Raw genomic sequence first — 53,018 nt, forward strand, 5'->3', positions numbered from 1 at the left:
GGCCCGCGTCGTTCGGCCCTTCTAGGGCGCTGGACAAAGCCGGCGAACCGGCCAATTTGGCCGCGTGGCACGCGGTCGGTTCATCACCTTCGAAGGCGGCGAGGGCGCCGGGAAATCGACCCAGGTCAAGCGCCTGGTCGAACGCTTGCGCGCGGCCGGCCATGACGTGGTCGCCACCCGCGAGCCCGGCGGCTCAACCGGCGCCGAGGCGATCCGGGATCTGGTCCTGAAGGGCTCGGCCGACCGCTGGAGCCCAGCGACCGAGACCCTGCTGATGTACGCCGCGCGGCGTGACCACATCGAGCGCGCCATCGCGCCGGCCCTGGAGCGCGGCGCCTGGGTGATCTGCGACCGCTTCTTCGACTCCACCCGGGCCTATCAGGGCGGGGCGGGCGGGGTCGCGCCCGGCCTGATCGCGGCCCTGGAGAACCATGTGGTCGCTGATGTCCGGCCCGACCTGACCCTGATCTTCGACCTGCCGGTGGAGGTGGGCCTGGCTCGCGCCGAGACTCACGCCGCCGCCGCCGGTCACGCCGAGACCCGATTTGAGTCCAAGGGCGCGCCCTTCCACGAGCGCCTGCGCGCCGCCTTCCAGGCTATCGCCGCGGCCGAGCCGAACCGTTGCGCCCTGATCGACGCGGCCGACACCATCGAGGGGGTCGAAGCCCAGGTCTGGACGGCGGTCTCCGATCGGCTGGCCGTCCATGGCTGAAGACCATCCCCGCGAGACCTTCACCCTGCAGGGCCACGAGATCGCCGAGGCCGCCTTCGAGGACGCCCGCGAGCGGGGCCGGCTGCACCACGCCTGGCTGCTGACCGGGCCGGAGGGCGTGGGGAAGGCCACCTTCGCCTATCGCGCGGCCCGCCGGCTTCTGGGCGCCCCGCCGCACCCGAGCTATGGGATTCTGGGCGCCTCGCCGGACCATCCGGTGAGCCGCCAGATCATCGCCCACTCGCATCCCGACATCCTGGTGCTGGAGCGGATCGGCGAGGACGGCAAGCCGCGCAAGGTCATCCCCGTCGACGAGGCCCGCAAGCTCTCGGAGTTCTTCTCCAAGTCGCCGGCCACCTCGCCGCATCGCGTGGCGATCATCGACGCCGCCGACGACCTCAACGTCAACGCCGCCAACGCCGTGCTGAAGACCCTGGAGGAGCCGCCGTCGCGCGGCATCCTGCTGCTGGTCTCCCATTCACCCGGCCGGCTACTCCCCACCGTCCGCTCGCGGTGCCGCCGGTTGGCCTTCCACGCCCTGCCGGAGGCGGACGTGGCGTCCTTCGTACAGGCGCGCACCGAGGCCAACGCCGAGGACGCCATCCGGGTGTCGCGGATGGCGGGTGGCGCGCCGGGCCGCGCGGTGGCCCTCTATGCGGCGGGCGCGGTGGCGATCGACGACGCGGCGCGCGAGATCCTGCACAACCTGCCCAAGGTCGACGAAGGCCTGGCCCTGGCGCTCGCCGATCGGTTCCGCGGCGGGGAGGGGGCCCAGCAATTCGCCCTGCTGATCGAGCGGTTGGCCGAGCGGGTGCACGGCCAATTGCGACGCCAGGCGGCTGAGGGCTTCGGCGGTCTTGATCGCTGGGCCTCGGCGTGGGAGACGCTGCAGCGCCTTCCGCGCGAGGTGGAGGCGGTCAATCTCGACCGCGCGGACGCCTTCTTCTCCGCCCTATCCGAGCTGCGCGACGCCGCCCGCGCCTGAGACCCCATGCTGATCGACAGCCACGTCAACCTCCACGCGCCGCAATACGACGAAGACCGCCAGGCGGTGATCGCCCGCGCCCGGGCGGCCGGGATCGGGCTGATGGTCAATATTTGCGACAAGATTCCCAACTATCCGAAGGTCCGGGCGCTGGCCGACCAACCCGACATCTGGTGCACGGTCGGGGCCCATCCGCACGAGGCCAAGGACCACACCGACCTGACCACGGCCCAGCTCGTCGCCTTCGCCGCCGACCCACGCGTGGTGGGGATCGGCGAAACGGGGCTCGACTTCCACTACGATCTCAGCCCGCGTGAGATCCAGGCCGACGTGTTCCGCCAGCACATCGCCGCTGCGCGCGAGACCGGCCTGCCCCTGGTGGTCCACACCCGCGAGGCCGACGAGGTCATGGGCGACATGCTGGAAGAGGCCCATGCGCGCGCGCCGTTCAAGCTGTTGATGCACTGCTACACCTCCGGCGCGGAGCTGGCGGCCCGCATGGCGGCGATCGGGGCCTGGTTCTCGGTGTCCGGCATCGCCACGTTCAAGGCCGCCGCGGATGTCCGCGAGATCATTGCCGACATGCCGGCCGACAGGATCATCGTGGAGACCGACTGCCCATACCTTGCGCCGGTCCCGCACCGGGGACGGCGCAATGAGCCGGCCTATCTGGCGCCCATCGTCCACAAGCTGGCCGAGATCCGCGGCTGGACGCCAGAGGACGCCGAGCGCCGGACCGAGGATGCCTTCTTCGCCCTGTTCGACCGGATTCCCCGGCCATGAGCGCGATGCTGGAGTTCACCATCATGGGCTGCGGCTCCTCGGGCGGAGTGCCGCGCGCCGACGGGGACTGGGGCGCCTGCGATCCGGCCAATCCGAAGAACCGCCGTCGCCGCTGCTCGCTGCTGGTCCGCCGCAGGGGCGAACGAGCAGAGGACGAGACCACTCTGGTGGTCGACACCTCCCCCGACCTGGTCTGGCAGACCTCCGACGCCGGAGCCAAGCGGCTGGACGGGGTGCTGCTGACCCACGACCACGCCGACCAGACCCACGGCATCGACGATGTCCGCGCCTTCGCCATCCGCCAGCGCGCGCGGATCGCCTGCCATGTGGACGCCCCTACGGCGGCGAGCATGCGCCGCCGCTTCGGTTACATTTTCGAGGGCGAGGCCGGGTATCCGGCCATCGCCGACCTGCACGAAATCCCCCGCCACGGCGAGGCCTGGGCGGTGCGCGGGCCATCGGGCGCCATTCCGGTCGTGACCTTCGACCAGGACCACGGCGCTGTGAGGTCGGTCGGCTACCGCTTTGGCAACGTGGCCTATTCCAGCGACGTGGTCGACCTAGACGCGGTCGCGATGGAAGCGCTTGCAGACCTCGACGTCTGGATCGTCGACGCGCTGCGCTGGCGACCGCACCCGACCCACGCCCATGTGGAGCGGACCCTGGATTGGATTGACCGACTGAGGCCGCGCAGGGCGATTCTCACCAACATGCATATCGACCTCGACTACGACGCCCTGGCCGGCCAGCTGCCGGCGGGGGTCGAACCGGCCTTCGACGGCCTGCGATTCGAACATGAACTTCGCGGCGATTTCTGATGATAAGTTTGCCGCTTAGGTTAGGATTCTTAGCGTCGCGGAATGGCTCCAGCCTGAGAGCCATCGTCGGCGCCATCGAGGCCGGGACCCTCGCCGCCGAGCCGCGGCTTGCGGTGAGCAACAACCGCGCCGCCCAGGCTCTGGAATTCGCCCGGGCGCACGGTGTTCCGACCGAGGTCATCGCCACCCAGACCGATCCGGACGCGGCGGACGCGCGGCTCTGCGCGGCGCTGCAGGCCGCCGGCGTCGAGCTGGTGGTGTTGTCGGGCTATCTGCGCCGGCTGGGTCCGCGCACGCTCGGCGCCTATCGCAACCGGGTCCTGAACATCCACCCGGGGCCTCTGCCGCGCTTCGGCGGGGAGGGGATGTATGGTCGCCGGGTGCATGAGGCGGTGATCGCCGCCGGGGCGGCCGAGAGTGGGGTCACCATCCACCTGGTCGACGAGATCTACGACAATGGGCCGTTGGTCGCGGCCCGCGCCGTGCCCCTGGCGGCGGGCGAGACCGCCGACAGCCTCGAGGCCCGGATTACCGAGCTGGAGCCTGCGTTCTTCGTGGACACCCTTCGGCGCGTGGCCAGCGGCGAGCTGATCCTGCCGTCCTAGGCGGTGGGTGAGAGGTCCGCGCGGGCCGCGACGGGCAGGGCGTAGCCCGACGTCCTGGCGCGCTTCTCGCCCTTGGCGATCTCCCGCTTCAGGTCGGCCACATAGGCGTTGAAGTCGACCTGGATGGTGTGGCGCTTGGACGGATAGTACTGGCCCAGATGGCGCTCCTCGTCCTGGGCGGTGACCTTGCGCATCTGGTCGGGGGACGGTGGCAGGTATCGCCCGGCCAGATAGGCCGCCGCCAGCTTGGCCTGCTGTTCGGCGAAGTTGACCAGGGTCGGCAGGGGCTGGGCGAGCGCCATGTAGAACAGGTTCGGGACCTCTGGCTTCATCATCCGCTTGAACAGCGGCAGCCGGTGATCGGCATCCGGCACCAGATCCGCGTCCTCGAAGAACGGAAAGCGCATGTCGTAGCCGGTGGCGAACACGATGGAGTCCACGTCCTCGACGCTGCCGTCGGCGAACCGCACCTGCTTGCCCTCCAGGCGCTGGATGGCCGGCTTGAACTTGATGTCGCCGCAGCCGGCCCGGGTCAGGAACTCGCCGCTCACCGAGGGATGGGCTTCCAACGGCTCATGATCGGGCTTCGGCAACCCGTAGTCTTCCATCCGCCCCAATGACTTCTTGATCACCCCGCGGGCCATGGCCAGGCCCAGCTTGCGGGGGATCCAGGCCGGCGCGCTGGCCTTGTCGGCCGGCTTGCCGTTCATGTACTTGGGCAGTACCCAGACGCCCCGGCGGGCCGAGACCCACAGGTTCCCGGCGATCGGGCGCTGGGCGAGCTCGGAGGCGATATCCATCGCCGAATTGCCCATGCCGACCACGACGATGTTCTTGCCGCGCATGTCCACGGGATCGAACGGGTCGAAATAGGCGTGGCTATGGAAGGCCGGGCCGTCGAACTCGCCCTCGTATTCCGGGATGCGCGGGCTCCAGTGGTGGCCGTTGCAGACGAAGAGCGCGTCGTAGGTCCGGACCTCGCCTGAAGACAGCGTCACCGACCATAAACCCTCGGCGGTGCGTCGGGCCTTCTCCACCGCGGTGTTGAAGGTGATCGTCCCGCGCAGGCCGAAGTGGTCCACATAGTCCTTGAAGTACTGGTGGAGTTGGGCGTGGTGCGGGAAGTCCGGCCAGTCGGCCGGGACGGGATAGTCCTCGAAGGCCAGGCGCCATTTCGAGGTGTCGATGTGCAGGCTCTCGTAGCAGGCCGACATGCCGTTGGGGTTCTTGTAGTACCAGTTGCCGCCGACCTCGTCGGAGATCTCGAAGCAGTCGTAGGGTATCCCGAAATCCTTGAGCCGCTTGGCGGTCGTGAAACCGGAACATCCCGCGCCGATGATGCAGGCCTTGGGCAGTCGCGTCTCGGCCACGGATCGGGCTCCCTCAGTGATCGCTGAAAACCTAGCAGGGCGGGGAGGGGCGTAAAGCGTGTCCCTGCGTCAGGTGGCGGCCGGCGTGGCGACGGCCGGCTTACCCACCCTCGCAGCGGCGAGATAGCAGAGGATCGCCAGGGCCGAGAGGCAGGTGAACGAGAACAGGGTCCAGCTATAGGGTTGGGGAACGCCGCGGGCGATCAGGGCGTCGACCATGATGCCGCTGCCGGTGATGCCGACGCCCAGGCCCACCACGTTCAGACTCATGATGTAGAAGGCCACGACCGTGGAGCGCACCTCGGCCGGGCAAAGCTCCTGCACCGCCGAGAAGGTGGGGCCGTAGAAGGCGCCGAGCTGGAAATAGGCCACCACCATGCAGACCCAGAACAGCACGCTGTCGGGGTCGATCAGGCGATAGGTCAGGTTGATCGGCAGCAGGGCCAGCAGCACCCAGACCATGAACATCTGCCGGCTCTGGCCGGTGGCGGTCACCCAGCGGTCGACCGCCACCCCCCCGAACAGATTGCCCGCCACGCCAGCCACGCAGGCGATCAGCCCGCTGATCACCGCGATCTCCGCCCGCTCGAACCCGCGCTCGCGCACCAGCCAGAGCTGGTCGAAGGCGGCCGCTCCGAGCAGGAAATGGACGACCACGCCCCCGGCTATGGTCAGTTGCAGCGCCGGCGAGGCCGCCAGCGCCGTGCCGAACACCCGCAGGAGTACGGAGAGCTTGGGCCGCTCGCCCTGGGCCTGAAGCCGCGGCGCGCGGGTTTCCTTGACCTGGAAGATGACCAGGGAGAAGGCCACGCCGATCGCGCCCAGCAGATAGAAGCAGTTGCGCCAGCCGATCGCCGGTCCCAGGAACCCCGCGACCAGCAGGCTGACGCCCACGCCGATGGGCACGCCCATATAGTAGAATCCTGCCGCAAATCCCCGTTTTTCCAAGGGATATCGGTCAGCCAGCAACGACATTGCCGTCGGCGTCAGCGCCGACTCGCCGACGCCGATGAACATCCGCGGAATCGCCAGGCTGACGAAGTTGCGCGCCAGGCCCGAGGCGGCGGTGAGCGCGCTCCAGGCGAACATGGCGAGCCCGATCAGCCGCGGACGGTTCACCATGTCGGCCAGCGCGCCCATGAAGAATCCGGCCACCGCGTAGAAGGCGATGAACACCAGGCCGGTCAACAGCCCGAACTCGGTGTTGGTGAGCTGAAGATCCGGGACGATGAAGTTGGCGAAGCTCGACAAAAGCTGGCGATCGACGAAGTTCAGCACGTTCATCAGGGTCAGCAGCACCAGCAGGCCGTGGCCCGCGCCGCGCCGTTCGTCGGCCGCCATGTGTCGATCTCCCTGTGGCGCGGAACGTCTCGTCACGATCCTGCGCCGCTTGACTGTCGGCCACCGGGGCGATTGCATCAATGGGTCTTGGAAGGCGCGCCGCTCTGGGATCAAGAACCCAGGCCTACAATTTCCGATAATCTTCCTTAGGCGAAGAATGGTATAGGCTAGGCGACCTGACGTCACCAGCCTCGCCTTCTGTTCAGGCGCTGAGGGTGACCGTTGACGCCGGCATCGGCGCTTGCGGTGCGAACGGCCATTGGACTAAATTGAATTCAATTCAGCTTGGACCCGACCATGACCGCAACCAGGATCGGCACGCCGGAACGATTGATCCGCTCCGCTCAGGACGAGCTCATCCATAGCCATGGTCTGTTGGAGATGCAGGCGGTGGCGAAGCGGGCCAAGGTTTCGGTCGGGCTGGCCTACCACCACTTCGGATCAAAGGCCGGCTTGATCGCCGCCGTGGTCGAGGGGTTTTACAACCGGCTGGAGGAAGCCGCGTTCAGCCCCTCGAAGCTGGTTTCGTCGGATTGGGCGGGCCGTGAGAAAGAGCGGATCGCCGCCTATATTTCGTTCCACTACGACCATCCGTTTGCGCCGCTCGTCGTTGGCGCCTTGAGCCGCGCCACCGAAGTCCTTGATGTGGAACAGGCCTTCACCAAACGGCAGCTGATCGCGGGCGCGTACAATTTGCGGGCTGGCCAGCGTGACGGCGTCATTCCCCCCGACCTTGATCCGCGCCTGACGATCGCCCTGCTGATCGGCGGCATCCGCCAGGCGCTCATCGGCGCGTTGATGAGCGGCCATCGCCCTGACCGTGACGAGCTAACCGACAAGATTTGGGTCTTTGTCGCGGGCGCCCTGCGCCTGTCGGCGATGCAGGTCGCGACCCAGGCCACAAACGACCGGGTCGCCTAACTAAGAACATCCGGCGCTCGATTCAGGAAGGAACCGCAACGCCGTGGCCGATCCGCACGAGTTTCACACGCCGAAGTCCCACTACACGAAGGACGATCTGATCCTTTCCGGCCAGGGCGGCTATTTCGGTCCCGGCAACGCGCAACTCCCTGCCCCGCCGATGCTCATGATGGACCGGATCACGGACCTCAGCCTCGACGCCGGTGAATTTGGAAAGGGCCACATCGTCGCCGAGCTGGATATCATCCCGGACCTTTGGTTCTTTGACTGTCACTTTCCCGGCGATCCGGTCATGCCGGGCTGCCTTGGATTGGATGCCATGTGGCAGGCGGTCGGCTACTGGCTGGGCTGGTCGGGCTCGCCCGGCAAGGGGCGCGCGATCGGTGTGGGCGAGGTCAGGTTTCGAGGCGACATAACGCCTGAGACCCGGCTGGTGCGCTATGAGGTGAGCCTGCGCCAGGTCCGGCGCGGCCAGCTGGCGCTGGGTGTGGCCAATGGCCGGCTGTTTGCGGACGAGGTCTGCGTCTATGTCGCGACCGACCTGAGGGTGGGAATGATCAGGCCCATGCCCTGAGAGGGTCGCCCACCGGCTACGACCCTATGGCCTTCTCCATATCGACCGTGTTCAGCGGGATCGTCTCGTGGGGATACACTCGGACCTCCGCCCAGCCCCGCGATGCATAGAAGTTCCGCGCCCTGGTGTTCGGTTCGAGGCAGCGCAGCCGCGCAATAGAAAATCCGCGCGCGAAGATCTCCTGTTCCAGTTCGGCCAGAAGTCTGGTTCCCGCCCCCAGGCCCTGCGCCGCGGGATGCACCCAAAGATCGCTCAGCGCGTCGTCGTGGGTCAGTCCGACGCCGACGATCCTTCCGTCGATGCAGGCAATCCGCGCGCTGATCCAATCGTCATCCCAGACCGACAGCGGTTCCGAACTCCATAGGCCGCCATAGGTCGCCTCCAGTGACGCCTGAACGCAGTCTTTCAGTTGCGCCTGATCCGCGATAACTGCCTTTCGAGTCTGCATTTCGCTGGATTCCGGCGCGACCCACTAGGTGCGACAACCAATTGGTCCAGCATGGCCGTTGAGATCAAGATCCTCCAGGCCGGTGACGAGGCCGTGCTCGGCCGCGTCGCGCCGGACGTGTTCGACAATCCGGTGGATCCGGCCCTCACCCGCGAATTCCTGGCCGATCCCCGCCACCACATCGCCGTCGCCGTGGACGACGGCCTGGTCGTGGGCTTCGCCTCGGGCGTCCACTACGTCCATCCCGACAAGCCCGCCGAGCTCTGGATCAACGAGGTGGGCGTCGCCCCCAGCCACCACGGCCAGGGGCTTGGCAAGGCGGTGATGCGCGCCCTGCTCCAGGTCGGTCGCGACCATGGCTGCCGCGAGGCCTGGGTCATGACCAACGTCGGCAACACAGCCGCCCGGGCGCTCTACGTCTCGGTCGGCGGGACTGAGGGCGCCGATGACAGCGAGGACGCCGCGCTCGGCTATTCGTTCGCGCTCTAAGCCGCCCTCGCCCGCCCCGTCCTACCAGCGCTTGGCCAGGGTCACCCCATAGGTGCGCGGGGCGTTGTAGTTGCGGTTGCCGTAGCCGAGGGCGGCCAGGTTGATGCCCTGGGTCAGGTGCTGATCGTCGGTCAGGTTCTTGCCCCAGACGGCGATCTCCAGGTCGTGGGCGGTGGAGATCAGGGCCACGCGGCCGTCGAAGGTCCAATAGTTCTCCTGGTGCAGCAGCGGATCGTTCAGGGCGTCCTTGAACACCTCGTCCGAATAGTGCGCCCCGCCCTGCAGGCTGAGGCTCCAGTCCGCAGAAAGGTCGACCTCGTACTGGGCCGAGCCGTTGAAGGTCAGCGACGGCGCGTTGGGCAGTTCGTTGCCTGACGGCGCCGTGCCGCTGGTGATGGCGAAGGACCCCAGTTTGGTGTGCAGGAGGCCAAGGCCTGCTTGCAAGGTCAGGCCCTCCAGGCTCGGCGGCCGCAGGGTGACGTCGAGATCGGCGCCGTAGAGGTCGGCCTGGTCGATATTGCCCAAGCGCTGGATCGGCAGCGCGCCGGACGTATCGCGGATGAACGACTGCACGTCGTGATACCCGTAAAAGAACACGCTGGCCGAAGCCTGCAGTCCAATGTCGGGAACCCGACGCTTCCAGCCGGCCTCCAGCGCCACCAGCCGCTCGGGCTTGTAGGGAATGAGTTGGGCCGTGGCCGTGGTCATGCCGGAGAAGAAGCCGCCCGACTTCACGCCCTGCGAGGCGCTGACATAGAATAGGGTCAACGGGTCGGCTTTCAGGTTGAGGCCGAGCTTCCAGGACCAGTTGGTGTCGTCGATCTTCTGGTCGATGATGGAGAGCGGGATCGGTCCCGCTCCGCAGGGCGCCAGGATCAGCGCGCTGCCCGGGCACAGCTCCACCAGGTCGACCGCGCCGCCGCGATTGGACTTCTCCTCCCAGGTGTAGCGCAGGCCGGTGATGACGCTCAGGCGCTCGCTGACCTTCCATTCGCCGTGGGCGAACAACGCCGCGGAGTCCGTCGACTGGTCGGCGACGCTCATGGTGCGGGTGTTGAACAGGTCCTCGAAGAAGCCCGGCGTGGTGACCTTCACCCGGTCGGTCGAGAGGAACCCGCCCACCAGCCATTCCAGCTGTTCGCTCGAGCCAGCCAGGCGCAGTTCCTGGGAGAGCTGGTTGATCTTGTCGGTCTGGATGAAGTCGGTCTGCCGCAAGGGGCTGGCGTCGGTGTCGATATAGAAGCTGCGCGCGAAATTGGCGTAGCCCGTCACCGAGGTCAGGGTGGCGAATCCGAGATCCCAGTCGACCTTCAGGGTCGTGGCGACCTGGTCGAAATTGTAGAACTGCCGGCCCGACCAGTCGCCGCTGAACGGGTCGCCGTCGAGGTCCACATAGCCGAAGAAGTTGCTGCAGCGCGGGCTGCCGGGGCATGGCGCGCCGGGCGCCAGCGGCGACGGGAACTGGCCGAAATACTCCCCCTGCCCCATCTCGGACCGCGACCGCTGGCCTTCGATCTTCAGGTTGATGTCGAGGGCGTCGTTGGGCGTCCAGCGGGCCAGCGCGCGGCCGATCCAGAGGTCGCGCCGGCCGATGTCGCGGTTGATCACTCGGTTGAAGTAGTAGCCCTCGCCCTGCTGGATGGTCTTGGCGGCGAAGCGCAGGGCCAGGGTGTCAGACACCGGCAGATTGACCATGCCCTCCAGGTCGTAGCTGTCATAGTTCCCGAGGCCGGCGGCGGCCCGGGCGGAAAATCGGTCCGTCGAGGGCTTGGCCGTGACGATGTTGATGGCGCCGGCGGTCGAGTTGCGGCCATAGAGCGTGCCCTGCGGGCCCTTCAGCACCTCCACCCGCTCCAGGTCGAAGAGGTCGAAGCTCATCTGGGCCAGGGAGGCCAGATAGACCTCGTCCACATAGACCCCGGCGCTGGGATTGTTGGTCGACGAGAAGTCGTCCAGGCCCACCCCACGGATGGTGATGATCGGCATGGCGCCGGCCACCTGCTCCTTGATGTCCAGGCTGGAGACGACGGAGGTCAGGTCCCTCACCTGCTCGATGCGGCGCTCGGCCAGCTCCGTGGCGCCGACCACCTCCAGGGTCCCGCCGACGTCCAGCACATCCTGGGCCCGCTTCTGGGCGGTGACGGTGATCTCCTCCATCACCGTGGCCTCCTGGGCGCTCGCGTGGAAGCCGGTTAGCAGCACCGCGGCCCCCAGCATGGTGGAACCCAGCAGCGCCGCGCGATTGCCGTGTTGGCGGATCATGATCGTTCCCTCCCCGTGCTTTCCCCGCTTGTCCCGAACCGCGTCGTGCGGTCATCGCCGAAGAAATTTGACATCAAAGTATGTGTTGATAACGGCACGAGCAGAATTGCTTGTCAACGAATTCCACATCTGCGTATGTTTTCTCAACCCTGCGTCCAGAAGCGCCGGGAGCCGAGGCCATGTCGCAGATTCCAAAGATATTTTCCGATCGGAGCGCCAAGCCGGGCGAACCCGTCGGGCGAACCCGCAAGCGTGGCCTGAAGCGCGAGGCGCTGCTGGCCCAGGCCACGCAGCTGTTCAATCTGCGCGGCATCGCGGCCACCTCCCTGAGCGACATCGCCGCCGAGGCGGGCCTGACGCGGGCGGCGCTCTACTACTATGTCGACGACCGGGCCGAGCTGGTCTTCCAGTGCTACATGCGGGCCTGCGAGCAGACCGCCGAGAACCTCGCCATCGCGTCAGAAACGGCGACGGACGGCCTGGGCCAGGTCCTGGCCTTCGTCGAGCGCGCGGCCGCCCCCGACCGCCCCCCGGCCGCGGTGCTCAGCGAGATTGGCTACCTGACCTCACCCCATCGTGAGCTGGTGGAAACCGCCAACCGCCGCAACGCCGCCCATCTGGAGGCGATGATCGAGCTGGGCGTCCGCGAGGGCGGGATCCGGCTGTGCGACGCAAAGATCGCCGCCCAGTCGATCATTGGCATGCTGTCCTGGTCCCAGCTCTCCCCCTACTGGGTGCAGGGGACCAAGGGCCGGAGCTTCCGGGCGCGCACCGGCGCGGCCCTACTGGACCTGCTGAAGAACGGCGTCGGCCGCGGCGCACGCAACGTCCAGCCCTGTCCTGTCGACGCCCAGAGCTTCCTGCCCGGCCGCTTCAACGCCTTCGACCGCCGCGAGGCCGCCGAGATGAAGACCGCCCAGCTGGTGATGACGGCCTCGCAGCTCTTCAACCGCAACGGCATCGAGGCGACGTCGCTGGACGACGTCAGCGCCGCGCTCGGGGCCACCAAGGGCGTGGTCTACCACTACATGCAGGACAAGACCGACCTGGTGGTCCGCTGCTACGAGCGCGCCTTCGACCTGTTCGAAGCCTTCGTCCAGACGGCCAAGGCCCACGGCGCCACGGGCTTCGAGCGCTCGATGATCGGCGTGCACCTCAACGCCCAGGCCCAGGTCGGTGAACTGTCGCCGCTGATGCCGCAGCCGGGCCTGGACGCCCTGCCCGTGCCGCAGCGCCAGGCCTTCGTCCGACGCGCCAATCGGCTGCGCACCCAGTTCTCGGCCTTCATGCGCCAAGGGATCGCGGACGGCTCGTGCCGGTCCTGCGACGTGCCCATCGTCGCCCAACTGGGCGCGGGCGCCTTCGGCTGGCTGCCCAAGTGGATCACCCCTGACGACGCGCGCGATCCGCGCCGGTTCGGCGACGAGATCGTCGCCCTCTTCACCCTAGGCCTGAAAGCGAGCTGACCATGGCGCTGGCGACCCACGACGAAATCCGGATTCACGGCACGGTCGCCCCGGGCTTCGAGCCGGTGCGGGACCGGTTCGCCGCCAATTTCACGCGTGACGACGACAGCCGCGAGGTCGGGGCGGCGATGGCGGTCTATCGCCATGGCGCGCTGGTGGTCGATCTTTGGGCCGGCTTCCGCGACGAGGCCCGCCGCGATCCCTGGACCGCCGACACCCTGGTCAATGTCTGGTCGACCACCAAGGGGATCACAGCCATCGCCCTCGCCCGCCTGGTGGACCAAGGCAAGGTCGATTACGCCGCCCCGGTCGCCACCTACTGGCCGGAATTCGCGCAGGCCGGGAAGGCTGACATCACGGTCGCCCAGTTGGTCTCGCACCAGGCGGGCCTGCCGGGCTTCGACGACCCGACCCCGCTCTGCGACTTCTATGACTGGGAGACGGTGGCGGGCCGGCTGGCCGCCCAGGCGCCGATGTGGGAGCCGGGGACCAAGAACTCCTATCACGCCATGACCTACGGCTTCCTGGCCGGGGAGATCATCCGCCGGGTCAGCGGTCGCAGCGTCGGGTGCTTCGTGGCCGAGGAGATCGCCGGCCCCCTGGGCGCCGACGTCCATATCGGCCTGGCCGAACGCGACGAACCCCGGGTGGCGCCGATGATCGCGCCCCGCGCCGGCGAGGCCTTCGATCCCGCGACCATGCCGCCCGAGGCCCTAGCCGCGGTGGCCAACCCGGCCATGGAGCCGACCATTCCCCACGACCGCGCCTGGCGCGCCGCCGAGGTTCCGGCTGGCAATGGCCACGCCACCGCGCTCGGCCTGGCGAAGATCTATGGCGCGCTGGCCAATGGCGGCGAACTGGGCGGCGTTCGGTTGATGTCGGCCGAGACCATCGGCAAGCTGACGACTGTCCAGACCCGGCGGGAGGACGTCATGCTCGGCTTCAAGCCGTTCTGGGCCCACGGCGTGGCGCTCAACGACTCCGGCGTGTTCGGGCCCCATGCTGGGACTTTCGGCCACTCCGGCTGGGGTGGCTCGTTCGCCTGCGCCGATCCGGGAAGCGGTGTGGCCATCGGCTATGCCATGAACCAGATGGGCGGCGGCCTGGTGGGCGATCCCCGCGCCGTCGGCCTGTGCCACGCGGTCTTTGGCAGCCTCTAGGCTGGCCTCCCGGACGAAGCGCCCCATATGGGGCGGATGACAACGCTCTCCGTCCTCGATCTGTCGCCCATCGTCGAGGGCGGCGACGCCGCTCAGTCGTTCCGCAACACCCGCGACCTGGCCCAGCACGCCGAACGCTGGGGCTACAAGCGCTATTGGCTGGCCGAGCATCACAACATGACCGGGGTGGCCAGCGCCGCCACCGCGGTGATCATCGGCCATGTGGCGGAGGCGACCACCACCATCCGGGTGGGGGCCGGCGGCGTCATGCTGCCCAACCACGCGCCGCTGGTGATCGCCGAGCAGTTCGGCACCCTGGCCTCGCTCTATCCGGACCGGATCGACCTGGGCCTCGGCCGCGCGCCGGGTTCGGACCAGGCCACGGCTCGGGCGCTGCGGCGAAACCTCGCCTCCGACGTCGATCAGTTCCCGCGCGACGTCATCGAGCTGATGGACTATTTCCGGCCCGCCCAGCCGGGCCAGCTCATCCGCGCCGTGCCGGGCGCGGGGCTGGAGGTGGAATTTTGGATCCTGGGTTCCAGCACCTACGGCGCCCAGCTCGCCGCGGCCCTGGGCCTGCCGTTCGCCTTCGCCTCGCATTTCGCCCCTGCCTATCTGGACCAGGCCCTAGCGCTCTATCGCAGCCAGTTCCGGCCATCCGAGCACCTGGACCGACCGCATGTGATGGCGGGGGTGAACGTGGTGGGCGCCGAGACCGACGCCGAGGCCCAGCGGCTCTTCACTTCAGTGAAGCAGGCCTTCATCAACCTGGGTCAGGGACGGCCCGGTCCCCTGCCGCCGCCGATCGACGACCCGGACGGTCGTCTGGACCAGCTTGGCGGGCCGATGCTGCGCCAGGCGTTGAGCTGCGCGATCGTGGGCTCGCGCCTGACGGTGGCCCGCGGCCTGGCGGCCTTCGTCGAACGCACCGGCGCCGACGAACTGATGGTCACCGCCCAAGTGTTCGACCACGCCGCGCGGCTGGCTTCGTTCGAGATCGCCGCTCAGGCGCGCGACGATCTTGCGCGCCTGGAGACGGCAAAGGCCTAGTCGGTCGTATCGTCGACCGGCGCGTCGGGGCCGTTCTTCTTCATGGAATCGATGGCCGCCTTGGCGCTGGCCTTGGACGAATAGCCCTCGGTCGAGAACATGACTTCGCTGTTGTACTTGAACCGGACCCGGAATTCCCCAGCCTTGTCCTTGTAGATCTCAAACTTATGGGCCACGCGCGGCCTCCCTCTTCTGGGTTGAGTTGATCGCCCCTGGCGAGATTTGGCCGTACGCCGCGAGCCGTCAAGCCACGATCCGGCGACACTCGCCGCCACACTAAGGCCACGCTTTGGGCGCGCCTTTCGCTTCGGCCGTCGTGGGCTTATTTATCGACATAGCGCTCGCCTTCGCACCGGAGCATCCCCATGCGCGCACTTCTCTTCACGGCCTTCACCTTCCTCGGCCTGGTCGGTTCCGCCCTGGCCGAACCCCTGTCGACCGTTTCCAGCGTCAAGGTCACCGTCGGTCCCGAACTCGCCAAGAAGGCGGCGGAGGACTACGGCGTCCGCGATGTCGACCGCCTGGTCGCCGAGCTCCAGGCCGACGTCCAACGCCAACTACAGCGCACCGGCGTCCTGGCCGGCGGGCGGGTCGAACTCACCCTGACCGACGCCCGGCCCAACCGCCCGACCTTCAAGCAGCTGGGCGACCGCCCCGGCCTCTCCTACCAGAGCTTCGGCACCGGCGGGCTGGCGATCGAGGGCAAGGCCATCTCCATCGACGGCGACGTCACGCCCATCCGCTACAGCTGGTACGAGACCGATATCCGCGACTCGCGTATCGGCGGCACCTGGGCCGACGCCGAGCACGGCATCGACCGGTTCGCCTACCGACTGGGGCGCGGCAAGGTCTATGCGCGCCGTTAGGACTTGCCTCTGCCAGCGACGCGCGTTCTGATCCGGGCGCGCCGAAAGTAGGGCGCACCTAGGGGATTTCGTGATGACCGCGCCGGCCGAACGCCGCTCCAACTGGACTCTGGCGGCGCTGGCGGCGCCCTGTCTGCCGCTTGCCGGCCTGGGCCTGCCGCTGGTGGTCTATCTGCCGGAATTCTACGCCAGCGAGCTGGGCCTGAGCCTGGCCTCGGTGGGCGCGGCCTTCGGCGCCGTGCGGCTGCTGGACGTCGCCTTCGACCCCTATATCGGCGGGGTGATGGACCGCACCCGCTCGCGGTTCGGCCGGTTCAAGCTGTGGTTCGCACTCAGCGCGCCGATCCTCATGCTGGCCACCTACATGCTGTTCATGGCCAAGCCCGGTGTGACCGGCGCCTACCTCTGGTTCTGGCTGCTGGTGGTCTATGCCGGGGTCTCGATGGCGGGCCTGTCGCAACTGGCCTGGGGCGCGGTGCTGTCGCCCGAGTACAATCAGCGATCCCGCATCTATGCCTGGTGGCAGGCGGGCAATGTCGTGGGGATGATCCTTGTTCTCACCCTGCCAGCCGTCCTGCCCTTCATCGGCGTCTCGGCCCACGCCGCGGGCGTGGCCTCCATGGGCTGGTTCATCATCGCCCTGATGCCTCTGACGGTCGGCTGGGCGCTCTGGAAGGTTCCCGAGCCGGCCGTCACCACGCCGCCGAAGCGGGCAGGATTCCGCGAATACTTCGACCTCTTCAAGCGGCCCTCCGTGGTCCGCCTGCTGATCACCGACTTCCTGGTCGGGACCGGGCCGGCCATCACCGGCGCCTTGTTCTTCTTCTTTTTCGAGCGGGTGAAGGGCTTCGACAAGGGCGCCGCCAGCCTGCTGCTGCTGATCTATTTCATCGGCGGCCTAGTCGGCGCCCCGCTCTGGAACTGGATGGCCCACAAGATCGGCAAGCACCGGGCGCTCGCCGTCTCCGGCCTGGTCTATGCGGCCATGACCATGTGCGCCCTGCTGATCCCCATGGGCAATTTCGTGATCGCCGCGGTGCTGATGTTCCTGATCGGCGTGCCCTATGCGGCCGGCGCCTTCCTGCTGCGGGCCATGATGGCCGATGTCAGCGACCAGGAGCGGCTGCAGGGCGGCGTGGACCGCACGGCCCTGCTCTACGCCATCCTTGCCGGCACCGTGAAGATCGGCTCGGCGCTCGCGGTGTTCGTGACCTTCCCGGCCCTGCAGGCCTTGGGCTTCGATCCCACCGCCAAGGGGGTCGATTCCGGCCTCGACGGGGTCGCCATCGTCTTCTCCGCCGTGCCAGCGGCCATGGCGCTCGCGGCCAGCTGGCTGATCATGGGCTTCCCCTTGACCTCCGCGCGCCACGCCGAGATCCGCGAGGAACTCAGCCGACGCGATCTCGCCGAAGCCGCCCCCGAAATGGGCTCCGACCCCAGGTTCACCGAAGAGATCCATGCCGCCGTCAAACCCGCCGAGTGATCCCGCGCCCATCGACCGCCTGCGCGCGATCATGGCCGCCTTGCGGACGCCGGAGACCGGGTGTCCCTGGGACCTGGAGCAGACCTTCGCCACCATCGCCCCCTATACGGTGGAGGAAGCCTACGAGGTGGCCGACGCCATCGAGCGCGGCGACCTCTCCGACCTGAAGGAGGAGCTGGGCGACCTGCTGTTCCAGGTCGTGTTCCACAGCCAGATGGCCCAGGACCAGGGCGCCTTCGATTTCGACGACGTCGCCGCCGCCATCTCCGACAAGATGATCCGCCGCCACCCACACGTGTTCGGCGACGAGGGCTACCGGACCAGCGCCGAGCAGACGGAAGCCTGGGAGGTGATCAAGGCGCAGGAACGGGCGACCAAGGCCGCCGTGGTCAGCTTGCTGGACAATGTCCCGGTCGGCCTGCCGGCGCTGACCCGCGCGACCAAGCTCTCCAAGCGCGCCGCCACGGTCGGCTTCGTCTGGCCCACCGTCCAGAAGGTGGTCGAAAAGCTGCACGAGGAAGTGGCCGAGCTCGAGCATGAGATCGCCGTCGGCGACCTGGAGAAGGCCCGCCAGGAGTTGGGCGACGTGCTGTTCGTGGTGGCGAATATCGCCCGCGCTCTGGACATCGAGCCCGAGGACGCCCTGCGTTCGACCAACGCAAAGTTCGCGCGGCGCTTCCGGTTCATCGAGGCGGCGCTCGCCGAGCGCGGCAAGACCCCCGACCAGTCCGACCTGGAGGAGATGGACGCCCTGTGGGACGCCGCCAAGGCCGCGGAGAAGGCGGCCGGCTGATCCCGCTCAGTGGCGCAGTTCGACCCGCGGGAACAGCTGCTCGAACTGGCCGAGCGCCTGGGGCGTCAGTTTCACCAAAAGCTGCACGCCGCCCTTGTCGTCGTCGTGGCGGCCCATGACCCGACCGTTGCGGTAGAGCCAGGCGATCGCCGCCCCGCCCTCGCCCACCGCGGTCGACACCTCCACCGGCTCGGCGTCGTCGACCAGGGCCGCGACCGTGGCTAGCAGAGCCTCGCAGCCCTCGCCGGTGACCGCGGAGACCAGCACCGCGGGCGGTTTCTGGCGGCGCGCGTCGCCGGCCAGCTCGTCGCGCAGCTCGGCATCCACGAGGTCTGACTTGTTCCAGACCTCGAGGATGTTGCGGTCCTCGACCTTGACGCCCAGGCGCTCCAGCACCGTGCGGACGTCCTGAGCCTGGGCGGCGCTCTCGGCGCTGGCGATGTCGCGGACGTGCAGGATCACGTCGGCCTCCTTCACCTCCTCGAGGGTGGCGCGGAAGGACTCGACCAGTTCGTGGGGCAGATCGGAGATGAAGCCCACGGTGTCGGACATGATCGCCGGGCGCCCGTCGGGCAGGTCCAGCATCCGCAATGTGGGGTCCAAGGTGGCGAATAGCATGTCCTGGGCCACCACGTCGGCCTTGGTCAGCTGGTTGAACAGGGTCGACTTGCCGGCGTTGGTGTAGCCGACCAGGGCCACGGACGGGAACGGATGTCTCTGGCGCGCGCCGCGCTGCAAGTTGCGGGTGCGGCGCACCTCCACCAGCTCGCGCTTCAGCTTGCCGATCTTCTCGGCCAGAAGCCGGCGGTCGGTCTCGATCTGGGTTTCGCCCGGGCCGCCCATCACCCCGAAACCGCCACGCTGGCGCTCCAGGTGGGTCCAGGTGCGGACCAGGCGCGACTTCTCGTAAGAGAGCCTGGCCAGCTCAACCTGCAGCCGCCCTTCCCGGGTCCGCGCCCGGCGGGCGAAGATTTCCAGGATCAGGCCGGTGCGGTCGATGACCTTCACCTCCCAGGCCTTTTCCAGATTGCGCTGCTGGACCGGGGTCAGGGCGTCGTCGACGACCACCACGTCGACCTCGAGCTCCTCGCAGAGCTTCTCGATCTCCAGCACCTTGCCCGACCCGAACAGGGTGGCGGGCGTGCGCTTGCGCAGCGGCACGATGATCGCGTCGCGGGTTTCCAGGTCGAGGGCCAGGGAGAGGCCGACGGCCTCTTCCAGGCGCGCCTCGGCGCTGCGGGACGAGTCACGCCCGTCCCGCTCGGGATGGATGACGAGGGCGCCTTGCGGCGGGGCCTCGCGATCAACTGATTTTGACGTCAATCGGCTTCGTCTTCCGCCGGTTCGTACAGCTGCACGGGTTGGGCCGGCATGATGGTGGAGATGGCGTGCTTATAGACCAGCTGGGACTGGCCGTCGCGACGCAGCAGCACACAGAAATTGTCGAACCAGCTCACCACGCCCTGCAGCTTGACGCCGTTCACGAGGAAGATGGTCAGGGGCGTCTTGGACTTACGGACGCTGTTCAGGAACGTGTCCTGGAGGTTCTGTTTCTTTTCGTTGTTCGACATGGCTTGTCGCCCTTTTTTCTGGATCGAAGAGCAAGACGCTCTCCACACACAAGTTGAACGCTAGACCGACCCGCATGACGGGCGCAATCGCGCGTGCGTCTTTAGATCGCCGTCGCCCTCGCCCGCTCGATATAGAGGCGACGGAGCTTCATCGCTATGGGTCCGACGGCGCCATTTCCCACCGCGTGGCCGTCGACCTTGATCACGGGCAGCACCAGGGAGCCCGCCCCGGTGATGAAGGCCTCCTTCGCCGCCTTGGCCTCTGCCGGCGTGAACGGCCGTTCGTCGACCTCCATCCCCTCCTTCCGCAGCACGTCCAGCAGGGTGAACCGGGTCACCCCGCGCAGGATGTTGGCGTTGGTGTCGCGGGTGCGTAGCCGGCCCTCGCCGTCCACGATCCAGGCATTGGACGAGGCCCCTTCGGTGACGAAGCCCAGCTCGTCGACGAACCAGGCCTCCACCGCGCCGCGCTCCTTGGCCGTCTGCTTGGCCATCGCATTGGGCAACAGGCCGACGGTCTTGATGTCGCACCGGCCCCAGCGATTCTCCGGGGTTGTGATCACCGCCACGCCCTTGGCGGCCTTGGCCTCGGTGGCGGCGCGATCGATGGCTGAGACCGTGATCACCACGCTGGGCGGCACGTCGCCGTCCGGGAAGGCATGGTTGCGCGGCGCCACGCCGCGGCCGACCTGCAGGTAGAGCAGGCCTTCGCGCACGCGATTGCGGCGCACCGCCTCGCGCAGGACGATGGTCAGCGCCGCGCGGCTCATCGGCATGGCGATCTTCAGCTCGCCTAGGCTGCGTTCCAGCCGGGCGAAATGACCTTCCGGATCGGCCAACTTGCCGTCGAACAGGGCCCAGACCTCGTAGACCGCGTCGGCGAGCTGGTAGCCCCGATCCTCGATGTGGACGCAGGCGTCGCCGTGGCGCACGAAGGCGCCGTTCACATAGGCGTAGCGCCCCATTACGCGTCTTCCTCTTCAACAGGCCGCGCGCCCGACAGGCCAAGCGACTTCAATTTGCGGTGCAGGGCCGAGCGCTCCATGCCGATGAAGGCCGCGGTCCGCGAGATATTGCCCGAGAACCGCAGCATCTGTGCGTTCAGGTACTCGCGCTCGAACACCTCGCGGGCCTCGCGAAGCGGCAGCGCGATGATCCGTTCGGCGCCGAGCGTGCTGGGCTGGTCGCTGGGGGTGGCGTCGCCGGGCAGCATGTCGGCGCTGATCGCCTCCGACGGATCGCCCGAGGCCAGGATCAGCATGCGTTCGACGTTGTTGCGCAGCTGGCGCAGGTTCCCCGGCCAGGCCTTGACCTGCAAGGTGGCCAGAGCGTCGTCGGCCAGCCGGCGGCGAGCCATGCCGCTAGCTTCGCAGATCCGCTGGATGAAGTAGTCGACCAGTTCGGGGATATCCTCGCGGCGTTCGGACAGGCCGGGCACCGTCACCGGCACCACGTTCAGGCGATGGAACAGGTCCTCGCGGAACCGGCCGCCGGCGATCTCCTCGCGCAGGTCGCGGGACGTCGAGGAGACCACACGGACATCGACCTGCACGTCGCTGTCGCCGCCCACCCGGCGGAAGCGCTGCTCGACCAGAACCCGCAGGATGCGGCTCTGGGTCTCGCGCGGCATGTCGGCGACCTCATCCAGATAGAGGGTGCCGCCGTGGGCGTTCTCGAACACCCCGATCTTGGCCGGGCGGCCGCTGGCGCCCTCCTCGCCGAACAACTCCACGTCCATCCGCTCAGGGGTCATGCCCGCGGCGCTGATCACCACGAACTCGCCCCTGGCGCGGGGACTGGCGTTGTGGATCAACCGCGCCACCGTCTCCTTGCCCGCCCCGGGAGGACCGGCGATCAGCACCCGGCTGTTGGCCGAGGCCAGCTTGGCGATCAGGCCGCGAAGCTGCTGGGCGGCCACCGAGCGGCCGATCAGGCCCTCCGGCTGGATCGCCTGGGTGCGCAGCCGGCGGTTCTCGCGCTTCAGCGTGCTGGTCTCCAGGGCCCGCTCGACGCAGAGCAGCAGCCGGTCAGACTTGAAGGGCTTCTCCAGGAACTCATAGGCGCCGCGCTTGATGGCGCTGACCGCGGTCTCGATATTGCCGTGGCCCGAGATCATGATCACCGGCAGGTCGCGGTCCAGCGCCTTGACCATGTCGAGCAGCTCCAGCCCGTCCATGCCCCCGCCCTGCATCCAGATGTCGAGGATCAGCAGCGCCGGCTTGCGCGACTTGATCGCCGCCAGCGCGCTCTCGGAGTCGGTCGCCGTGCGCACGCCATAGCCTTCGTCCGACAGGATGCCGGCCACCAGCTCGCGGATGTCCGCCTCGTCGTCGACAACCAGAACATCAGCCGCCATCAGGTCACTCCTAAGCCTTGCGCCGAGGCCGCGGAGGCCTTCACCCGCGCCGTCGTCGGGAATTTCAGCACCGCGCGCGCGCCTTGGCCGCTCAGCGCGTCGGTCAGTATCAGTTCGCCGCCGTGGTCTTCCAGGATGCGCTTGACGATGGCCAGGCCCAGCCCCGTACCTTTTTCACGGGTGGTGACATAGGGCTCGGTCAGCCGGTCGCGGTCCTTGTCGGGCAGGCCGACGCCGTTATCCTCGACGAAGATTTCCACCCCCTGCTCGCTCGATACGAGCTGGGCGGTGATATGGCCGCGGACGCCATGGTCTGTCGCCATCCTGGCGCTCACCGCCTCGGCGGCGTTCTTCAGCAGGTTGGTGAGCGCCTGGGACAGCATCCGTCCGTCGGCCAGCAACGTGACCTCCGGGGCCGGCTCGATCATCTCCACATCGATATCGGGGCTGGCGACCCGCTGGGCGAAGACCGCAGCGCGCAACAGCTCCACGGCGTCCTGCTCGGCGAACTTGGGGGCGGGCATGCGGGCGAAGGACGAAAACTCGTCGACCATCCGGCCGATGCCGTCGACCTGACGCACGATGGTGTCGGTGCAGCGGTCGAACACCTCCAGGTCCTCGGGCGCGACCCCGCCGCGGAACTTTCGGCGCAGGCGCTCGGCCGAGAGCTGGATCGGGGTCAGCGGGTTCTTGATCTCGTGGGCGATGCGGCGGGCCACGTCGCGCCAGGCGGCGTTGCGCTGGGCCGAGACCAGGCGCGTGATGTCGTCGAAGGTCAGCACCAGCCCGCCCTCGGAGCGGCTGGCGCGGACCCGCAGGCGCCGCGTCTCGCGGTCGCGGGCCACGTCGACCTCTTCCTCGGCCTCGCCGGCGATGAGGGCGTTTTCGGCGATCAGGGCGAACTCAGGCGCCACCTCGCTCAGCCGCCGGCCGCGGACCCCGCCGTCGACCAGGTCGAGCAGCACCTTGGCCTGCCGGTTGGCCGCGGAAATGCGCCCCTCGGCGTCCAGGCCGATGACTCCGGCCGAGACCTCGGCCAGCACGGTCTCGATGAACATCCGCCGCTGTTCGGCCTCGTCGCCGGCGGCCTTCAGCGCCGCCTGCTGGGCCTGCAGATCGTGGGTCATGCTGTTGAAGGCCCGCGACAGCACGGCGATCTCCTCGGGATCGTTGTCGGCGTCGACGCGGGCGTTGAGGTCGCCGCCGGCCACCCGGCCTGCGGCCTGCACCAGCCGTCCGACAGGAGCGGAAATGGCGTTGGCCGCGCCCAGGCCCAGCCAGACCGCGCCCACCAGCACCAGCATGGCCGTCTCCATGTAGGAGAGCGCGAACACCGTCTGGATGCGCGAACGGCTCTCGGCGGCCTCGCGATAGGCGGCCAGCGATCGGTCGGCCTCCTGCAGGTGGTTGACGATGCCCTTCTGCACGGGCCGGGTCACATAGAGGTAGCCGTCCGGATAGGCCGAGAGCTTGTAGAGCGCCCGCGTCAGGTCCGTGGTGACGAAGATGTCCCCCTCGTCGGCGGCCTTGAAACTCGGTTCCGGCGGGGTCACGAACTTCGGCGCGTCCACGGCCTCGGCGCGGGCCAGGATTCGGCCCTGCCGGTCGATCAGATAGGCCGCCGGAAAGGCGTGGTATGAGGCCTGGTAGGCCAGGAAGTGGCTGAAGGTGACGGGGCTCGCTTGCAGGGCCGGCGCGGCGCGGTTCAGGTCCACCGCCATCAGCGAGACGTGGTCGCCCACATAGCGCTTCTGGTCCTCCACATAGGAGCGGGCGACCGTGGCGGAGTTCTCCATCACCGTCTGGACCCGCTCGGAGAACCAGTTCTCCACCCCGCGATTGACCAGCACCCCGTAGAACAGCGCCACCACGACGGCCGGAGCCACGGCGGCCAGCGCGAACAGGGTCACGAACCGCAGGTGCAGTCGCGCGCCGGCGTCTTCCGACCGGGCGCGCAGCAGGGCCGCCAGGCGAACGCCGACCTGGGCCGCCAGGGCCAGGATCAGCACCAGATTGAAGCCAAGGATCGCCAGGATGTTCTTGGAGGCCGGCGCCAGCGGCCCGGTCTCGGGCGGCGAGGCGGCCAGCAGGATGGCCACCGCGGTCAGCAGCGCGGCCAGGGCGTAGCCGCCGCCAAGCACATAGCGCGATTGCAGCGTCCGCCAGAGCCGTGCGGACGGGGTCGCCTCAGCACCGCCGTCTTGGACCAGAAACGCCATCACTGGCCGATCCTAGTGGGGAGTGTACCCGTGGCGCAACAGTCATGTTGCACCCGGGCTTCACCGTAGCGGGCGGCTCAGGCGGACACTCGGGCCTCTGGGAAGATGCGCAGGAAGTTCTCCGCATAGAAGCCGTCGCGCACCGCCTCGCCGCGCTCGCCCAGGAAGCCCTCGAAGCGCTTGATCGGATCGCGCCCACCCTCCACGTGCGGATAGTCGCTGGAGAACAGGTAGAGTTCCGGGCTCGATTGGTCGATCAGGGCGCCGACGTCCTCGAAGACGAAGGGGGTGAAGGCCATCTGCTGGGTGAGCTGCTCCGACGGCTTGCGGCTGAACGGGGTCTGGTTCTTGTCGGCCCGGATCCAGTTCTTGGCCACCCAGTCCAGCCGGGTCAGCAGCGACGGGACCCAGCCGGCCCCCAGCTCCACGCTGGCGCCGCGCAGCGCCGGGAAGCGCTCGAACACCCCGTCGATCATCATCACCGACAGGAAGGTCTCCGGTCCCTGGTGCAGGATGGCGATGTCCTTGCTGCGCAGGTTTTCCCCGCCGCCCATCCAGTCGGCGGTCGGCCCCTTGCCGTTGTTCATCCAGGCCCGGGCCTGCTGTAGCGGCGCGCCGCCCACATGCAGCAGGAACGGCGTGCCGCTCTCGGCCAGCCGCGCCCAGAACGGGTCGAAGTCCACGTGGCCTGGTGAGCGCTCGCCGCAGGGGCGGTGCGGGATCCACACCGCCTTCAGGCCCGCGGCGATGGCGGCGTCCAGCTCGGCCATGGCGAGCGCCGGCTCATCCAGCGGAACGATGGCCACGCCCAGCAGGCGGGCGTCGTCGGCGCAGAAGTCGGCCATGTGGCGGTTGTGGGCCCGCGTCGCGCCGTAGCGCAGTTCGGGCGCGATCTTCGAGCTGGCCGAGAACGGCATGGCCACGCTGTGGGTGGCGAAGACCAGCTGCTTCTTGAAGCCCAGCAGGTCGAGCGCCCGGCTGCGGTCGCCGCGGTCGAAGGCGCCCAGGGCCTGGATCTCCTTGGAGCTCTCGATCAGCCTATCGCCCAGGGCGATCTGGGCCTCCACGTGCTCGGGACTGTGGCGTCCGCCCTGCCCCACGATCACGGCCACCTCCTCGTCGGTGACCAGGGAGGCGCTGTAGCTGACCTCGGGGATCTCGTCGCGCAGCCCGGGATCGGCGTACTTTTTCAGAAAATCCGGCAGTTCCATGATGTGGCTGTCGGCGTCGTAGACCGCGCGGTGGTCCGGGGCATAGGCCATGATTTCCCTCCATCGGGCCTCTGAGGGCCGCTTGGCGACGACTATCGGACGTCGTTCGCGCCGTGTCACGGCGTCATGGGATGACAAACGCCGGCGGTTGGACTATCTCGTCGTTCGATGATCCTCGCGGCCAACCAATATTCGTTTTGGTATTTTGGCTATTCCGACGCCCTGGGCGGAGGAAGGGGATCGCGTGACCTGACCAGACGGTCATAGCCACCAACCCTTTCAAGCCGCCAGGTTCTGGCGGCTTTTTTCATAAGCGCCGCCGGACCCGACCAACCCTCCGGAGCGCCCCATGCCCCACACGACCGACGACCTTCGCATCCTCGACATCAAGCCGCTGGCGCCGCCGGTGGCGGTGATGGCCGAACTGCCCGCCAGCCCGGCGGCCGAGCAGACCGTCACCCGGTCCCGCCGCGCCCAGCACGAGATCCTGCAGGGCCGCGACGACCGGCTGATCGTGGTGATCGGCCCCTGCTCCATCCACGATCCTGTCGCGGCCATGGACTACGCCCATCGCCTGGCGGAGCAGCGCGCGCGCCTGGCCGGCGACCTCGAGATCGTCATGCGGGTCTATTTCGAGAAGCCCCGCACCACGGTTGGCTGGAAAGGCCTGATCAACGATCCGCGCCTGGACGGCAGCTTCCGCATCGACGAGGGCCTGCGCCTTGGTCGCCGCCTGCTGTGCGAGATCAATGAGCTGGGCCTGCCGGCTGGGGTCGAGTTCCTGGACGTGATCACCCCGCAATACATCGCCGACCTGGTGGCCTGGGGCGCCATCGGGGCGCGGACGACCGAGAGCCAGATCCACCGCGAAATGGCCTCAGGCCTCTCCTGTCCGGTGGGATTCAAGAACGGCACCGGCGGCGACCTGCGCATCGCCGTGGACGCCGTGAAGGCCGCCAGCCAGCCGCACCATTTCCTGGCGGTCGACAAGCACGGCCGTTCGGCCATCGCCTCGACGCGTGGCAACGAGGACAGCCATGTGATCCTGCGCGGCGGCAAGGTCCCGAACTATGACGCCTCCGGCGTCGCCGCGGCCTCCGCCGAGATGATCGCTTCGGGCCTCGCCCCGCGCCTGATCGTCGACGCCAGCCACGCCAACAGCCGCAAGGACCCCGCCAACCAGCCGGCCGTGGTCCACGACGTGGCGGGCCAGGTGGCCGGCGGCGACACCCGGATCGTGGGGGTGATGGTCGAGAGCCATCTGGTCGCCGGCCGCCAGGACCTGGTGGAGGGCCAGCCCCTGACCTACGGCCAGAGTATCACCGATGGCTGCATCGACTGGGCGACCTCGGTCGAGGTGCTCGACGACCTGGCCGCCGCGGTTCGCGCGCGGCGGGCGCGCGGTGTGCGCGTGGACACGACCGCGATGGGCGAGATGGCATAGGAGCCGGCAACGGTTGAGGGACAAGTGGCTGTCCTTCTCCCCTTGCGGGAGAAGGTGGCCTTGCGGAGCAAGGTCGGATGAGGGGTCTCTCAGAATTCGACGGCTAACGCTCCCGGCGAAGCCGAATTGAACCACGAAGGACACCAAGGGCAGGAAGGGAGCCGAACTCCCCAGGCCGCGCGGCCGCGCCTTGGTGTCCTTTGTGCCCTTTGTGATTCATCTTCTTCCAACATTCGCGGCTTCGCCGCCGCTAGTCGGATAGGGCTTTCGACCCCTCATCCGACCCCGCTCTCGCGGGGCCACCTTCTCCCGCAAGGGGAGAAGGACGCCAAAGACGCTACCGCCGGCCGCGGCTCATCTCGACGCCCAGGTCCTGGATCTTCTTGCGCAGGGTGTTGCGGTTGAGGCCCAGGATCTCGGCGGCGCGCACCTGGTTGCCTCTCGTGGCCGTCAGGGTGAGCTGGATCAGCGGTCGCTCGATCTCCTCCAGCACCCGGTCATAGAGGCCGGTGGGCGGGATGCCGTCGGGTTGTTCGGCGAAATAGCCGCCCAGGTGGCGCTCCACCAAGGTCGCCAGGGTCACGGGCCCCTCGTGGCCGGGGATCACCGGCTGCTGGTCGGCCAGTTCGCGCTCCACGATCCGGGCGCTGATCAGCTCCTCGCCATAGAGGGCGCAGATCCGGCGGATCAGGTTCTCCAGCTCGCGGACATTGCCCGGCCAGGCGTGCAGCTTCAGGCGCTCCAGCGCCGTGGCGTCGATGGTCTTGGAGGGCAGGCCCTCGCGGTTGGCCCGCAGCAGGAAGGCCCGCGCCAGGTCCGGGATGTCGTCGGTGCGGTCGCGCAGCGGCGGCAAGCGCAGCGGCGCCACGTTCAGACGGAAGAACAGGTCCTCGCGGAACAGGCCCTGTTGGATCAGCCCGCGTAGGTCGCGGTTGGTGGCCGCGATGATCCGCACATTGGGCCGCCGGCCGGTGCGAGGGTTGAGCGTCTGCTCGGAGCCGTCGATCACCCGCAGCAGCCGGGTCTGGGCGTCCAGCGGCATGTCGCCGATCTCGTCCAGGAACAGGGTGCCGCCGTCAGCCTCCACCAGCTTGCCGTAGTCGCCGTCGTCGCGGCCGAACAGCTCGGCCTCGACCCGCTCGCGCGGCACCGCGGCCAGGTTGATGACCACGAACTTGCCGTCCTTGCGCCGGCCCATGTCGTGCAGGGCGCGGGCCACCAGCTCCTTGCCGGTGCCGCTCTCCCCCAGGATCAGGACCGTGAGGTCCGCCCCCACCAGCCGGGCGATGGTGCGATAGACGTCCTGCATCGGACCCGAGCGGCCGATCAGCGGCAGGCGCTCGTCGCGCAAGGCGCGGGCCTGGGCCTTGGAGGCGTCGGCGTCGGCGGGCCGCGCCAGGGCCCGGCGGGCCGCCGAGGTCATGTCGTCGAGGTCGAAGGGCTTGGAGATGTACTCGAAGGCGCCCACCTCGGCCGCATTCACCGCCGTCAGCAAGGTATTCTGGGCGCTCATCACGATGACCGGCAGCTTCGGCCGTTCCTTGCGGATGCGCGGCAGGACGTCGAACACGTTCTCGTCGGGCATGACCACGTCGGTGACGACCAGGTCGCCTTCCCCGTCTGAGACCCATTTCAGCAGGGTCGTGGCGTTGCCCGTGGCGCGGACCTGGTAGCCCAGGCGGCTGAAAGCCTGGCTGAGGACCAGTCGGATGGAGGCGTCGTCGTCGGCGATCAGGATTTTCTTATTGGCGTTGGCCGCGACGTTCATGCGGTGACGTCCTCTTGGGAAGCGATGGGCAGCAGCACGCGGAAGGTCGTGCGACCTGGCTCGGACTCGAAATCGATCAGGCCGCCATGACCGGCCACCAGCTTGGCGACCAGGGCCAAGCCCAGGCCCGCGCCGTGGGTTTTGGTGGTGACGAAGGGCTGGAACAGGCTCTCGCGCAGATGGCTCGGGACGCCCGGGCCGTTGTCCTGCACCCGGATCTCCAGCGGCGCGCCGCGCAGGGTCTGGCCCTTGGAGGCCCGCACCCGCACGCCGTGGCGGTAGGCGGTGTGGACCGTGATCGCCCCGCGGCCGTCGCCGCGCGAATGGGCGGCCTCGGCGGCGTTCTTCACTAGGTTCAGGAAGATCTGGATCAGCTGGTCCTCGTCGCCGAAGGCCGGCGGCAGGGACGGGTCATAGTCGTCGGTGAGCGACAGGCCGTCGGCGACCCCGTTCGCCGCCAGCGCCTTCACCCGGTCCAGAACCTGGTGGATGTTGACCGGCTGGCAGTCCGGCAGGGCGTCGTCGGAGAAGGCCTCCATCCGGTCGACCAGCCGGCGCACGCGGTCGGTTTCGTCGACGATGAGCTGGGCCAGGGGCGCATCCTCGGCCTTGGCTCCGGACTTGAGCAGCTGGGCCGCGCCTCGGATACCCATCAGCGGGTTCTTGATCTCGTGGGCCAGCATGCGTCCCAGCCCGACGATGGTACGCAAGCCCGCGGCCTCCGCGCCCGTGCGTTCCCCGCCCAGCGATCCGCCCTTCACGTGCAGGGTCAGCAGCACCGAGCCGTCGCCCAGCGGGGCCGCGGCGCCGTCGGCCTCGAAGGACGGATGGCCGAACAGGCTGATCTCCACCCCGCGCTCCCGGACAGGCGCGCCCTCCTCGATGGCGCGGTTCAGCAGGGAGACCAGGGCCGATCCGGTCGGGAGGGCCGCGCCGAACCGGCCTCGCGCCAGCAGGCTAAGACCTTGGCCGAACAGCCGCTCGGCCGCCTCGTTCACCGCCACCAGGGCGCCGTCCCGGTTCACGACCAGGGCCGGTTCGGGGGCCAGATCGAAGGCCTGGGCCTTCATCGCCTCCAGGTTCGCGCCGCCGGAAGCGGATCTAAATTGACCGTTCATGCCGCCAATCTCGTCTGGGGATCGCGCCACAGCGCGATCAGGCCACGTTCGACCTCTCCCGGATCCTCCATACGGCAAAGCGTGGAGCGAGCGCTTCGCCGGGCCTCGGCCTCGTTGGGCCAGGGCGCGTTGTCGACATAGGCCGCCAGGTGCTTGCGAAATATCCGCAGGCCCAGACGGTCGCCGTAGAACTTCAGACTGTCGTTGAAATGGTCCAGAGCGATGGCTAGGCGCTGCTCGGCCTCCGGGACCAGGAAGGGTCGTCCATCCAAGGCCGCCTCGATCTGGGCCGCGATCCACGGCCGGCCGTAGACGCCGCGGCCGACCATCACCGCATCGGCGCCGGATGCCAGCAGGGCCGCCCGGGCGCTGCCGCCGTCGATGATGTCGCCATTGACCACGACCGGGATCGAGACCTCGGCCTTGACGGCCGCCACGGCCGACCAGTCGGCGGCGTCCTTGTAGAACTGGCTGCGGGTGCGACCGTGGATGGTCACCGCCTTGACCCCTCGGGCCTGGGCGCGGGCGGCGATGTCTGGGGCGTTCTTGCTGGCGTGGTCCCAGCCCAGGCGCATCTTCACCGTCACCGGGATATCGGGGACCGCATCCACCGCCGCGGCCATCAGGCTCTCGGCGAGGTCCGGATCGCGCATCAGGGCGGAGCCCGAGAGGACACCGGTTACCTCCTTGGCCGGACAGCCGAAGTTTAGATCGATGATCTGGGCGCCGGCCTTGGCGGCCAACCTCGCGCCTTCGGCGATGTGGACAGGATCGCGGCCCACCAGCTGGACCACCATCAGCGGCAGGCCCTCGCCGACGGCGGCGCGGCGCACCACATCGGGGCGGCCCTTGGAGAACTCCGCGCAGGCGACCATCTCGGTGGCCACATAGGCCGCGCCCAGCTTGCTGGCCGCGCGGCGGAACGGAAGGTCGGAGACGCCGGTCATGGGCGCGATCCACGCCCGGCCGCCGACTGATACATCCCCGATCTGGAGCCGATTGCTCATTTCTTACGCATCCCCATCGCACCCTTTTTAGGCATATTGTGCGGCGCCGTAAAGCCTGGACAGACCCCCGCCCTCGGTTAAACACACCGGATGACCTTTTCGGCGGTGATCGTGGCGGCGGGATCTAGCACGCGGGCGGGGCCCGGAGCGCCCAAGCCGTGGCGGATGCTGGGCGGTCGTCCAATCCTGCGCTGGTCGGTGGAGGCCCTGGAGCAAGCCGGCGCGCGCGAGATCGTGGTCGTGACCGCGTCCGATCGCCTCGAGGCGGCGAACGAGATCCTGGCCGGCCTGGCGACCTGGAAGGTCGTGGCAGGCGGCGCCACGCGGGCAGAGTCGGTCCAGGCCGGTCTCGCCGCCCTCGACTGTCCTGCGGACGCGCCGGTGCTGATCCACGACGCCGCCCGCCCCTTCGTCAGCACCACCCATGTCGAGGCCCTGCTCGCCGCCCTGGCTGGAGCCGATGGTGCGGTCCCTGCCCTGCCGGTGGCCGATACTCTCAAGCGCGGCGGCGCGGTCATCACCGAGACCGTCTCCCGCGATGGCCTCTGGCGCGCCCAGACACCCCAGGCCTTTCGGCTCGGAGCCCTGCGCGAAGCCTATGCCGCCTGGCCCGCCGACGCCGAGCCCACCGACGACGCGGCCGTCGTCGAGCGGGCCGGTGGCCGGGTGGTCATGACCCCCGGCGATCCCATGCTGATGAAGCTGACCTATCCCGAGGACTTCGCCATGGCCGAACGGCTGACCGGCCGGACCCGCATCGTCCGCATAGGCCAGGGGCTGGACGCCCATCGCTGGGGTCCCGGCGACGCGGTCTGGCTTTGCGGGGTGAAGATCGACCACGACGCGACCCTGATTGGTCATTCCGACGCCGACGCCGGCCTGCACGCCCTGACCGACGCGATCCTGGGGGCCATCGGCGAGGGCGACATCGGCGAACACTTCCCGCCGTCCGACCCGCAATGGAAGGGCGCCTCGTCTGACCGCTTCCTCAGCCACGCAGTCGGCCTGGTGGCGGCCAAGGGCGGACGCATCCTCAACGCCGACGTCACCCTGGTCTGCGAACGCCCCAAAATCCGGCCGCACCGCGACGCCATGCGCCAGCGGCTCGCCGAGCTGCTGGGGCTGCCTCTCGACCGGGTCAGCGTGAAGGCCACCACGACCGAGGGCATGGGCTTCACCGGCCGCGAGGAAGGCCTGCTGGCCCAGGCCGTGGTGTCCGTCGAGACGCCGGCTTAACCGCTACGGCAACCAGGTCCAACGTTCCTTGATCTGGGCGTAGAGGGCGCCGATCAGGTTCATGTAGTCGTCGGTCCAGGGCCGCGTCGCGGTGGGATCGGTCGGCTTCCAGCGCGGGTCGGCCTCGTAGGGTTCGATGGCCTTCAGGGTCTTGGTGATCAGGATGGCGTCCTCGGTGGATTCCCAGAGCGGCGGGCTGTCTTCGGCCGCGTCGTGCCGCTGGATCACCGCAAAGCCGCCGGCGGCCTCCGCCACCGCCATGGCCGGGCTGCGGAGCTCCAGGTTTCGGTTCGACAGGTGCAGGATCAGCACCCCGTCCGGCTTGAGCTTGGCCAGATAGCCCTTCACCGCCTCGACCGTCAGCAGGTGGGCCGGCACGGCGTCGGAGGAGAAGGCGTCGATCAGCAGGACGTCGAAATTGTCGTTCGGCTGCTTGGCCAAGGTCAGGCGTGCGTCGCCCAGGACGAAGTCGATCACGCCGCTGGCGCAGGTGGTGATGTAGCTGAAGTGCGTCTTGTCGGTGGAGATCGCGATGACCATCGGGTCGATCTCGAAGAAGGTCAGGTGGTCGCCGGGCCGGGTGTAGGCCGCCACCGCGCCCGTACCCAGGCCCACCGCCCCGATCCGCAGCGGCTTGGTCCCAGCGTAGCCGCGCGTGAAGACTTGGCCGATCGGGGTCTCCGGCGCGTAATAGACCAGCGGCCGGCAGTCATAGTCCGGATGCTGGGCCTGGGCGCCGTGCAGGGTGGTGCCGTGTGACAGCATCCGCACCTGGCCCTTCATGCCCGGAACGGGCATCTCAGACTGGCGAACCACGCCGAAGAAGCTGCGCCAGCTCTTGCGGACATCGACGCGGTCGCCCACCACCTCGGCGCTCACCGACAGCATGACGATCATACCGAAGAAGACGATGGTCCGCTCGCGCGAGGCGAAGGCCAGGACGGCGGCCAGGCCGAGGGCCAGCCTGATCCACAGCCCCATCGGGCCCTCAAGCCCGAAGAGACCTACCATTATCGGCGCCAGGAGGGTGCCCGCCGCACCCACGAGGAATATGGCCCAGCGCCACGGGGCGATGGGGCCCCAGCCAGGCCTGGCCAAGCAGGCCAAGGCCAGGACCAGGGGATACTCCCAGACATTGTTGAAGATCACCGGCGCCACGAAGGCGTTGAAGGATCCGCCCACCACGCCGCCGAACGACATCCACAGATAGAACTCGGTGAGGTGGGCCGGATTTGGCCGCCGGGCGACCAGGGCCTGGTGGCACATGAGCGCGGTCAGGAAGAAGGCCGCCAGGTGGACGAAGACCTGTAGCAGCAGGTGCAAGTGCTTGAACGGCAGCAGCGCCGCGCAGGCGGCGAGCGCCGCGGCGTGCAGGAACAGCGTGGTCCGCTGCGAGATCAGCGGCTTCTCTGAGAAGGCGATGATGAAGGTGCCGAGATAGAGCGCCAGCGGCACGACCCAGATGAACGGCGCCGAGGCCACGTCCGTGGTCAGGTGGGTGGTGACCCCCAGCATCAGGCTGGACGGAATGGCCGCGAGCGCGATCCAGACCAGGCGCTGGGGCCAGGTCGGGGCGGGCCCGGCCTCGGTCCTGGCGGTCTCGGCCAGGACCGAACGCGCGCGGGAGACAGCCATCGCCAGGCCGCCCATCAGCAGGATGAAGGTCCCATAGCCGACGCTCCAGCCCACGGTCTGGTTGCGCAGCGTGGCGAGGGGCTCGATGACGACCGGATAGGCCAACAGGGCCAGCAGGCTGCCCAGGTTGGAGGCGGCGTAGAGGACATACGGCTCGGCCCCGGTCTCGGCGTGCAGGGTTCGCGCGTGCCAGGCCTGCACCAGGGGCGCGGTCGCCGACAGCACCGCGAACGGCGCCCCGATGGACATGGTCAGCACCCCTAGCAGCCAGAGCGACGGATGCTCCGAGCGCGGCTCCCCGAACACGCCCGACACATGCAGCGGCAGGGTCAGGGCCGCCAACAGCAGGGCGGCGATGTGGACCAGGGCCTGGGTGCGGATCGACGCGATCCTCTGCAGCAGGTGAGCGTAGCCGTAGCCGGCTAGCAGGGCCGTCTGGAAGAAGGCGATGGAGGTGTTCCAGACCGACGGGCTGCCGCCCAGCAGGGGCAGGACCAGCTTGGCCACCATGGGTTGAACCATGAAGACCAGGCCGGCGCTCGCGAAGATGGTGACGGCGAAGAGCGCATGAGAGACGCTCAGGCTTGGCCGTTCGGCCTTTTCAAGGGTGGTCATGGGCTCGATTCGGCTTGTATCCGCACCAGCGGCGATGTTGTGGTCTCGCCTTCGCCTTGCCTAGACCTTTGGAGTTCGCGCCATGTTTTCCCTGGAGATCGTCACCCTGGCGCGCCTGCTGATCGACGAGGCCCGGGAACGGTCCCTGCGGATCGTCACCGCCGAGAGCTGCACCGGCGGGCTGGTGGCCGGCGCGATCTGTTCGATCCCCGGCGCCTCCGATGTCTTCGAGCGTGGCTTCGTCACCTACACCAACCGGGCCAAGCAGGAGATGTTGGGGGTGCCCGGCGACCTGATCGCCGACCTGGGCGCGGTGTCCGAACCGGTGGCCCGGATGATGGCCGAGGGCGCCCTTGAGGCTTCCAACGCCCACATCGCCGTCGCGGTCACCGGCGTCGCCGGCCCCGGCGGCGGCACGCCGATGAAGCCGGTCGGCACGGTCCACATCGCCACCGCCCGCGCCAATCACGGCTTGATGCATCGCTCCGAACTGTTCGAGGGCGAAACCCGGGCGGAGATCCAGGAAATGGCGGTCCAGGCAGCGCTGCAGGCCCTGCGCGACCGGATGAGCTAGCCGTAGAGCGCCTTGGCCCGCGCCTCGAAACAGGCCATCAGCTTGTCCACCGCATGGTGGAAGTTGGCGGAAAGCAGACCGTCCAGCAGACGGGATTTGAATTCAAAATCGATATCGAACTCGATCTTCGTGCCGCCTGGGACCTCGACGAATTTCCAGCGGTTGGCCAGGTGGCGGAACGGCCCAGATAGAAGCGTAACGTCTATCTGCCGGGCGCCGGCGTCGCGGCGGACGCGGGTGGAGAACTTCTCCTTCAGGAACGAGAACCCAACCCCGGCCTGGGCGTCGATCAGGCTGACGCCCTCCCCGTCTGGGCGGGCGTTCCAGGTGCGCATGGACTGGATCCACGGCACGAACTGCGGATAGGCCTCGATATCGCCCACCAGGGCGAAGAGCTGGTCGGACGTATAGGGCAGCGTCTTCTCGACGTGATGCTGCAAGGGGTCTAGGCCGCCGCGTCCTTGGCGAGCCGCGCGGCTTTCAGGCGGGCGAAATCCTCGCCGGCATGGTGCGAGGACCGCGTGAGCGGGCTGGCCGAGACCATCAGGAAGCCCTTGGCCCGGGCGATCTCCTCATAGGCGCGGAACTCGTCGGGATGCACGAAGCGATCGACGGCGGCGTGCTTGCGGGTCGGCTGCAGGTACTGGCCGATGGTCAGGAAGTCGACGCCGGCCGAACGCATGTCGTCCATCACCTGCATGACCTCTTCCTTGGCCTCGCCCAGGCCGACCATCAGGCCGGACTTGGTGAACTGGTTGGGGTCGCGCTCCTTCACCCGCTCCAGCAGGCGCAGGGAGTGGTAGTAGCGGGCGCCGGGCCGGATCGAGAGATAGAGCCGCGGCACGGTCTCCAGGTTGTGGTTGAAGACGTCGGGCCGGGAGTCGATGACGACCTCGGCCGCTGCCGTCGGTTTGCGCAGGAAGTCCGGCGTCAGGATCTCCACGGTCGTTCCCGGCGCGGCGGCGCGGATCGCATGGACCACGGCGGCGAAGTGGGCCGCCCCGCCGTCCGACAGGTCGTCGCGGTCCACCGAGGTGATGACCACGTGCTTCAGGCCCATCTTGGCCACCGCGTCGCCGACCCGGGCGGGCTCGGTTGCGTCGAGCGCGTTGGGCTTGCCGGTGGTCACGTTGCAGAAGGCGCAGGCCCGGGTGCAGATCTCGCCCATGATCATCATGGTGGCGTGACTCTGGGTCCAGCACTCGCCGATGTTCGGACAGGCCGCCTCTTCGCAGACGGTGGTAAGGCCGTGTTCCTTCACGATGGCGCGGGTGGCGTTGTAGCCGGGCGAACCCGGCGCGCGGACGCGCAGCCACTCTGGCTTGCGCAGCATCGGCGTATCCGGCCGGGCCTGTTTCTCGGGGTGGCGCGGACGCGCGCCGTTGAGCGTATCGATGACGGTCGCCATGGGGCCTAGATCGTCTTTCAGGGCCTCCGGATCAAGCCGTGATTGAGCGGCCACGCGCCGCATGCTCAAACTTGGCCATGATCCGTGCGTCCGTGATCGCCGCCGTGCTCCTGGTTCTCGCGGCTTGCGGAGGCGACGAGGCGCGCGCGCCGTTCGCCGAAAGCCGGGTCCCACCTTCGCTCGGCGCGCGGTTCCAACCGCCCGAGGGCTGGGCCTGGGGCTTCATCCGCACAGGCCTCAATCCCGTGCAGCGCTACGGCGTGGCCAGCACCGCGCGCGTGCCCCGCGCCGTGGTGGTGATCGCCCCTGGCTATGGCGAGAGCGCGGAGGTCTGGTTCGAGACGGTCCGCGACCTGGTGGGCGAAGGCTATACGGTCTGGATCCTGGACCGCGCCGGCCAGGGCGGCTCCGAGCGCTTCATTCTGCCCCGCGACCTGGGCCATGCGCCCAGCTTCGACCCTGACGTCACCGGCCTGATGCACCTGCTGAAGGTGGTGGTCCGAGCTCCAGAGGAGACGCCGGTGGTCCTGCTGGGGCACGCCGACGGGGCGATCGTGGCCCTGGCCGCCGTCCAATCCGGCCTGAAGGTCGACGGCTTGATCGCCTCCTCGCCCTGGCTGGCGGCCGATGTGGCCGCTCCAAGTCCCAAATGGGCGCCCGGCCTGGACCGCCTGGCCGCCCCGGGCTGGAAGGCCTGGACCCGGGACGGCCCCGACGATCTGGTCCGCGGCCTCACCCACGATGGCTGGCGGGGCAAGATCGGCCAGGCCTGGCAGACCGCCAATCCCGACCTGCGGATGGCCGGACCGAGCCGTGGCTGGATCGGCGCGCACCGCGCCGCCAGCCGCAAGGCCATCGAGCGCGCCTCCGCCGCGCGGGCGCCCATCCTGATGCTCAACCCTGGAAAGGATGGCGTTTCCCTGTGTCGGCAAGCGCCTCTGTGCCGCGCCGTCGCTGTCCCCGGCGCACGGCGCGCACTGCATCTGGAAGCCGACCCATGGCGTCAGGCCTGGCGAAAAGAGACCCTCGGCTTCATGGCCGAGGCCGTCGAGGCCCACCGGAATATGCAGCTGGATCAGTAGGTTCGGCGCGGCTTTTCGGGCGGATCGTACGCCTGCCCGCTCACGGCCTGTAACATTTCTTTTCAATGACAGGTCCGAGCGATAGGCTCCGCCGCAATGAATATGGCGAGACGATCGGGGAGGTTGTCGCCTTTGTCGCGTACCATTGAATCCACCGGGGCCGGATTGTCGTTGTTCGACGCCCTTATCGAGGCGCGCGCCAAGTACGGCGCGAAGAAGCCGATCCTGGAAGACCAGGAACGCAATCCGCTCACCTATACCGACCTGATCCGCGGCGCCTTCGCGCTCGGCCGCAAGATCGCCGGCATGACCGCCAAGGGCGAGCACGTGGGCATCCTGCTGCCGTCCAGCTCGGCGGTGGTGGTCACCTTCTTCGCCCTGCACGCCTTCGGCCGCACGCCGACCATGCTCAACTTCACCGCCGGCATCCGCAACCTGAAAGCCGCCTGCGAGCTGGCGGGCGTGAAGCGCGTCCTGACCTCGCATCGCTTCGTCGAGCAGGGCAAGCTGCACGACCTGATTGACGCCCTGGAGACGGTGGCGCAGGTCACCTATCTCGAGGACGTGCGCGAGAAGATCGGGGTGGCCGACAAGCTGTTCGCCGCCGCCGCCGGCGCCTTCCCGAAGAACTTCCGCGCCGAGACCAAACCTTCGGACCCCGGCGTGATCCTGTTCACCTCCGGCAGCTTCGGCGCACCGCGCGGCGTGGTCCTGACCCAGGCGAACCTGATCGCCAATGTGAACCAGATCGCCGAGCACATCCCGCTCGATCCCTCCTGGGTGATGTTCAATCCCCTGCCCACCTTCCACTGTTTCGGCCTGACCGGCGGGGCGCTGCTGCCGATCCTCAAGGGCATGAAGGCCTTCGAGTATCCCTCGCCTCTGCACGTCAAACAGATTCCGCCGCTGATCAAGGACACAGGCGCCTCGATCCTGTTCGCCACCGACACCTTCCTTAACCAGTACGCCCGCTCCGCCGACCAGGGCGAGCTCTCGGGCCTGCAGTTCATCGTCTGCGGCGCCGAGAAGGTTCGCGAAGAGACCCACAACCTGATCCGCGAAAGGTTCGGCGACGTGCCGGTGCTGGAGGGCTACGGCGCCACCGAGGCCGCGCCCGTGATCGCGGTGAACAAGCCCACGGACAACCGCCGCGGCACGGTCGGCGGCCTGTTGCCGGGCATCGAGACGCGGCTGGAGCCGGTTGAGGGCATCCCCGGCGGCGGACGCCTATTCGTGCGCGGGGCCAACATCATGGCCGGCTATCTGGTCGCCGGCGGCGTGATCGAATCGCCCCCCGACGGCTGGCACGACACCGGCGACGTGGTCGACATCACCGAGGACGGCTGGATCAAAATCCTGGGTCGGGTGAAGCGCTTCGCCAAGGTGGGCGGAGAGATGGTCTCTCTGACCGCGGCCGAGGACATCGCCACGGCCGTCTGGCCCGATAGCCGCCACGCGGTGATCGCCATGCCCGACGCGAAGAAAGGCGAACGCCTGGTGCTGGTCACCGACCGCCGCGACGCCGATTCCACGCCGCTGGTGGCCCACGCCCAGGCCATCGGCGCCCCGGAGTTGGCTGTGCCGCGCAAGATCATCAAGGTCACCGAGGTCCCGGTCCTGGGCACCGGCAAGACCGACTATGTGGCGATCCAGCGGATGGCGGAGGCCGACAGCCGCCGGGCCGCCTGACGATCAGCCGGCCGTGGGGCCGGATTAGGGGGAAGACCGCATGCCGAATCTCAGCCTCTGGGCGCCGCGGGTGCTCAGCATCCTGCGGATCATCACCGCCCTGCTCTTCATGCAGCACGGCCTGATGAAGCTGTTCGACTTCCCCGCGCCCCAGCCGGGCGCGCCTGATCCGCTGCCCCCGATACTGTTGGCGGCAGCCTGGATCGAGGTGGTCGGTGGCGGCCTGATCGCGCTGGGCCTCTTCACCCGCATCGCGGCCTTCGTCTGCTCGGGCCAGATGGCGGTGGCCTATTTCGTCGCTCACGGCAGCCAAGGCTTCTGGCCGGCCCTGAACGGCGGCGAGGGGGCGATCCTGTTCTGCTTCGTCTTCCTCTACCTGGTCTTCGCCGGCCCCGGCCCGTGGAGCCTGGACGCGATCGTTCGGAAGAAGAGTTAGCCCGACCGCCCGTCAGATATGCAAAACCCGCCCGTAGGCGTCGAGGGCGGCCTCGTGCATGGCCTCGCTCATGGTCGGGTGCGGATAGACGGTGGCCTGCAGCTCGGCTTCGGTGGCCTCCATGGTGATGGCCAGGACGTAGCCCTGGATCATCTCGGTGACCTCCGCCCCGATCATGTGAGCCCCGATCAGCGCCCCGGTCTTCTCGTCGAAGACGGTCTTCACGAAGCCCTCGGTCTCGCCCGAGGCGATGGCCTTGCCGTTCACCTTGAAGGGGAAGCGGCCGACCTTGACGGCGATCCCCTGTTCCTTGGCCTGGGCCTCGGTCAGGCCCACCGAGGCGATCTGCGGGCTGGAATAGGTGCAGCCGGGAATAGGCGAGTTGAGGTTGGTCGGCTTCAGCCCGGCGAGGTGCTCGACGCAGTGCACCCCCTCGTGGCTGGCCTTATGGGCGAGCCAAGGCGGGCCGGCCACGTCGCCGATGGCGTAAAGGCCCGCGACCCCCGTGCCGCCGTGGCCGTCGATGACCACGTGGCTCTTCTCGATCTTCACGCCCAGGGCCTCCAGGCCCATGTCCTCGACATTGCCGGCGATGCCCACGGCGACGATGGCCACGTCGGCGCTAAGCGTCTCGGCCTTGCCCCCGGCCTCGAGCTCGACGGAAACGCCGGTCTTTGACTTGGTCAATTTCTTGACGCCGGCCCCGACCCGGAACTTCAGCCCGCGCTTCTCGAAGGCCTTGTGAGCGGCCTTGGAGACCTCCTCGTCCTCCACCGGCAGGATGCGCGGCAGGGCCTCGACCACGGTCACCTCCGAGCCGAGGGCCCGGTAGAAGCTGGCGAACTCGATGCCGATGGCGCCCGAACCCACGACGATCAGCGACTTGGGCGCGGCCTTGGGGACCATGGCCTCGCGATAGGTCCAGACCCGGTCGCCATCCGGCTCCAGGCCGATGGCCGGGATGGTGCGGGCCCGCGCCCCGGTGGCCAGGATCACGTGCTTGGCCTGGACGCTGCGGACGCCGCCGGCCTTGAGGGCCACCACGACCTTCGGAGCCCCCTGCCCCTTCTCCAGCTTGGCGGTCCCCTCGATCACCTCGATCTTGTGCTTTTTCATCAGGAAGGTGACGCCGGCGTTGAGTTGGCCGGCCACCTTGCGCGAGCGCTCGATCACCTTGCCGAAGTCGAAGGAGGCCTTGTCGATCTTGATGCCGTAGTCGGCCAGATGGCTTAGGTTTTCATAGGCCTCGCCGGACTTGAGCAGGGCCTTGGTGGGGATGCAGCCCCAGTTCAGGCAGACCCCGCCCAGGGTCTCGCGCTCGACGATGGCGGTCTTGAAGCCGAGTTGGCTGGCACGGATGGCTGTCACATAGCCGCCCGGGCCCGAGCCGATGACGATGACGTCGAAATCCATGTGGCTAGCCTCAGACGATCATCGTGATGGGGTCTTCGATCAGGGCCTTGAAGGCCTGCAGCCAGCGGGCGCCGATGGCCCCGTCGACCACCCGGTGATCGCAGGTGAGTGTGACGCTCATCACCGTGGCGATGGTCAGTTCGCCGTTCTTGACCACCGGCTGCTGGGCTCCCACGCCCACCGACAGGATCGCGCCCTGCGGTTCGTTGATGATCGAATTGAACGACTTGATGCCGAACATGCCCAGGTTGGAGACCGAGAAGGTGCCGCCCTGGAACTCCTCGGGCTTCAACTTGCGGGTCCGGGCGCGCTCGGCCAGGTCCTTGGCTTCCACCGCGATCTGGGCCAGGCCCTTGGTTTCGCACTTGCGGATGATCGGGGTGATCAGGCCGCCGTCGATGGCCACGGCCATGGCGATGTCGGCGTTGTGGTGCATGGCGATGCCCTCGGGCGAATAGGAGGCGTTGGCCTCCGGCACCCGCTTCAAGGCCACGGCCGCGGCCTTCAGCACCAGGTCGTTGACGCTGACCTTGATCCCCTGCTTCTCCAGCATGGCGTTGATCTTGGCGCGGCTGGCCAGCAGGGCGTCGATCTCCAGGTCGATGGTCAGCGGGAAGTGCGGCACGTCGCGGAAGCTGTCGGTCATTCGCCGCGCCACGGTCTTCTTCATGCCGTCCAACGGGATCAGGTCGTAGGTCCCGTCCGGAATGCCCATCTGGGCCAGGCTCTGGACCTGGCGGGCCGCAGCAGGCGCGCCGGCCGGGGCCGCGGAAGGCGCCTTGGCTGAGGGCGTTGCGCCCTCGACGTCGCGCTTGATGATCCGGCCGTGCGGGCCCGACCCCTGCACCTGCGCGAGGTCGAGTCCCTTCTGTTCGGCAATCCGGCGCGCCAGCGGCGAGGCGAAGACGCGGTCTCCCCCTCCGTCACGCGTCGCTTCGCTCCGCATGCCACCTCCCCCAGCGGGGGAGGAACTTGGCGGCGGCGCGGCGGCGGGTTCAGGCGCTTTCAGTTGCTCCCCTTTTGGGGGAGCTGTCGGCGCAGCCGACTGAGGGGGACTTTGACTCCCGCCAGCGTCCTCCCCGGAGAGCCGGGCGATCGGTGTGTTGACCTTGACGCCTTCCGAGCCCTCGGCGACCAGGATGTCCTCGATGACGCCCTCGTCGACGGCTTCCACCTCCATGGTGGCCTTGTCGGTCTCGATCTCGGCGATCACGTCGCCCGAGGAGACCTTGTCCCCCTTCTTCACGTGCCATTTGGCGAGGGTGCCCTCCTCCATGGTGGGCGACAGGGCGGGCATCAGGACATCGATGGACATGGACAGGCTCTCAGGCGCTAGGCAGGGCTTCGACGAGGACGGTCGGCGTCCAGCGCGCCTTGCGCCGGGCGAGTCGTTCTTCGTCGGATTCGTGATCGTAGGTCATGGGTTGCGGCTCACGGCCGTCGAAGGCCTCTAGGCCGACCCCGCGGACGTTGAGGACGCCGATCAGGCCGACATCGGTCGACAGTGTCATGCCGACATAGACGCCGCACTCATCGCAGATCAGGGTGTCGGCCTGGCGCTGGCCGAACCGATAGGTCGAGAGCGCGCCGGGCGCGACCTCGATGTGAAGCCGTCCATCCGGGTCACCCGTGGTCAGGCCGCCGTGCCGCCGGCAGAAGCCGCACTGGCAGGCGCGCAGGGGCAGCTTGGCGACCGGGACACTGGACTCCAGGCTGATCCGGATCGCGCCGCAGTGACAGTGGCCGGTGAGCGTCTGGGTCATGACGGCTCCAGCGACAGGCGCGCCAGCTGGTCGGCGTTGGCCTCCCAGTTGGCGCCGTCGAAGGCGGTGATCTCGAGGTTGAGGGCCTCGTCCAGGCAGCGGGCGTTGACCGACCAGCCGTCCGGGTTCGAGCGCGGCCGGTAGAAGCTCTTGATGCCGCACTCCGAGCAGAACAGGTGGCGCGCCACTCGGCTGTTGAAGGTGTACTCCGCCAGCCGCTCGGCGCCCTTGGTCATCCGGAACCGGCTCTCCGGCACGATGATGTGGATGTAGCCCGTCTTGGCGCACATGGAGCAGTTGCAGCTCTGCGCCTCGACGACCTCCGGCAAGGCCACCTCGAACCGGACGCCGCCGCAATGGCAGCCCCCGGCGCGCCAGGTGAAGGGTTCCTGGTTCATCGCCTTCCCCTACGCCGTTCCGTTCCCTGTCGGACTGAGCGGTATCGGGGGGTCATTTGTAGCAGACCGCCTTGGCCGCCTTGACGATGTCCTCCACCGACGGCAGCGACAGGGCCTCCAGATTGGCGGCGTAGGGCAACGGCACATCCTTCTGGCAGACCCGCGCGGGCGGGGCGTCCAGATAGTCGAAGCCGTGCTCGATCACCCGGGCGATGACCTCGGCGCCGACGCCCATAGGGCCCCAGCCCTCCTCGGCGGTGACCAGGCGGTTGGTCTTCTTGACGCTCTCGACGATGGTCTCGTGGTCCAGGGGGCGCAGGGTGCGCAGGTCGATGACCTCGGCCTCTATGCCCTCGGCCGCCAGTTCCTCGGCGGCCTTGAGCGCCATGCCGACCATCCGCGAGTGGGCGGTGATGGTGACGTCTTTGCCCTGCCGGCGGACCTTGGCCTTGCCGATGGGCACGACCCAGTCGACCCCCTCCGGAACGTCGAACTCCTGGCCGTACATCATCTCGTGCTCGAGGAAGACGACGGGGTTCGGATCGCGGATCGCGGCCTTCATCAGGCCCTTGGCGTCGGCGGCGTCATAGGGCGCCACCACCTTCAGGCCAGGCACCTGGGCGTACCAGGAGGAATAGTCCTGGCTGTGCTGGGCGCCGACCCGCGAGGCCGCGCCATTGGGCCCGCGGAACACGACCGAGCATTTGATCTGGCCGCCCGACATGTAGAGGGTCTTGGCCGCCGAATTGATGATGTGGTCGATCGCCTGCATGGCGAAGTTCCAGGTCATGAACTCGACGATGGGCTTGAGGCCCGCCATGGCCGCCCCGACGCCCAGGCCGGCGAAGCCGTGCTCGGTGATCGGGGTGTCGATCACCCGCTTGTCGCCGAACTCCTGCAGCAGGTCGCGGCTCACCTTGTAGGCGCCCTGGTACTGGGCGACTTCCTCGCCCATCAGGAACACCTTGTCGTCGGCGCGCATCTCCTCGGCCATGGCGTCGCGCAGGGCGTCGCGGATGGTGGTCTTGACCAGCTTCACGCCCTCCGGGAGCTCCGGGTCGCGCAGCTCGACCTTCGGGACGACTGGCGCGGCCGGCGACGAAGCCTCGGCGGGTTGCGGCTGAGGCGCCTCGGCGACAGGCTGAGCCTTGGCCTCGCCATTGGCCTTGGGAGGCGGAGCCGCCGCGCCGTCGCCGCCCGACAGGCGGGCGATAGGCGTATTGACCTTCACCTCCTCGGTGCCTTCGGGAACCAGGATTTCCTCGATCACGCCCTCGTCGACAGCCTCGACCTCCATCGTCGCCTTGTCGGTCTCGATCTCGGCGATCACGTCGCCGGAGCGTACGGAATCGCCCTTCTTCACGTGCCACTTGGCGAGCGTGCCCTCCTCCATCGTGGGAGACAGGGCGGGCATCAGGACGTCGGTCACTGGGCGGCCTCCAGATAGACGTCCGTATAGAGCTCGGAGGGTTCCGGTTCGGGGCTGGTGCGGGCGAACTCCGCGGCGTCGGCGACGATGCGCTTGACCTCCGCGTCGATGGCCTTCAGCGCCGCCTCGTCGGCCCAGCCCAGCTTGGCCAGCCGCTCCTGCAGGTGGTCGATGGGATCGCGGGTCTTGCGCACCTCATCGACCTCGTCACGGGTTCTATACTTTGCCGGGTCGCTCATGGAGTGGCCGCGATAGCGGTAGGTCTTCATCTCGAGGATGTAGGGCCCCTTGCCCGACCGGGCGTGGGCGGCGGCCTTGCCGGCCGCGGCCTTGACCGCTAGCACGTCCATGCCGTCGACCTCCTCGCCCGGGATACGGAATGAGGCGCCGCGCTTATAGAGGTGGGTCTCCGACGAGGAGCGCTCGATGGACGTGCCCATGGCGTACTGGTTGTTCTCGATCACGTAGACGACCGGCAGGCTCCAGAGCTGAGCCATGTTGAAGCTCTCATAGACCTGGCCCTGATTGGCCGCGCCGTCGCCGAAATAGGTGAAGCTGACCTTCTTGTTGTCCCGATAGTGGTTGGCGAGCGCCAGGCCGGTGCCCAGCGCCACCTGCGCCCCCACGATGCCGTGGCCGCCGTAAAAGTCGGCCTCGGTCGAGAACATGTGCATCGAGCCGCCCTTGCCCCTGGACGAGCCGCCGGCCCGGCCGGTCAGCTCGGCCATGACTTCGCGCGGATCCATGCCGCAGGCCAGCATGTGGCCGTGGTCACGGTAACCGGTGATCACCTGGTCGCCGGGCTCCTTGATCGCCTGGACGCCGACCGCGATCGCCTCCTGGCCGATGTAGAGATGGCAGAAGCCACCGATCAGGCCCATGCCGTAAAGCTGTCCCGCCCGCTCCTCGAAGCGGCGGATCAGCAGCATGTCGCGATAATATTTGAGAAGCTCGTCCTGGGTCACAGGTCCTTCTACTACACCATTGACACCGGTGTCAGTACTCTTCCGCCGAGCAGCAGAGGCCGCTTGCCCACGCGCCATACGTCTCTCCCGTAGGAATGCATCATCGCGGTTACGCTCCGCGTTTCCGATCGCTTAGAACGACTGAGTCCGCCCTAAGGCTTCACGCGGATCACATAGTCGTTCGGATGCGCGAAGCCTAGCAGGGAACGCGCGCGCTCTTCCAGAAGATCGGCGGAAAGGCTCGTATCTCTCAGAAGCTGAGCACGGGCCTCGAGGTCCTGCCTCTGAGCGCGCAGGGTTTCTAGCTCGTGGGTCTTGGCGGCGAGCGTGGCGTCGCGCTGGGTCGACGACAGCAGGCCCCGGTCGCCCGTGAAGGCGTGGAACCCGAAATAGAAGATCAGGAACGCCAGGGCCGCTGTGGGCAGGTAGGAACGAAGGCGGGCGAACACGGGCGAATCTGAGACTCCTGAACGCCGCTATCTCACGCATTCGTGCTTAATTTCCGGTTACGTCGCCTGGATTCACCACCTCCTGCGGCGACAGGAGCACGGCCACGACCATGTCCGCCGTGACGTTGAACAACGTCTTGAACATGTCTGGAATGGAATCGATGGCGATCAGCAGGGCCAGACCCTCCAGCGGCAGGCCGAGCGCCGAATAGAGCGGCGCCTGCAGCATCAGGCCGGCGGAAGGCACGCCAGGCGTAGTCGCGCCGATCAGGATGCCCGCCCCGGCGCTGGCGAGGATGGCGAAAGGGGTGAGCTCCAGGCCGTAGAGTCGGCTCACGAACGCGACGCCCAGGATGGTGGCGATGGCGTGCTGCAGCTTGAAGGTCGAGACCGCTACTGGCAGCACCAGGTCGGCGACCTCGGGCCGTAGGCGCAGGTCGTCATGTCCGGCCTTGATCAGGGCCGGCAGGCTGGCGAGCGAGGATCGGGAGCTCAAGCCCACAGCCTGGACCGGCAGCATGGCCATGGCGAACCTGCGCCAGCCGACCCGTCCGCCGAAGACGGCCAACGGATAGAGAAACAGGGTCCCCAATAGGTAGAGCCCGATGGAGACGGCCAGAAAATAGCCCACCGCCCCTGCCCCGGCCGCGCCGAGGTTAACGCCGAGGGCGAAGCTCAGGGCCAGCACCCCGATCGGCGCCAGGGCGACCACCCAGCGGACCAGGATGATCATCACCTCGGCCACGGCGCGGAAAGCCTCGACGATCTTAGTGCGGGTCGCGTGCGCGGCGTTGGCGGCGGCGAGCGCGAAGGCCACCGTGAACACCAGCAGCGGCAGCAAGGCGCCGTCGGCCGCGGCCTTGAACGCGTTGGCCGGCACCAGCGAGACCAGCCACTCTGACGCGGTGACGGGCGCGGCCGGCGGAGGCTGGGCGGCTTGAGCCATCAGGGCGCTCGTGGCGGCCGGATCCAGGCGCACGGCGCTCATCAGGGCCGGGCTGACCGCGAAACTGGCCAGGGTGAAGGCTGCGAGCAACCCCAGGAACAGCAGGACCATCCGCAGGCTGAGCGCGCCCGTCTGCTTCAGGTCGCCCGCTCCGGCAATGGCGACCACCAGCAGGGGGACGATCAGGGGAATGACCGTCATGCGCAGGGCGTTGACCCAGAGCTGGCCGATCGGCGCCGCGATCTCCTGCGCGCGCTCGCCCCAGGACGCGCCGTGACCCAGGATGCCCAGGGTCAGGCCGAGCGCCAGAGCGGCGATCACCCACGCCGCCGATGATGTCGCAGGCCGCTTCATCGCCCCCCCAGGATCCCAGTTGCGGGAGCCTACAGGCGCTCGGCGCAGATTCGAAACCCGGCGTCTGCCTAGAGGTGCTTGATCGCCTTGGCGCCCAGATAGATGGCCTGGTCGCCCAGCTCTTCCTCGATGCGCAGCAGCTGGTTGTACTTGGCGGTGCGGTCCGAGCGCGACAGCGAGCCGGTCTTGATCTGACCGCAGTTGGTGGCCACGGCCAGGTCGGCGATGGTGGCGTCCTCGGTCTCGCCCGAGCGGTGGCTCATCACCGCCGTGTAGGCGGCGCGGTGGGCCATGTCGACCGCGTCCAGGGTCTCCGACAGGGTGCCGATCTGGTTGACCTTGACCAGGATCGAGTTCGCCAGGCCCTGCTGCACGCCCAGCGTCGAGAGCCGCGCCGGATTGGTCACGAATAGGTCGTCACCCACGAGCTGAATCTTGCCGCCCAGCCGCTCGGTGAGCAGCTTCCAGCCTTCGAGGTCGTCCTCGGCCATGCCGTCCTCGATGGTGACGATGGGGAACTTGGCGACCAGGCCGGCCAGGTAGTCGACCATGCCGGCCGGATCGAGGCTCTTGCCCTCCCCGTCCATGACGTACTTGCCGCCCTTGAAGAACTCGGTGGAGGCGGCGTCGAGGCCCAGGTGGAAATGATCGCCGGCCTTGTAGCCCGCCGCCGCCCCCGCCTTGACGATGAAGGCCAGCGCCTCTTCGGCCGACCCGATATTGGGGGCGAAGCCGCCCTCATCGCCGACATTGGTGTTGTGGCCGGCGTCGTGCAGCGCCTTCTTCAGGGCGTGGAAGATCTCCGCGCCCATGCGCAGCCCCTCGGCGAAGGTGTCGGCGCCGGTGGGCAGGATCATGAATTCCTGGATGTCGATCGGATTGTCGGCGTGGGCGCCGCCGTTGATGATGTTCATCATCGGCACCGGCAGGACGCGGGCCGAGACCCCGCCCACATACTTGTAGAGCGGCAGGCCGGCGCTGATCGCCGCGGCCTTGGCGGCGGCCAGGCTGACGCCCAGGATGGCGTTGGCGCCCAGGCGCGACTTGTTGGGCGTGCCATCCAGTTCGATCAGCAGCTTGTCGAGCCGCCGCTGGTCCTCGGCGTCGACGCCGGAGAGCGCGTCATAGACCTCGCCATTGACCGCATCCACCGCCTGCCGGACGCCCTTGCCCAGATAGCGCGTCTTGTCGCCGTCGCGCTTCTCGACCGCCTCATGGGCGCCGGTGGAGGCGCCCGAGGGCACCGCGGCGCGGCCCAGGGCGCCATCTTCCAGAATCACGTCCACCTCGACCGTCGGATTGCCGCGGCTGTCCAGGATCTCCCGGGCGGTGATGTCGACGATCTCGGTCATGGAAGCTCCTTGGCGTTTCGCCGGGACCCTTAGCCAGCTTCGACCATCGGGGCAATCTTGAGCGGCCTTGAGCTTAGCGTCGGTTCGTGACGTCCTGACGCCGTGAGCGACGCCTTCGTCCTGCTGGAAGACGGAAAGCCGACAGCCCAGGCGCGCGGCGACCTGCTGGTGCCTTGGTGGAGTTTTGGCAAGACAGTGATCGCCGCCACGGCGCTTCGGCTGGTCGAACAGGGTCGGTTGTCGCTGGACCAGGGTCGCGACGGCGTCACCCTGCGCCGCCTGCTGACGCACGAGGCGGGGCTGAGGGACTATGGCGGCCTGCCGGACTATCACCGGGCCGTGGCGGCTGGAGCCACGCCCTGGAGCCGCACCGAGATGCGGGGCCGAGCCAAGGCCGAGCGGTCGATCTTCGCGCCAGGCGAGGCATGGGCCTATTCGAACATCGGCTATCTGACGGCGCGCGAGCGGATCGAGCAGGCCTTTGGGGCCGGCCTCGGCGAGGCCGCGCGAGACCTGGTGTTCGCGCCGCTGGACGTCGAAGGCGTGGAGCTCGCCCTCACGACCGACGACCTGGACGGTGTCCGCGTGGGCACCGCGCAAGGTTATCATCCCGCCTGGGTCTATCACGGTCTGTTCGTCGGTCCCTTGACGGCCGCGGCCGAGGTTCTCGACGGGCTCCTCGGCCCAAGCTCACCCCTGTCGCAGGCCTCCCAAGACCTGATGACGCGGCGGCGTGAGCTGCCGGAACACAACCGACCGCCCTGGGCGCTCGCCGCCTACGGGCTCGGCTTCATGTGCCCCACGACGGCGCAGGGTTGGGTGGCCGTGGGGCATACCGGCGGCGGACCAGGCAGCGTTGTGGCCGTCTATAGCCGGCCCGAAGGGGGCCGCCGCACCGCCGCCGCCTTTTCGCTGGGCGAGGATCAGTCGCCGACCGAGCATCGGGTCGTCGAGCTTCTGGCCGTCGGCGCGTCTTGACTTGAACCGGCCCGCTCCGACTGATGCGCCTATGCTGCTCATCGAAAAGACCGCCGACGGCGTCGCCGTCGTGACCCTGAACCGGCCCGAGGCCATGAACGCGCTGTCCAAGGCGCTGCGCGCGGAACTGCACAAGGCGCTGCAGGCCCTGGAGGCCGATCCCGAGGTGCGGGTCATCGTCCTGACCGGCGCCGGCGAGCGGGCCTTCACCGCGGGCCTGGATCTCAAGGAGCTGGGCGGCGATCCGGACGGCCTGCGGGCCGCAAACGCGGTCGAGCCCTCAGAGAACCCAGCCTGGGCGGTGATCGCCTGCAAGAAGCCGGTGATCGGGGCGATCAACGGCGTGGCGATCACCGGCGGGTTCGAACTGGCCCTGGCTTGCGACGTGCTGATCTGTTCGACCAACGCCCGGTTCGCCGACACCCACGCGCGGGTGGGCATCACACCGGGCTGGGGCCTTTCGCAGAAGCTCTCGCGCACGATCGGGCCCTATCGCGCCAAGGAGCTGTCGCTCAGCGGCAACTTCCTCGACGCCAAGACGGCCTATGAGTGGGGCCTGGCGAACCGCGTTGTGGAGCCCGCCGAGTTGATGCCCGCGGCGCTGAAGCTGGCGGCCGAGATGGCCACCATCGAGGCCGACATGCTGGTCACCTACAAGGCGATGATCGACGACGGGTACGAGCTGTCCCTGCGCCGCGGCCTGGAGCTGGAGCACGCCCGCTCCACGGTCCACAACCGGCACGTGACCCCCGAGATGGTCGAGGCTCGGCGCGCCGGAATCCAGGCCCGCGGTCGCGGCCAGGGCTGAGCCCAAAGCAAAACCGCCCCGCAGGCCAAGCCTGGGGGCGGTTGGATTGCCTGGCGCGGCCGAAGCGGCGCGCCAGTCGGGAAGACTAGTCTTCCCTCGGCGTGATGACCTGACGGCCCTTGTACATGCCGGTCTTCAGATCGATGTGGTGCGGACGCTTCAGTTCGCCGGTTTCCTTGTCTTCGACGAAGGAGTTGGCGCCCAGGGCGTGGTGCGAGCGCCGCATGTTGCGCCGCGACGGGGATACTTTGCGTTTCGGAACGGCCATGGGAGGATCTCGCAGGCGTGGAAAATAGAGACGGCGGCCGAACGACCGGCCGCCGACGTGAGCGCGGGTGTATGCCCCAAACCCTGACTCGTTTCAAGCGTCTCGCGACACCGTTCGAAATCGGGGCCGCCTAGACCAGCCGGCTTCGTTCCTTGGCCGCGCCGATGAAGCTGGCGAACAGCGGATGCGGGTCGAAGGGCCGGCTCTTCAGCTCCGGATGGAACTGGACGCCGACGAACCAGGGATGGTCGGCCCGCTCGCAGATCTCCGGCAGGACCCCGTCCGGCGACAGGCCAGAGAAGGCCAGCCCCGTCCCTTCGATGGCGTCGCGGTATTCGATATTGACCTCGTAGCGGTGCCTGTGGCGCTCGCTGATGGAGAGGCCGCCATAGATCTCGGCGACCTTGGAGCCGGGCGCCAGGACCGCTTCATAGGCCCCCAGGCGCATGGTGCCGCCCAGGGCGTCGCCCTCCTTGCGGACTTCGCGCTCGTTGCCCCGGGTCCATTCGGTCATCAGGCCGACAATGGGCTCCGATGTCGGGCCGAACTCGGTGGACGAGGCGTGCTTGATGCCGGCCAGGTTCCGGGCGGCCTCGATCATCGCCATCTGCATGCCGAAGCAGACGCCGAAATAGGGCACCTCATGCTCGCGGGCGAACTGGACGGCGCGGATCATGCCTTCCGAGCCGCGCTCGCCGAACGCGCCTGGCACCAGTACGGCGTGCACTCCGGTCAGGCGCTCGGAGATGAGGCCTTCCTCCCGTTCGAAGGCCTCGCCCTCGATCCAATCGAATTTCACCCGGACATTGTTGGCCACGCCGCCGTGGATCAAGGCCTCGACCAGGGACTTATAGGCGTCGGTCAGGCCGGTATATTTGCCGACGATGGCGACGTTCACCTCACCGTCGGGATTGGTGAGCGTGTCGGAAATCGCCTGCCAGCTGGTGAGGTCCGGGGCCGGCGCGGTCTCGCTCATGCCGAACACGTCCAGCACTTCGCGGTCCAGGCCCTGGGCGTGGTAGTCCAGCGGCACGTGATAGATGTTGGTGCTGTCCATCGCCTGGATCACGGCGCTCTCGCGGACATTGCAGAACAGGCCGATCTTGCGCCGTTCGCTGGCCGGGATCGGCTGCTCGCAACGGCACAGCAGGATGTCGGGCTGGATGCCGATGGACCGCAGCTCCTTCACCGAGTGCTGGGTCGGCTTGGTCTTCATCTCCCCGGCCGTCTTGATGTAGGGCAGCAGGGTCAGGTGGATGTAGCAGGCGTGGCCGCGCGGCAGCTCCTGGCCGAGCTGGCGGATGGCCTCGAAGAACGGCAGGCCCTCGATGTCGCCGACCGTGCCGCCGATCTCGACAAGCACGAAATCGACGCCCTCCCCCGGATCGCTCAGCACGAAGTTGCGGATCTCGTCCGTGACATGGGGGATCACCTGGACGGTGGCGCCCAGATAGTCGCCGCGCCGCTCCTTCTCGATGATGGTCTTGTAGATCTGGCCGGTGGTGATGTTGTCGGCCTTGGTGGCGTTCACCCCGGTGAAGCGCTCGTAGTGACCCAGGTCCAGGTCGGTTTCCGCGCCGTCGTCGGTCACGAAGACCTCGCCGTGCTGATAGGGGCTCATCGTCCCCGGATCGACGTTCAGATAGGGGTCGAGCTTACGCAGGCGCACGCCGTAGCCGCGCGCTTGCAGCAAGGCTCCGAGGGCGGCGGACGCGAGACCTTTTCCCAAGGAGGAGACCACGCCGCCGGTGATGAAAATGTACCGGGTCATGGGCGTTCAGGTTAGCTCTGATTCGGAGACGGCGCCCCGTGGTGATTCGCATTGAGCTGTGGATCGCACCGCTCGGGCCTGCGGCATGTTAGCCAATACATGGCTCGAGGGCCGCTTTCGCGGCCCTTGGGATGGTTTCACGATCACGCTGAACTCAGGGGTTGGACGGCGGGGGCGCAGCCGGCTGCGACTCTTCGCCGGCGAAGGGATTGCGGACCGTCGGCGTCGGCGCGGTCAGCGGCGCAGGCGCGTCGCTGGATTGGGTCGGCGCGGACGGGGCCGGGGCGGCCGCCGGCGGCTGGTTGAGGCTGTTGGGGTTGATGGCGTCGATCTTCAGGCGGTCGACCACCGAGGAGGCGCCGCGTTCGCGGCCCGCCATCAGGGTCAGGACCAGGCTGAGCACGAAGAAGATGCTGCCCAGAATCCAGGTGATGCGGGTGAGCAGGTCGCCGGCGCCGCGCGCGCTCATGAACCCGGTGGGTCCGCCCCCCATGCCGAGCGCGCCGCCTTCGGAGCGCTGCAGCAGCACCACGCCGATGAGCGAGATGCAGACGATGATGTGGATGGTGAGCAGAATGCCGAGCAGCATGACGTGGTCCGATGCGTTCGGGCGGTCGCCCGCGCCGAAA

The 53,018-nt window shown here is 68.3% G+C and carries 51 protein-coding genes; 22 read left to right on the forward strand and 29 right to left on the reverse strand.

The window, feature by feature from the left end; translation table 11 throughout:
- The first annotated feature begins 64 nt into the window (after positions 1-64).
- From tmk to Q8Q88_RS22750, 5 genes are read left to right on the forward strand one after another with little or no spacing between them, the layout of a single operon-like run.
- Positions 65-712 (forward strand): dTMP kinase, encoded by a 648-nt coding sequence (tmk, locus tag Q8Q88_RS22730; RefSeq protein ID WP_305677461.1) that lies wholly within the window; start codon positions 65-67, stop codon positions 710-712.
- Positions 705-1,697, forward strand: coding sequence for a DNA polymerase III subunit delta' (locus Q8Q88_RS22735; RefSeq protein ID WP_305677462.1), 993 nt, complete (start codon positions 705-707; stop codon positions 1,695-1,697). Before tmk ends, Q8Q88_RS22735 begins: the two co-directional genes overlap by 8 nt.
- Positions 1,698-1,703: 6 nt before the next feature.
- Positions 1,704-2,480, forward strand: coding sequence for a TatD family hydrolase (locus tag Q8Q88_RS22740; RefSeq protein ID WP_305677463.1), 777 nt, complete (start codon positions 1,704-1,706; stop codon positions 2,478-2,480).
- Positions 2,477-3,298 (forward strand): MBL fold metallo-hydrolase, encoded by an 822-nt coding sequence (locus tag Q8Q88_RS22745; RefSeq protein WP_305677464.1) that lies wholly within the window; start codon positions 2,477-2,479, stop codon positions 3,296-3,298. The genes Q8Q88_RS22740 and Q8Q88_RS22745 overlap by 4 nt, the downstream gene beginning before the upstream one ends.
- Positions 3,298-3,903, forward strand: a complete 606-nt coding sequence (locus Q8Q88_RS22750; RefSeq protein WP_305677465.1) for a phosphoribosylglycinamide formyltransferase — start codon at positions 3,298-3,300, stop codon at positions 3,901-3,903. Before Q8Q88_RS22745 ends, Q8Q88_RS22750 begins: the two co-directional genes overlap by 1 nt.
- Here the strand turns inward: Q8Q88_RS22750 and Q8Q88_RS22755 are convergent.
- Both Q8Q88_RS22755 and Q8Q88_RS22760 read right to left on the reverse strand, forming a co-directional pair.
- A complete protein-coding gene (locus Q8Q88_RS22755; protein WP_305677466.1) occupies positions 3,900-5,273 on the reverse strand; it encodes an NAD(P)/FAD-dependent oxidoreductase in 1,374 nt (457 codons plus the stop codon). The genes Q8Q88_RS22750 and Q8Q88_RS22755 overlap by 4 nt on opposite strands.
- 69 nt (positions 5,274-5,342) lie before the next feature.
- Positions 5,343-6,614 carry an MFS transporter gene (locus tag Q8Q88_RS22760; protein WP_305677467.1) on the reverse strand — a complete coding sequence of 424 codons (1,272 nt, stop codon included), beginning with the start codon at positions 6,612-6,614 and terminating at the stop codon, positions 5,343-5,345.
- A 297-nt stretch (positions 6,615-6,911) separates the two neighbouring features.
- Here Q8Q88_RS22760 and Q8Q88_RS22765 point away from each other — a divergent pair, with 297 nt between their 5' ends.
- Both Q8Q88_RS22765 and fabA read left to right on the forward strand, forming a co-directional pair.
- Complete coding sequence (locus Q8Q88_RS22765; RefSeq protein ID WP_305677468.1) at positions 6,912-7,535, forward strand: TetR/AcrR family transcriptional regulator; 624 nt, start codon at positions 6,912-6,914, stop codon at positions 7,533-7,535.
- A gap of 43 nt (positions 7,536-7,578) precedes the next feature.
- Positions 7,579-8,109, forward strand: coding sequence for a bifunctional 3-hydroxydecanoyl-ACP dehydratase/trans-2-decenoyl-ACP isomerase (gene fabA, locus Q8Q88_RS22770; RefSeq protein WP_305677469.1), 531 nt, complete (start codon positions 7,579-7,581; stop codon positions 8,107-8,109).
- Positions 8,110-8,125: 16 nt separating this feature from the next.
- On the opposite strand, the gene Q8Q88_RS22775 is transcribed toward fabA, so the two are convergent.
- Positions 8,126-8,557 carry a GNAT family N-acetyltransferase gene (locus Q8Q88_RS22775; protein ID WP_305677470.1) on the reverse strand — a complete coding sequence of 144 codons (432 nt, stop codon included), beginning with the start codon at positions 8,555-8,557 and terminating at the stop codon, positions 8,126-8,128.
- Between the two features lie 51 nt (positions 8,558-8,608).
- Here Q8Q88_RS22775 and Q8Q88_RS22780 point away from each other — a divergent pair, with 51 nt between their 5' ends.
- On the forward strand, positions 8,609-9,046 hold the full coding sequence (locus Q8Q88_RS22780) for a GNAT family N-acetyltransferase (protein WP_305677471.1): 438 nt from the start codon (positions 8,609-8,611) through the stop codon (positions 9,044-9,046).
- Positions 9,047-9,067: 21 nt separating this feature from the next.
- On the opposite strand, the gene Q8Q88_RS22785 is transcribed toward Q8Q88_RS22780, so the two are convergent.
- A complete protein-coding gene (locus Q8Q88_RS22785) occupies positions 9,068-11,308 on the reverse strand; it encodes a TonB-dependent receptor (RefSeq protein WP_305677472.1) in 2,241 nt (746 codons plus the stop codon).
- Between the two features lie 179 nt (positions 11,309-11,487).
- Between Q8Q88_RS22785 and Q8Q88_RS22790 the strand changes: the two genes are divergently transcribed.
- From Q8Q88_RS22790 to Q8Q88_RS22800, 3 genes are read left to right on the forward strand one after another with little or no spacing between them, the layout of a single operon-like run.
- On the forward strand, positions 11,488-12,774 hold the full coding sequence (locus Q8Q88_RS22790) for a TetR family transcriptional regulator (RefSeq protein ID WP_305677473.1): 1,287 nt from the start codon (positions 11,488-11,490) through the stop codon (positions 12,772-12,774).
- Between the two features lie 2 nt (positions 12,775-12,776).
- The gene (locus Q8Q88_RS22795; protein WP_305677474.1) at positions 12,777-13,934 is read left to right on the forward strand and encodes a serine hydrolase; all 1,158 of its coding nucleotides are present in this window, start codon (positions 12,777-12,779) and stop codon (positions 13,932-13,934) included.
- Between the two features lie 36 nt (positions 13,935-13,970).
- Positions 13,971-14,984, forward strand: a complete 1,014-nt coding sequence (locus Q8Q88_RS22800; RefSeq protein ID WP_305677509.1) for an LLM class flavin-dependent oxidoreductase — start codon at positions 13,971-13,973, stop codon at positions 14,982-14,984.
- Here the strand turns inward: Q8Q88_RS22800 and Q8Q88_RS22805 are convergent.
- The gene (locus Q8Q88_RS22805; RefSeq protein ID WP_305677475.1) at positions 14,981-15,160 is read right to left on the reverse strand and encodes a YegP family protein; all 180 of its coding nucleotides are present in this window, start codon (positions 15,158-15,160) and stop codon (positions 14,981-14,983) included. The two genes, Q8Q88_RS22800 and Q8Q88_RS22805, sit on opposite strands and share 4 nt — an antisense overlap.
- A 189-nt stretch (positions 15,161-15,349) precedes the next feature.
- Between Q8Q88_RS22805 and Q8Q88_RS22810 the strand changes: the two genes are divergently transcribed.
- From Q8Q88_RS22810 to mazG, 3 genes are all read left to right on the forward strand, one after another.
- Positions 15,350-15,850 (forward strand): hypothetical protein, encoded by a 501-nt coding sequence (locus Q8Q88_RS22810; RefSeq protein WP_305677476.1) that lies wholly within the window; start codon positions 15,350-15,352, stop codon positions 15,848-15,850.
- A 73-nt stretch (positions 15,851-15,923) separates the two neighbouring features.
- Entirely contained in the window at positions 15,924-17,333 is a 1,410-nt protein-coding gene (locus tag Q8Q88_RS22815; protein WP_305677477.1) for an MFS transporter, read from the forward strand.
- Positions 17,308-18,126 (forward strand): nucleoside triphosphate pyrophosphohydrolase, encoded by an 819-nt coding sequence (mazG, locus tag Q8Q88_RS22820; RefSeq protein ID WP_305677478.1) that lies wholly within the window; start codon positions 17,308-17,310, stop codon positions 18,124-18,126. The genes Q8Q88_RS22815 and mazG overlap by 26 nt, the downstream gene beginning before the upstream one ends.
- A gap of 6 nt (positions 18,127-18,132) precedes the next feature.
- Here mazG and hflX read toward each other — a convergent pair whose 3' ends face one another.
- From hflX to Q8Q88_RS22850, 6 genes are all read right to left on the reverse strand, one after another.
- The gene (gene hflX, locus Q8Q88_RS22825) at positions 18,133-19,449 is read right to left on the reverse strand and encodes a GTPase HflX (RefSeq protein ID WP_305677479.1); all 1,317 of its coding nucleotides are present in this window, start codon (positions 19,447-19,449) and stop codon (positions 18,133-18,135) included.
- On the reverse strand, positions 19,446-19,697 hold the full coding sequence (hfq, locus tag Q8Q88_RS22830; protein ID WP_254833250.1) for an RNA chaperone Hfq: 252 nt from the start codon (positions 19,695-19,697) through the stop codon (positions 19,446-19,448). Before hfq ends, hflX begins: the two co-directional genes overlap by 4 nt.
- 101 nt (positions 19,698-19,798) lie before the next feature.
- Positions 19,799-20,662, reverse strand: coding sequence for a D-amino-acid transaminase (locus Q8Q88_RS22835; protein WP_305677480.1), 864 nt, complete (start codon positions 20,660-20,662; stop codon positions 19,799-19,801).
- The gene (locus tag Q8Q88_RS22840) at positions 20,662-22,053 is read right to left on the reverse strand and encodes a sigma-54 dependent transcriptional regulator (protein ID WP_305677481.1); all 1,392 of its coding nucleotides are present in this window, start codon (positions 22,051-22,053) and stop codon (positions 20,662-20,664) included. The genes Q8Q88_RS22835 and Q8Q88_RS22840 overlap by 1 nt, the downstream gene beginning before the upstream one ends.
- On the reverse strand, positions 22,053-24,272 hold the full coding sequence (locus Q8Q88_RS22845) for a PAS domain-containing sensor histidine kinase (protein ID WP_305677482.1): 2,220 nt from the start codon (positions 24,270-24,272) through the stop codon (positions 22,053-22,055). The genes Q8Q88_RS22840 and Q8Q88_RS22845 overlap by 1 nt, the downstream gene beginning before the upstream one ends.
- Before the next feature lie 77 nt (positions 24,273-24,349).
- Positions 24,350-25,534, reverse strand: coding sequence for an amidohydrolase family protein (locus tag Q8Q88_RS22850; protein ID WP_305677483.1), 1,185 nt, complete (start codon positions 25,532-25,534; stop codon positions 24,350-24,352).
- A 298-nt stretch (positions 25,535-25,832) separates the two neighbouring features.
- Between Q8Q88_RS22850 and Q8Q88_RS22855 the strand changes: the two genes are divergently transcribed.
- Positions 25,833-26,927, forward strand: a complete 1,095-nt coding sequence (locus Q8Q88_RS22855; RefSeq protein WP_305677484.1) for a 3-deoxy-7-phosphoheptulonate synthase — start codon at positions 25,833-25,835, stop codon at positions 26,925-26,927.
- 337 nt (positions 26,928-27,264) lie between these two features.
- Here the strand turns inward: Q8Q88_RS22855 and Q8Q88_RS22860 are convergent, their stop codons facing one another.
- Genes Q8Q88_RS22860 through dusB form a run of 3 tightly spaced genes read right to left on the reverse strand, consistent with a single transcriptional unit; the run spans position 27,265 to position 30,820 of the window.
- Positions 27,265-28,695 carry a sigma 54-interacting transcriptional regulator gene (locus Q8Q88_RS22860; protein WP_305677485.1) on the reverse strand — a complete coding sequence of 477 codons (1,431 nt, stop codon included), beginning with the start codon at positions 28,693-28,695 and terminating at the stop codon, positions 27,265-27,267.
- Complete coding sequence (locus Q8Q88_RS22865; protein ID WP_305677486.1) at positions 28,692-29,813, reverse strand: nitrogen regulation protein NR(II); 1,122 nt, start codon at positions 29,811-29,813, stop codon at positions 28,692-28,694. Before Q8Q88_RS22865 ends, Q8Q88_RS22860 begins: the two co-directional genes overlap by 4 nt.
- Positions 29,810-30,820: a tRNA dihydrouridine synthase DusB gene (gene dusB, locus Q8Q88_RS22870; protein WP_305677487.1), complete on the reverse strand. Its 1,011-nt coding sequence runs from the start codon at positions 30,818-30,820 to the stop codon at positions 29,810-29,812. The genes Q8Q88_RS22865 and dusB overlap by 4 nt, the downstream gene beginning before the upstream one ends.
- A gap of 90 nt (positions 30,821-30,910) precedes the next feature.
- Here dusB and Q8Q88_RS22875 point away from each other — a divergent pair, with 90 nt between their 5' ends.
- The gene (locus Q8Q88_RS22875; protein WP_305677488.1) at positions 30,911-32,056 is read left to right on the forward strand and encodes a bifunctional 2-C-methyl-D-erythritol 4-phosphate cytidylyltransferase/2-C-methyl-D-erythritol 2,4-cyclodiphosphate synthase; all 1,146 of its coding nucleotides are present in this window, start codon (positions 30,911-30,913) and stop codon (positions 32,054-32,056) included.
- Positions 32,057-32,059: 3 nt separating this feature from the next.
- On the opposite strand, the gene Q8Q88_RS22880 is transcribed toward Q8Q88_RS22875, so the two are convergent.
- Complete coding sequence (locus tag Q8Q88_RS22880) at positions 32,060-34,306, reverse strand: spermidine synthase (protein WP_305677489.1); 2,247 nt, start codon at positions 34,304-34,306, stop codon at positions 32,060-32,062.
- 82 nt (positions 34,307-34,388) lie between these two features.
- Between Q8Q88_RS22880 and Q8Q88_RS22885 the strand changes: the two genes are divergently transcribed.
- Complete coding sequence (locus tag Q8Q88_RS22885; protein WP_305677490.1) at positions 34,389-34,880, forward strand: CinA family protein; 492 nt, start codon at positions 34,389-34,391, stop codon at positions 34,878-34,880.
- On the opposite strand, the gene Q8Q88_RS22890 is transcribed toward Q8Q88_RS22885, so the two are convergent.
- Together Q8Q88_RS22890 and lipA are read right to left on the reverse strand one after the other, a co-directional pair.
- Positions 34,877-35,320: a type II toxin-antitoxin system RatA family toxin gene (locus Q8Q88_RS22890; RefSeq protein ID WP_305677491.1), complete on the reverse strand. Its 444-nt coding sequence runs from the start codon at positions 35,318-35,320 to the stop codon at positions 34,877-34,879. The two genes, Q8Q88_RS22885 and Q8Q88_RS22890, sit on opposite strands and share 4 nt — an antisense overlap.
- Before the next feature lie 5 nt (positions 35,321-35,325).
- On the reverse strand, positions 35,326-36,288 hold the full coding sequence (gene lipA, locus Q8Q88_RS22895; protein WP_305677492.1) for a lipoyl synthase: 963 nt from the start codon (positions 36,286-36,288) through the stop codon (positions 35,326-35,328).
- 77 nt (positions 36,289-36,365) lie between these two features.
- Between lipA and Q8Q88_RS22900 the strand changes: the two genes are divergently transcribed.
- The 3 genes from Q8Q88_RS22900 (at position 36,366) to Q8Q88_RS22910 (ending at position 39,495) form a co-directional block, all read left to right on the forward strand.
- Entirely contained in the window at positions 36,366-37,370 is a 1,005-nt protein-coding gene (locus Q8Q88_RS22900; protein WP_305677493.1) for an alpha/beta fold hydrolase, read from the forward strand.
- A gap of 102 nt (positions 37,371-37,472) precedes the next feature.
- A complete protein-coding gene (locus Q8Q88_RS22905; RefSeq protein ID WP_305677494.1) occupies positions 37,473-39,059 on the forward strand; it encodes an AMP-binding protein in 1,587 nt (528 codons plus the stop codon).
- Positions 39,060-39,099: 40 nt separating this feature from the next.
- A complete protein-coding gene (locus Q8Q88_RS22910; RefSeq protein WP_305677495.1) occupies positions 39,100-39,495 on the forward strand; it encodes a DoxX family protein in 396 nt (131 codons plus the stop codon).
- 12 nt (positions 39,496-39,507) lie between these two features.
- Here the strand turns inward: Q8Q88_RS22910 and lpdA are convergent, their stop codons facing one another.
- The 9 genes from lpdA to eno form a co-directional block, all read right to left on the reverse strand.
- Positions 39,508-40,908 carry a dihydrolipoyl dehydrogenase gene (gene lpdA, locus Q8Q88_RS22915; RefSeq protein ID WP_305677496.1) on the reverse strand — a complete coding sequence of 467 codons (1,401 nt, stop codon included), beginning with the start codon at positions 40,906-40,908 and terminating at the stop codon, positions 39,508-39,510.
- 10 nt (positions 40,909-40,918) lie between these two features.
- A complete protein-coding gene (locus Q8Q88_RS22920) occupies positions 40,919-42,223 on the reverse strand; it encodes a pyruvate dehydrogenase complex dihydrolipoamide acetyltransferase (RefSeq protein WP_305677497.1) in 1,305 nt (434 codons plus the stop codon).
- 10 nt (positions 42,224-42,233) lie between these two features.
- Entirely contained in the window at positions 42,234-42,671 is a 438-nt protein-coding gene (locus tag Q8Q88_RS22925) for a GFA family protein (protein WP_305677498.1), read from the reverse strand.
- Positions 42,668-43,069: a GFA family protein gene (locus Q8Q88_RS22930; protein WP_305677499.1), complete on the reverse strand. Its 402-nt coding sequence runs from the start codon at positions 43,067-43,069 to the stop codon at positions 42,668-42,670. Before Q8Q88_RS22930 ends, Q8Q88_RS22925 begins: the two co-directional genes overlap by 4 nt.
- Before the next feature lie 52 nt (positions 43,070-43,121).
- Positions 43,122-44,498, reverse strand: a complete 1,377-nt coding sequence (locus Q8Q88_RS22935; RefSeq protein WP_305677500.1) for a pyruvate dehydrogenase complex E1 component subunit beta — start codon at positions 44,496-44,498, stop codon at positions 43,122-43,124.
- Positions 44,495-45,541, reverse strand: coding sequence for a pyruvate dehydrogenase (acetyl-transferring) E1 component subunit alpha (pdhA, locus tag Q8Q88_RS22940; RefSeq protein WP_305677501.1), 1,047 nt, complete (start codon positions 45,539-45,541; stop codon positions 44,495-44,497). The genes Q8Q88_RS22935 and pdhA overlap by 4 nt, the downstream gene beginning before the upstream one ends.
- 74 nt (positions 45,542-45,615) lie before the next feature.
- Positions 45,616-45,912 carry a septum formation initiator family protein gene (locus Q8Q88_RS22945; RefSeq protein ID WP_305677502.1) on the reverse strand — a complete coding sequence of 99 codons (297 nt, stop codon included), beginning with the start codon at positions 45,910-45,912 and terminating at the stop codon, positions 45,616-45,618.
- A 46-nt stretch (positions 45,913-45,958) separates the two neighbouring features.
- Positions 45,959-47,179: a dicarboxylate/amino acid:cation symporter gene (locus Q8Q88_RS22950; RefSeq protein WP_305677503.1), complete on the reverse strand. Its 1,221-nt coding sequence runs from the start codon at positions 47,177-47,179 to the stop codon at positions 45,959-45,961.
- Positions 47,180-47,280: 101 nt separating this feature from the next.
- On the reverse strand, positions 47,281-48,564 hold the full coding sequence (gene eno, locus Q8Q88_RS22955; protein ID WP_305677504.1) for a phosphopyruvate hydratase: 1,284 nt from the start codon (positions 48,562-48,564) through the stop codon (positions 47,281-47,283).
- A gap of 102 nt (positions 48,565-48,666) precedes the next feature.
- On the opposite strand from eno, the gene Q8Q88_RS22960 reads away from it, so the two are divergent.
- Both Q8Q88_RS22960 and Q8Q88_RS22965 read left to right on the forward strand, forming a co-directional pair.
- Positions 48,667-49,542 (forward strand): serine hydrolase, encoded by an 876-nt coding sequence (locus Q8Q88_RS22960; RefSeq protein WP_305677505.1) that lies wholly within the window; start codon positions 48,667-48,669, stop codon positions 49,540-49,542.
- A gap of 31 nt (positions 49,543-49,573) precedes the next feature.
- Complete coding sequence (locus Q8Q88_RS22965) at positions 49,574-50,350, forward strand: enoyl-CoA hydratase (RefSeq protein WP_305677506.1); 777 nt, start codon at positions 49,574-49,576, stop codon at positions 50,348-50,350.
- An 85-nt stretch (positions 50,351-50,435) separates the two neighbouring features.
- On the opposite strand, the gene rpmF is transcribed toward Q8Q88_RS22965, so the two are convergent.
- The 3 genes from rpmF to secG all read right to left on the reverse strand — a co-directional run.
- Positions 50,436-50,618, reverse strand: a complete 183-nt coding sequence (gene rpmF / locus Q8Q88_RS22970; protein ID WP_305677507.1) for a 50S ribosomal protein L32 — start codon at positions 50,616-50,618, stop codon at positions 50,436-50,438.
- Positions 50,619-50,748: 130 nt separating this feature from the next.
- Entirely contained in the window at positions 50,749-52,389 is a 1,641-nt protein-coding gene (locus Q8Q88_RS22975; RefSeq protein ID WP_305677508.1) for a CTP synthase, read from the reverse strand.
- A gap of 154 nt (positions 52,390-52,543) precedes the next feature.
- A partial coding sequence (gene secG / locus Q8Q88_RS22980) for a preprotein translocase subunit SecG (RefSeq protein ID WP_371129898.1) occupies positions 52,544-53,018 on the reverse strand: 475 nt, incomplete at its 5' end.

Origin of the sequence: Phenylobacterium sp., from assembly GCF_030697925.1 — a bacterium.
Taxonomy (GTDB): domain Bacteria; phylum Pseudomonadota; class Alphaproteobacteria; order Caulobacterales; family Caulobacteraceae; genus Phenylobacterium.

Coding starts and splice junctions, on each gene's coding strand:
- lpdA (WP_305677496.1), bottom strand. CDS start 40,908: ATGGATTTCGACGTCATCGTCATCGGCTCGGGCCCGGGCGGCTATGTG.
- dusB (WP_305677487.1), bottom strand. CDS start 30,820: ATGAGCAATCGGCTCCAGATCGGGGATGTATCAGTCGGCGGCCGGGCG.
- Q8Q88_RS22795 (WP_305677474.1), top strand. CDS start 12,777: ATGGCGCTGGCGACCCACGACGAAATCCGGATTCACGGCACGGTCGCC.
- Q8Q88_RS22775 (WP_305677470.1), bottom strand. CDS start 8,557: ATGCAGACTCGAAAGGCAGTTATCGCGGATCAGGCGCAACTGAAAGAC.
- Q8Q88_RS22900 (WP_305677493.1), top strand. CDS start 36,366: ATGATCCGTGCGTCCGTGATCGCCGCCGTGCTCCTGGTTCTCGCGGCT.
- pdhA (WP_305677501.1), bottom strand. CDS start 45,541: ATGGCGCGTGGGCAAGCGGCCTCTGCTGCTCGGCGGAAGAGTACTGAC.
- Q8Q88_RS22885 (WP_305677490.1), top strand. CDS start 34,389: ATGTTTTCCCTGGAGATCGTCACCCTGGCGCGCCTGCTGATCGACGAG.
- Q8Q88_RS22740 (WP_305677463.1), top strand. CDS start 1,704: ATGCTGATCGACAGCCACGTCAACCTCCACGCGCCGCAATACGACGAA.
- Q8Q88_RS22780 (WP_305677471.1), top strand. CDS start 8,609: ATGGCCGTTGAGATCAAGATCCTCCAGGCCGGTGACGAGGCCGTGCTC.
- Q8Q88_RS22785 (WP_305677472.1), bottom strand. CDS start 11,308: ATGATCCGCCAACACGGCAATCGCGCGGCGCTGCTGGGTTCCACCATG.
- Q8Q88_RS22905 (WP_305677494.1), top strand. CDS start 37,473: ATGGCGAGACGATCGGGGAGGTTGTCGCCTTTGTCGCGTACCATTGAA.
- Q8Q88_RS22925 (WP_305677498.1), bottom strand. CDS start 42,671: ATGACCCAGACGCTCACCGGCCACTGTCACTGCGGCGCGATCCGGATC.
- Q8Q88_RS22790 (WP_305677473.1), top strand. CDS start 11,488: ATGTCGCAGATTCCAAAGATATTTTCCGATCGGAGCGCCAAGCCGGGC.
- rpmF (WP_305677507.1), bottom strand. CDS start 50,618: ATGGCCGTTCCGAAACGCAAAGTATCCCCGTCGCGGCGCAACATGCGG.
- Q8Q88_RS22855 (WP_305677484.1), top strand. CDS start 25,833: ATGCCCCACACGACCGACGACCTTCGCATCCTCGACATCAAGCCGCTG.
- Q8Q88_RS22880 (WP_305677489.1), bottom strand. CDS start 34,306: ATGACCACCCTTGAAAAGGCCGAACGGCCAAGCCTGAGCGTCTCTCAT.
- Q8Q88_RS22975 (WP_305677508.1), bottom strand. CDS start 52,389: ATGACCCGGTACATTTTCATCACCGGCGGCGTGGTCTCCTCCTTGGGA.
- hfq (WP_254833250.1), bottom strand. CDS start 19,697: ATGTCGAACAACGAAAAGAAACAGAACCTCCAGGACACGTTCCTGAAC.
- Q8Q88_RS22750 (WP_305677465.1), top strand. CDS start 3,298: ATGATAAGTTTGCCGCTTAGGTTAGGATTCTTAGCGTCGCGGAATGGC.
- Q8Q88_RS22745 (WP_305677464.1), top strand. CDS start 2,477: ATGAGCGCGATGCTGGAGTTCACCATCATGGGCTGCGGCTCCTCGGGC.
- Q8Q88_RS22765 (WP_305677468.1), top strand. CDS start 6,912: ATGACCGCAACCAGGATCGGCACGCCGGAACGATTGATCCGCTCCGCT.
- Q8Q88_RS22910 (WP_305677495.1), top strand. CDS start 39,100: ATGCCGAATCTCAGCCTCTGGGCGCCGCGGGTGCTCAGCATCCTGCGG.
- lipA (WP_305677492.1), bottom strand. CDS start 36,288: ATGGCGACCGTCATCGATACGCTCAACGGCGCGCGTCCGCGCCACCCC.
- Q8Q88_RS22800 (WP_305677509.1), top strand. CDS start 13,971: ATGACAACGCTCTCCGTCCTCGATCTGTCGCCCATCGTCGAGGGCGGC.
- Q8Q88_RS22840 (WP_305677481.1), bottom strand. CDS start 22,053: ATGGCGGCTGATGTTCTGGTTGTCGACGACGAGGCGGACATCCGCGAG.
- eno (WP_305677504.1), bottom strand. CDS start 48,564: ATGACCGAGATCGTCGACATCACCGCCCGGGAGATCCTGGACAGCCGC.
- Q8Q88_RS22875 (WP_305677488.1), top strand. CDS start 30,911: ATGACCTTTTCGGCGGTGATCGTGGCGGCGGGATCTAGCACGCGGGCG.
- Q8Q88_RS22835 (WP_305677480.1), bottom strand. CDS start 20,662: ATGGGGCGCTACGCCTATGTGAACGGCGCCTTCGTGCGCCACGGCGAC.
- Q8Q88_RS22930 (WP_305677499.1), bottom strand. CDS start 43,069: ATGAACCAGGAACCCTTCACCTGGCGCGCCGGGGGCTGCCATTGCGGC.
- Q8Q88_RS22850 (WP_305677483.1), bottom strand. CDS start 25,534: ATGGCCTATGCCCCGGACCACCGCGCGGTCTACGACGCCGACAGCCAC.
- Q8Q88_RS22815 (WP_305677477.1), top strand. CDS start 15,924: ATGACCGCGCCGGCCGAACGCCGCTCCAACTGGACTCTGGCGGCGCTG.
- mazG (WP_305677478.1), top strand. CDS start 17,308: ATGCCGCCGTCAAACCCGCCGAGTGATCCCGCGCCCATCGACCGCCTG.
- Q8Q88_RS22760 (WP_305677467.1), bottom strand. CDS start 6,614: ATGGCGGCCGACGAACGGCGCGGCGCGGGCCACGGCCTGCTGGTGCTG.
- Q8Q88_RS22735 (WP_305677462.1), top strand. CDS start 705: ATGGCTGAAGACCATCCCCGCGAGACCTTCACCCTGCAGGGCCACGAG.
- Q8Q88_RS22860 (WP_305677485.1), bottom strand. CDS start 28,695: ATGAACGTCGCGGCCAACGCCAATAAGAAAATCCTGATCGCCGACGAC.
- Q8Q88_RS22865 (WP_305677486.1), bottom strand. CDS start 29,813: ATGAACGGTCAATTTAGATCCGCTTCCGGCGGCGCGAACCTGGAGGCG.
- Q8Q88_RS22810 (WP_305677476.1), top strand. CDS start 15,350: ATGCGCGCACTTCTCTTCACGGCCTTCACCTTCCTCGGCCTGGTCGGT.
- Q8Q88_RS22920 (WP_305677497.1), bottom strand. CDS start 42,223: ATGTCCATCGATGTCCTGATGCCCGCCCTGTCGCCCACCATGGAGGAG.
- Q8Q88_RS22965 (WP_305677506.1), top strand. CDS start 49,574: ATGCTGCTCATCGAAAAGACCGCCGACGGCGTCGCCGTCGTGACCCTG.
- Q8Q88_RS22845 (WP_305677482.1), bottom strand. CDS start 24,272: ATGGCGTTTCTGGTCCAAGACGGCGGTGCTGAGGCGACCCCGTCCGCA.